Origin of the sequence: Peptoniphilus senegalensis JC140 (assembly GCF_000321025.1) — a bacterium.
Taxonomy (GTDB): domain Bacteria; phylum Bacillota; class Clostridia; order Tissierellales; family Peptoniphilaceae; genus Peptoniphilus_A; species Peptoniphilus_A senegalensis.
The window spans coordinates 1-53,553 of record NZ_HE610717.1 but is presented as its reverse complement, the minus strand read 5'-3'; the positions used below and the strand labels follow the sequence as shown (position 1 = coordinate 53,553).

The following is a 53,553-nucleotide window of genomic DNA, read 5'->3' as shown; positions in this document are numbered from 1 at the left end:
AAAAATAAAAACCCGGGTTAAACCCCGAGTTTTAATTTAATAATTCTTTGGCTATAACATTAACTTGTTTGCCATCTGCTTTGCCCTTAATTAAAGGCATTACATTTTTCATTAATTTTCCAATATCCTTCATTGATGTTATTTCCTTTTCGTCAATTACTTTTTTTATAATTTCTTTTAATTCTTCATCTGATAATTGCTCAGGTAAGTATTTTAGAAGTATTTCGATTTCATCATTAGTTTGGTCAACTAAGTCTTGTCTATTACCCTTCTTAAATTCTTCAATTGACGCCTTTTTTTCTTTGAGCTGTTTAGAAATGATATTTTCAATATCAGAATCATCAAGCTCTACTCGTTCATCTACTTCTTTTTGTTTAATAGCTGCACGAACCATGGTGATAACATCTTTTCGAAGTTTATCTTTACTTTTCATAGCTTCCTTTAAATCAGCCATGAGTCTCTCTTTTAGAGACATAAGAACACCCTCTTTAATATCTGTGTTTTTTTCTGCGTGCCTCTTCGGATTTTTTCTTCCTTCTAACACTTGGTTTTTCGTAGTGTTCTCTCTTTCTTACTTCTTTGAGAACTCCACTTGTGGCACATTGTCTTTTGAATCTTTTAAGCGCATTGTCTAAAGATTCATTTTCACCAACCCTGATTTCGGACATTTTTTAACCTCCTCTCGTAGAAAAGAGTAGCCTTACGGCCAATGTAGGTTTATTATACTCTATAAATCCCAAAACTTCAATAATATTTTTACTTTTTAGGATTTTTATCTTTGTAAAAATTATTTTCTTTTTATATTTGCCATAATTCTTCCAAATAAAGCATCTGTTTCATAACTTATTTATATTTTCTAAAGTCAACAGTTTTTTTGCATCCTTTCTTCCCATCTCATATAAATTTTCTAATTGTTCATGATCTTGTGTCAAAGTTTTTAAATTTCCAATATAAGTCGGTGCAACTATTATCACTTTATTTTTCTTTTCCATGTCAATAGCTTCTCTCAAGCTTTCATTGTAGACTAGAGATCTCTTTGCAAAGGCCTTTGCAGCTTTTGGGTAACTTCTTCTCAATAATCGCACAAACTTTTTGTCTTTTATTGATTCTCTAAAATAATCTTTTGGTCTTGTTAAAACTATTATAACTTTGTCGCAACCTGCCTCAAAAGCTCTCTTAAAAGGAATTGGGTCGCTTATTCCCCCATCAAAATAAGGCACACCTTTTACTTTATAAGGCTCACACAAAACTGGAAGACAACAAGATGCCTTTATGGGGTCATAATTATCTATTACAAGATCATTCTTATTAAAATATTTTGCCTTCCCCGTTCTTGCATCTGTTGCCACAATTTCAAACTCCATTGGATTCTTTTTCATTGCCCTATAGTCAAGGGGATATTCGCCCTTAGAAGAACTTAAATCAGAATAAATATAATCGAGATTTATGTAAGAGCCAGTTTTCAAATAATTTTTAAAGCTCATATATTCCTTTCTAAAAGCATAATTGTTGTAGAAGACAAAATTTCTTCTAGGCTGCTTAGCCAAAAAAGAGGCACCATTTGCAGCGCCAGCAGAAACCCCGATGAAATAATCTCCACTAATATTTTCTTCCATTAAGTAATCAAAAACTCCTGCACCATAAATGCCGCGAGTTCCACCGCCAACATCTACAAAACCTAACTTCATAACTCATCTCCTTTTTTATAAAAAAGTATAGTTCTATCCATTTTAATTCCATCTTATAAGATATTACTACTCTTTTATAAAATAAATAATAGTCATATCAAACTTTGTTCGCTTTGTTCTTTTCAAAATAATTTAATTTCTCTTATTCATTTATCTTTTCCATTTTCTATATATGGAAATTTATTCCCAAGATATGTAAAGTAATAACATCCGACTTAGCCAATGGATTTTTATTAATGACAAATCATACAAAAAAATAAGAGATTCACGCAAAAAGGAATCTCTTTTCTTTTCTCATTTTAATTTTTAAATCAACATTCTTGAACTTCAACGACTTTCATTTGAGAATTTTTCCAGCTTGCATTTTCGCCAAGCCTTTCCACTATATTTATAAGTAATTCATCATCTTCCAACTCTTCTGTCAGTGGTTTAACTCTTGCTTCTAAGTCGTGGGCAATAAAGTCTACTTCTTGGCCAAGGTCTTTATTTACAATAACTCTGCTATTTAAGTTTTTGAGTTCTTCTCTGTCTTCAACCTTTATATACTTTCCATTTTTTCTAGTGTAGAAAAAAATATCTTGTCCATATTTTTCTCTGTAATAAATCATGTAAGCCTCACAAGAAAATTGAAAACTTCCAAGTGGACTAATGTCAAAAATTACTTTTCTCATTACCTCACCTTGGAAGTATTATATCACAATTATAAAATTTTATATACAAATTAAAGACTTTTGTAAATTTTTAATCAAATATGACGTACTATTGAAGATATAACTTCTTCTCTTTTCATTTGATTCTTTGGATTAAAATTTTTCTTTTCATCTAAATTTAAAAATCCAGAGCTAAGAGCCTTGTCAACAGATTCCTTTGCGTAATTAGAAATATTTTTGCCGTCCTTAATTTTTAAATTCTTACTATCTTCTAGCTTAAATAAGTTTGATATTACCACTGCATAATCTTCTCTAGTAATATTTTCCTTTGGGGCAAATTTGTCCTTGTCCTTTCCATTCATTATTCCAAGGTCGTATGCCATGTTTACATACTTGTTGTCAGTGTCTTTGAAATGCTTTATAGAACCTTGAGCACTTCTTTTGTACCTTATTTCATAAACTTTCACAGCAATTTCTGCAAATTCTTCACGACTTACTTTCTTTCTTGTATCTTGTGCGACTTCCTTTGAAATAAGTTTTAAGCTTTCTGCCTTAACTAAATCATTGTATGCCCAGTTGCTGTAATTTCTAAAAATTGGTGCCTTACCAAGATGTAATTCGTCAGTAAAATTTGATGCCCCATCTTTTTTAGCAAATCTTAGCCTAAAAGAATAGCCACTTGAAGGTCCAACAAGAGAATCTAACTCCTCTTGAGTAAGAGAAATGTATTTTTTATCATTTTTTACAAAAACAGTCTTTGTTATTTTATTCTTTGAATCATTTCCTTCACTTTTTACTTCAACTTCAACTAAATCATTATTGTTTGCATTTTTAATTTCAAAATTGTAAACTTCCTTGTCCTTTACTGCACTTACATTAAGTGGCATTGCTATTTCTTTGGAAGCAAACACACTAAAAGGCAAGACTATTAAAATTATCAAAAATATTAATGTTTTTTTCATTTTTCACCTCGAAGTCTAATAATAACAAAAACTTCAGTGAAAATCATCAAATTTTAAGATTTGTAACAATTTTGTAATTTTTATAACAAGTTAAAAGTAAATTAAATTCCCAATTTCTTCATAAGTTCTTTTTTATCTTCAAGACTTTTTTCTTCTTCAATAACTCTTTCTTTCATTTGTCTTTCAACTTCAAGCTTAATATTATCTGCTAAACTCTTTTCAGCAAAAGGATAAACTGTTTTATTTTCTTTTTCTGCATGATTTCTCAAAAGTTCAACATAAATCATGGCATTAGTCAAGATGTGAAGTTTTGTCAAATCTTCTTTAGACTCTTTAAAGGCATTTATATTATTTTCAAGTTCCATAACATAGCCTCTTGCCATTTGATGTTCAACGAGCATACCGCCACGCACAACTTTTTCTGCGACAGGACCAAGAGTTTCAAGCATTGCCGCAAATAAAATATCTTCTTCTTTTTTGTGGTGAAGTCCATCAGCATATTTTCTTATAAAACTTATGGCATTTGTAAAAAATTCTACATCTACCTCTCCCTCTAAGATTTCCAGACATTTTTCTTCCATTTTGTCACAAAATCTCAAAATTTCTATATGCTCCTCTTCCAAATAATGAATTGTAAATTTTAATTTTTCCACTTAATCACTTCCTAATTACATAATTTTCTTCAATCTTTTCATATTTTAAACTTGAATACTTTAAACTTCCAGCAATAAAACTATCCCTAAGAATCCAATAAACTTCTGGGCTTACAAACTCTTTCCAAATACTTTTGTGAACATCAGATGCAATAGTAAAAACAAATTCATCCTCATCATTTTTTAAAATTGCAAGAGCATGATCGCAAGGCATTCCATCCAAAAATTTTGAAGTTATAAAAGAAAATACTTCCATTGGAGTATCTCCTGCCTTATAATTTTCTCCAACTTCAAAATATTTATCTTTTAATTTATCTAAACCAAAATCCTTTAATAAAATCGAAACTGCCTTGGCAAGTCTATTTTCGCTCCTAGTTACCCTCTCATTGAGCCAGCCGTGAATATTACTGCTATCAATTATGTCTTCTAAATTTCCTTTTTCAATAGGAAAATTTTCATCTAAATCTTTTTTTAGCTCAATTCTTTTGTCATCTTCCAACAAATCCAATAAGCTATTTAAAACTTCCTCTTGAAATAAAATTTTGTCATACATAATATAGTGAATGCGTCCTAAAAATAAACTCATCTTATCCCTCATTTCTAATAAGATGATAACATCCTTTGCAAAAAAATAATGTGACATATATCACAATAATAAAAAAAGAGAGAAGCCTTAATAACTTCTCTCCTTTACTTCAAATGTAATTATCCTCTTAACTCTTGTCTATTTTCGTTAAGCATTTTAATTATTTCTGAAAGATTAACTTGTGTGTTTTCAAGAAGTTCATCTGCATAATCTCTTGCACCTTCTCTTATTTGAGTAGATTCTTCTTTTGCAGATCTTAAAATTTCATTTGCTCTTTCATTTGCTTGTCTTACAAGTTCATTTTCATCAATAATTTTTTCTGCATGAGCTCTTGCAGCTGCAATAACCTTGTCAGCTTCGTCATGTGCCCCATTTATTATGTCGTCTTTGTCCTTTGCAATTCTTTGTGCTTCAGACACTTCTCCTGGAATTTGCATTTTTACTTCGTTAACAATTTCCAAAAATTCTTCTCTGTCTACCATTACCTTATTAGTAAGTGGTATTTGTGATGATGTTTCAACAAGATCTTCCAATTCTTCAACTAAATCAATTAAATTCATATCTTCCTCCTAAGTAATTTTTTCTTCATAGCTTCTCCTACAACAGGAGGCACGAATAAATCTGTATCTCCGTTAAAGGTTGAAACCTCTTTTGCAAGTGTTGAACTTACAAATAAATTTTCATTTGATGCCAATAAAAAGACTGTTTCAACGCCGTCTTTGTAGTGCATATTTGCCATGGCAAGTGTATATTCATTAAAATAATCAGAAGCTGATCTAAGTCCTCTTACTATTACTTTACAATTTTTTTTCTTAGCGTAATCAACTAAAAGTCCGTCAAAGGAATCTATCTCAACGCCTTCTTCTCCATCCAATACCTTGTGGAGAAGTTCCTTTCTCTCTTCAACTGTGAATAATCCCTTTTTTGAAGTGTTGTCTAAAACTGCTACAATTACTTCTCCAAAAATGTCTTTTGCTCTTTTAATAATGTCCAAATGTCCATTAGTCACTGGGTCAAAGCTACCCGCATATATTGCTTTCATCTACATCCCATCCACATATAGAAATCGAAGTATTTCCATATTTTTTATTTTTTATTTCTACAAAACCTTCGCCAATTAAAAGTGGCTTGTCTGAACTATATTCCACAATTAACTTGCCATCAGGCTTTAATAGTTTGTTTTCTTCAATTAGTTTAAAGGCTTTTTTATATAAATCTCGTCTATCAAAGGGCGGGTCCATATAAATGTAATCGAATTTTATATCAATATCTCTAAGAGCCTTGTTTAGATGATCTTCAATTAGAACTGCCTCATCTAAAAATTTTGCCTTTTCTAAATTGTATTTCACACAATCCATTGCTTCATCTGACTTGTCCACAAAGTAAGCTTTCTTAGCTCCTCTTGAAATAAATTCAATTCCATTAGCACCACTTCCACAGAATAAATCTAGTACAATATCATCAAAAAATTTTTGACCTAAAATATTGAAAACTGATTCCTTTACTCTGTCTTCTGTTGGTCTCGTATCAAAGCCTTTTGGTGCCTTTAACTTGAGTCCTCGTCTATTTCCTGAAATAATTCTCATAAAGCCTCCAAATTAGTTTTATTTTACCATAAGTCAAGAGATATTAAAAGATATTAGTTCAAATCAGAGTAAAAGTCAGCAATTTCTCTATTCAAATAAGAATATTTTTCGCTCTCTAAATTTGAATCATCTTCCAAAATTTTTCTCACATCATCTGCTGCATATTTTAAAATAGTTTCGTCTCTAAAGGGATCAGCTAACCTTAGGTTTGGCATGCCTGATTGCCTTGTTCCTAAAATATCCCCAAACCCTCTAAGTTCCAAATCCTTGTTTGCAATGTAAAATCCATCATTGGAGTCTGTCATTATTTTCATTCTCTCCCAAGAAATTTCACTCTTTGATAAGTTGTAGAGTATGCAATAGGATTGATGACTTCCTCTTCCCACCCTACCTCTTAATTGATGAAGCGTAGAAAGACCAAAACGCTCTGCATTATAAATCATAATCACACTTGCATTTGGAACATTAACTCCAACTTCAACAACAGTTGTGGAGACAAGAAGATTTATTTTATTGTCGGCAAATTCTGTCATAATTTTATTTTTTTCATCCGCCTTCATCTTTCCATGGAGAAGTCCAATTTTATAATCACTAAAATATTCACTTAGCTCTTCATAAACTTTTTCAACAGCCTGCAAATTTTCATAATCTTCATTTTCTTCAATTAAAGAACAAATCACATAGGCTTGTCTTCCCTTTATTAGTTCTGATTTTATAAAGGCAAGAGATTTTTCTAACATATTTTCATTTATTGCTATTGTCTTTATTGGCTTTCTTCCCTGTGGCATAGTCTTTATGACAGAAATATCTAAATCTGCATAAAGAACAAGACTCAAGCTCCTAGGAATAGGTGTTGCCGACATTACAAGAGTGGCTGCGTCTTTATTTTTATTTTGCAACATATTTCTTTGAACAACACCAAAACGATGTTGCTCATCAATTACATTTACTCCAAGCTTTCTAAAGATTACATTATCCTCTATGAGAGCATGAGTTCCTATTAGTACATCTATTGAACCTATTTCTAGATTATCTAGGATGTCTTTTTTCGCACTTTTTGTTGTGGAGCCAATGAGTAAGGCAACTTTTACTCCAAGAGCTTCTAAAAGCTCTACGAAAGATTCGAAATGTTGTTTTGCAAGTATTTCTGTTGGTGCCATTATAGAAGATTGATAACCATTTAGATAGGCAAGATACATTATAACTATCGCAATAATTGTCTTCCCACTACCAACGTCGCCTTGTATTAATCTATTTATCGCCCTTCCATCTTTCATGTCTTGAAAAATTTCATCTAATACCTGTGATTGACCATCTGTTAGTTTAAAAGGAAGGTTATTTATAAAGTCATAAATTTCATCTTTTATCTCAAATTTTATGGCATCTCGCCTTTCATTTTGAAATTTGTTCTTCAAAATAGATAGCTCAAATAAAAATAACTCTTCATAAATAAGTCTCTCACGAGCAAGAATATAATTTTTCCTGCTCTTTGGATAGTGAATGCTTCTTATAGCTTCATTTTTATTTAAAAAAGAATATTTACTTAAAATTTCTTCTGGCAAATTTTCACGAAAGAGATTCAAATCAATAACTTGATTTATTAAATTTTCAAATACAAAATTATTTAAGCCCTCAGTCAAATTGTAAATTGGAGAAATTTTCCCCAGCTTTTTTAATTTATGTATGTCCTCAATTTCTGGGCTAGATAGACTAACTCTTCCCCTAAAAAAATCTGCCTTGCCATAGACAAGATATTCTCCGCCAATTTTTATTAGAGAATTTAAGTAAAAGGCATTGAAAAAAGAAAGCTCAAGCTCTCCACTTTCATCTTCTGCCAAAAAACTCGTTAAAGTTAGACCCTTTCTTATTCTCCTATTTTGAAGTTTTGATATAATTTTCACTTTAAAGGTGTTTTTCTCGCCAATTTTTGCTTCAGAAACTCTCACAATTTTTGAGCTGTCTTCATATCTTCTTGGATAAAAAAATAAAAGGTCGCAAACAGTATAAATTCCAAGTTTATGAAGAAGTTTTTCTCTCTTTGGCCCTATGCCCTTTAAATTATTTATAGAATCGCTTAATTTAAGCATTTCATCACCTAATATAAAAGCCCAAAGCAAAACTTCGGGCTCAAAAAAATTCTAATTATTCTAGGGATATGATGTAATAATAAATAGGTTGTTCTCCATTAATCACATCTATATCAATGTCTGGATATTTTTCTTCGATAGCTTCACGTGCTTTTTCAGCATCCTCTTCTTTGACATCTTCGCCGTAGAAAAGTGTCACGAGAGAAATATCATCATCCATAAGTTTATCCACAGTTTCAGTAAGAACTTCAAATACAGTCTTTCCACTTGATACTATTTCCTTTGATGCAATTCCTATGATGTCATCTTTGTGAATTTCTTTTCCATTAATTGTAGTATCTCTTACAGCATAAGTTACTGATGCATCAATAACATTTGCTACAGCTTCCATCATATTTTCTTTGTTTTCATCTTTATTTAACTCTTCGTTAAAGGCAAGCATTGCAGCAATACCTTGTGGTACAGACTTTGATGGAATTACAATAACATCTCTATCAGAAATATCTCTCGCTTGTTCTGCAGATAAAATTATGTTGCTGTTATTTGGAATTATATAGATAACTTTTCCTCCAACTTTGTCTATGCCCTTTAAGAAATCTTCAGTAGATGGATTCATAGTTTGTCCACCAGCTACAACATAGTCAACTCCTAAAGATTTAAAGGTTTCTGTCATTCCATTTCCCATAGAAACAGTTATGAAAGAATAATCTTTTTCTTCAATTACCTCTTCCTCTTCTTCTTTCTTTTTGGCTTCAGCAACTTCACTGTCATCAAAAAGAACTTCTCTATGTTGATATCTCATATTGTCGATTTTAATATCTTGAAGAAGGCCAAGCTCACAAGCGTGTTGTAAAACAATTCCTGGGTCATTAGTGTGAACGTGAACTTTTATAATATGAGTTCCGCCACCACCAACTACTAAGAGACAGTCTCCAAGAGGAGCAATCTTTTCTCTAAAGGAATCAATATCTTCATAGTCAGTATTTATAATAAATTCAGTACAATATCCATATTTAAGAGATTTGTCAGCTTCAGTGAATTGAATTTCCTTTTGTGCCTTTTTCTTTAAAGTTTCATCTTCAGATTGGTCAGCTATATCTTCGCCCTTTAAAACTTTAAGTGCACCTTCAAGTAAAACAACAAGACCCTTACCACCAGCATCAACTACAGAAGCTTCCTTTAAAACTTCAAGAAGATTTGGCGTATTGTCAAGAGATTTATTTGCTTCAACAATTACATCTTCCAAAAACTTTATTGGGTCTTCAGCTTTTTTGTAATGTCTAATGGCAAATTCAGCAGTTTCTCTGCCAACTGTAAGGATAGTACCTTCAATTGGCTTCATAACAGCTTTATAAGTTGTCTCACTTGCCTTTTTAAAAGCATGAGCAATTTCAGCAGTTCCTGCTTCATCGACACCTTCTAAACCTTCAGAAAAACCTCTTAAAAGTTGCGAAAGAATAACACCACTGTTGCCTCTTGCACCCATAAGCGCCCCTCGAGCTGCAGCAGCAGAAACATCACTAACTTTAAAATCCCCTTCTAAACTATCAATTTGTTTCAAGGCAGATTTTGAGGTAAGGCTCATATTTGTGCCTGTATCTCCGTCTGGAACAGGAAACACATTAAGGGCGTTGACCTCTTCCTTTCTGGATATTAGATAATTCACAGCCCCTTTAAAAATTTCTTTTAATAAAGGACCATTAATTTTATTTATTTCCAAAATCTTACCTCCACTATTTAAGTCTAATACCTTCTACCAAAACTTCAATATTATCAACTTCAAGTCCTGTCAAATTTTCTATATTAAACTTAACTCTTTCTATAATATTTTCACCCACTGTAGAAATTTTTACTCCATATTCAAGAACAACATGAAGCTCAATAGAAATTTCATTTTCTTCAGTGTTTACTACAATTCCCTTTGATAAATTTTCAAATCTCAACAACTCAAAAATTCCATCTGCGGCATTTTTTGATGCCATTCCAACAATTCCGTAGCTTTCCATTGCTGAAATTCCAGCTATGTTTGCAAGTACGCTATCTTCTATCACAATATTTCCAAGTTCTCTATTTATAATTGCCGGCATGAGGGCACCTCCTTATCTAATTCATTATACCAGAATTTAGAAAAGATTACGAGATTTTAAAAATTCCTTTGTAAAAAAAGTGAAATTAGTGTAAAATAAATACATATTGAAAAAATTATTTGCACTTAGCAGAATTTTTTGGTAAAATATTTGTTGCTTAATGACTAAAGGAGGTGCGTTATGGCTAAAAGATGTGAAATTTGTGGAAAAGAAAAAAAATTCGGTAATAAGATTTCTTTCTCTCACTCTCGTTCTAACAGAAGCTGGTCTCCTAACATTAGAAGAGTTAAAGCTGTAGTTAATGGATCAACAAAAAGAATCAACGTGTGCACTAGATGTTTAAGATCTGGTAAAGTAGAAAGAGCTATATAATTAAGGGTCTTAATTAAGATCCTTTTTTTAGTTTCTTACATATTTCTCTTGTTTCTCTTGCCCCTTGCAAGAGATTTTTTTTTACAAAAATTCCCCTGTTTGACAGGGGAATTTTTTGCATTTTTAAGTTTTAAAATAAATCTTCCTATTTTAATTTTTCCAAAAGAATTTTTCTAACATCCTTTATTAAATATAAGGATCCACACCACAAAATCATGTCGCCTTCTTCCGCAAGAGAAAGAGTTTTTTCTACTGCTTCTTCTATATTCTTAATTGGGTAAATTTCTTTTTTCGAAAACTTTTTAAATTCACTTTCAAGTAACTCTAAATCTGTATGTCTCTCGTTATCAATTTCTGTCAAGACGATTTTATCTGCAATATTTTCGACTTTGTGAAGGATATTATCGTGGTCCTTATCCTTTAAGAGACTAAATCCTAAAATTAGTTTCTTGTATTTGAACTTTTTCACGCTCTCTTCAAGTCTTTCAATTGAATCAAGATTGTGAGAACCATCAACAACAACTAAGGGATTCTTAGAAAGACATTCTGTTCTTCCAATATTTTTTGCCTTTTTTAGTCCCAATTTTATTTTTTCTTCATCTAATCTGTATTCATCTTTTAGATGATTAAGCACCATTAATGCCAAAGATGCATTCATAGCTTGATGTTCTCCTATTAAAGAAATTTCCACATCTTTATGATTTCCAAAATTAAAAATGTTACCCAATTCGTCAGAACTTAAAATTTCAACTTCGTTTTCACTAAATTCATAAAAACTTGAATTTTTTTCACTGCTGATTTTTTTTAGCTCACTTCTAGCCTCTTCTTCTTGTGGATAAGAAAATACATGGGAATTTTCTTTTATTATTCCCCCCTTTTCGTGAGCAATTTTTCCTATTGTATCGCCCAAAATATTTGCATGATCAAGAGAAATGTGGCAGATTACTGGAATTGACGTCTCCATTACATTTGTGGCATCAACTCTTCCTCCCATCCCAACTTCCATTACGGCAAAATCAACTTTTTTTCTTTCAAAATAAATGTAAGAAATAGAAGTTAAAATTTCAAAACCACTTACAAAAATTTTTTTCTCGTCAAGTTCTTCAACTTTTTCTCTCACTTCTGTTGCAAGTTTAGCAAAATCTTCTTCTGAAATCTCTATGTTATTTATTTTAATTTCTTCACGAATATCTGTAATATAAGGAGAAGTAAATTTACCAACTATAAAATTATTTTCTTTCAATGCATTGGAAATAAAACTTGCAACTGATCCCTTTCCATTAGTTCCAGTAATGTGTATTATTTTTAATTTATCTTGTGGCTTGTTAAAAATATTTAAAAGTTCTTTTATATTGTCCAGTGTAAACTCTCCAAGAGGTATATTTCTATTTTCTAGCCATTTTACTGCTTCAATGTAATTCATGTCCATCACCTTCATGAAAATATTATCAAAATTTTTATCTCTATTCAACATTTTAGTGTACCAAAATCAAATTAATTGTGGTAAAATAGAAAAAATAATTAAATGGAGGTAAAAAAAGATGAATAATGAAATTCGTATGAAAGATTTATTTGTAATCGGGTTTGCACTTTTTGCAATGTTCTTTGGTGCAGGAAATCTAATTTTTCCACCTTATCTAGGTCTTATATCGGGTCCTCAATGGTGGGTAGGCTTCCTGGGATTTACTATTACAGATGCAGGTTTGGGTCTTTTAGCAATTATTGCTCTTTCAAAATATGACGGTAACTTAAATGTACTGGCTTCAAGAGTCAATAAAACTTTTGCAATTATTATTTCTACGGCTATTATATTATGCATTGGACCTTTCTTGGCAACTCCAAGAACTGCAGCTACTACTTACGAAATAGGCATCTTACCAATTTTTGGCGAATCAGTAAATAGATACTTATTCTCTGTTATATTTTTTATAATAGCTTGTCTTTTAAGTATTAGACCAAGCAAAGTTGTAGACATCGTTGGTAAGTTCTTAACTCCTTCACTAATTCTATGTATGTCTGCCTTAATAATTAAGGGTATTGTAAGTCCAATGGGCGAAATCGCAAATACTACTATGATTGACAATGTCCTTGAAAAGGGGATCACTGATGGATACCAAACAATGGATGCCATTGCAGGATGTATGTTTGCACTTGTTGTATTAAATGCTGTTAAGGCAAGAAATTATTCTTCACAAAAGCTTGAAATCAAGGCAACTATTTTATCAGGCATCATAGCTGCCCTTTGTCTAGCTATTATATATGGCGGATTATTATATCTTGGTGCTCAAACTTCAAGCCTTGGTGTGTATGATCTTAATACAGATAACACTCAACTTCTAGTAGACATTACAAATAGAATTCTTGGTGGAGTTGGAGTTTATATTTTAGCAATTATAACTGCCCTTGCTTGCCTTACAACTGCAATTGGTTTGATTTCAGCTGCAGGTAATTTCTTCAATGAATTGAGTAAGGGGAAAATTTCTTATGAAGTTATAGTTGTTATTTGCTCAATTGTCTCTTGTGCAATCTCAGTGCTTGGTGTAAGTCAAATTATTAAGATTTCTGCACCAATTCTTGAAATACTTTATCCTTGTGCAATGACAATTGTTCTTATTGGTTTATTTAATGAAAAAATTAAAGATGACATAGTATTTAAAATACCTTCTATAGTTTCTTTAATATTTGGATTTTTATTTGTTCTTAAAGGCAAAGAAATGCTAGGTTCCTTTGGGGAAAATTTAAGCTTACTTCCTTTAACTAAGTTTGGTCTTGGTTGGGTTGTACCAATGCTAATTGGTCTTGTAATTGCAATTGTGATTGCAAGTATTAGAAAACCAAAGAGAGCTTAATTTAAAATTTGATAATTTAAAAAAATAAAAACTCTTCTTACCTTTTGTGGTAAAAAGAGTTTTTTTCTTGCAATTTTTATTTAATCAAATATTTTCTGAATGACTTCTAAAATGTTTGACATTTTTATGACCTTTAAGTCTTTATAATTTTCTTCTTTGACTTTTGCATATTTTGACACGTAAGCCTTTTTAAAACCCATCCTCTCTGCTTCCTTTAATCTAACATCGAGACTTGGCACAGTTTTTAGTTCGCCAGTTAGACCTACATCGGCAATGAAAAGTGAATTTGCTTCTACAGGCTTATTTAGAGTGGATGAAACAATGGAAATCATTACGGAAAGGTTTGATGCTTGCTCCTTTAATTTAATTCCGCCTGTTGATTTTACAACAATATTTTTATCCAAAAATTTTATGCCAGCACGCTCTTCTAAGATTGAAACTAAAGTATTTAAGTGTTCCCTTCTTATACATTCAGAAATTCTTGAAGGATAAGGAAGAAAAGTCTTTGATGCAAGTGCCTCTGTCTCTAAAATTATTGGTCTCGTGCCTTCTCTAATAACTGATAAAGATGAACCTGGAACTTGTTCACTGACTGACCTTCTAGTCATAAAATATTCTGAAGGGTTATCAATAGAAATCATTCCCTTTTCAGTCATGGAAAAAAATCCAATCTCCCCAGTAGACCCATATCTATTTTTTGTGGCCATAAGTGACCTTAAGTCCTCTGATGAATCGCCTTCAATTAATAAAACTGTATCCACTAAATGTTCGAGACTTCTAACTCCGGCAAGTTCGTCTTGCTTAGTCATTTGTCCAACCAGAAATACCATGCGTGGCTTTTCAATATTTTTTGCCACTTCAGTCATCTTGTAGGCACATTCCATTGTCTGCGTTGGCGTGCCAGGTCTTTGTGGAAATTCATCAAGGGTAAAAGTTTGAATTGAATCAATAATAATCATCTGTGGGTCAATTTTTTCAACTTGGTCCAAGACAGAGTTTAAAGAAGTCACAGAATAAACCCAAATGTTATCTGAAAGCTTATCCAAAATTCTCTCTGCCCTCATTTTTATTTGAGTTTCAGACTCTTCTCCCGAAGCATACAAAACTCTCATGCCCTTATTAGCCAAATCATTTGCCACTTGCATTAATAAAGTTGACTTTCCAGAGCCTGGCTTAGCAGTTAAAATGCTGACAGAATCTCTCACAATTCCGCCACCCATTACTCTGTTAAACTCTTCTATGCCTGTCATGACTCTCTCGTCAGAAGATATTTCCACTGCTTTTAGTTTAAGTGCATCTTTTTTAACTTTTTTATTTTTAGAAGGAGCTTTATCATTAGACTCCTCCTCTTTTTCTTCTAAGGTATTCCAAGATCCACAGTTTGGGCATTTCCCAAAAAATCCTTGGGAAATATATCCGCAATTACTGCACTGATACACCATTTTCTTTTTCATCTTTAACCCTTTTTGTCCTCTTAACTTTTTCTATTTGAACCTTTTTGTATTTGACGTCAACAGAAACTTCATCGCCAGCTTTTATGTTGCTATCTAAAAATTCGTCGGCAATTTTATCTTCAATTAATTTTGTAATAGTCCTTTGAAGTGGCCTTGCCCCAAATACTTTGTCATAACCTTCTTCAACCAAGAAATTTATGAGTTTATTTGAATAATTTGCCTTTATTCCCATTTCAGAAAGTCTAGTGCTTAATTTATCAAGCATATTCTTGACAATATCTTTAATTTCAGTTTTTTCAAGAGTTTTAAATATTACAACATCGTCGACTCTATTTAAAAATTCTGGTCTAAACTTTTCCTTTAAAGATTCATTAATAATTTTTTTCATGTTTTCATATTCGCTCTTCTTAACAGAACTTTCTGAAGTTGAAAATCCAAGCACCGAATTTTTGGCAAGGAGATTCGCCCCTGCATTAGATGTCATAATTATAACTGTATCCTTAAAGTTTACAGTCCTTCCCTTGGAGTCTGTCAGTCTTCCTTCGTCTAAAATTTGTAGCAAGATATTAAAAATATCTGGATGTGCCTTTTCGATTTCATCTAAAAGGATTACTGAATAAGGATGAGTCCTAACAGCTTCTGTTAACTCTCCCCCTTCTTCATAGCCCACATATCCTGGTGGAGAACCCACAAGTCTTGAGACAGTGAATTTTTCCATGTACTCAGACATATCAAATCTAATCATATTTTCTTCCTTGCCAAATAAATTTTTCGCAAGACTCTTGGCAAGATAAGTTTTACCTACACCAGTAGGACCAACAAAAATAAAGGAACCTATTGGCTTCTTAGGGTCTTTAAGACCAATTCTTGACCTCTTTATTGCCCTTGCAAGAGTTTTTACAGCCTCATCTTGTCCTTTGACATCTTTCTTTAACTTTTCGTCTAAATCTCTTAACTTTTCTGTTTCTTCTGCAGTCATTTCTGTCACAGGAACCTTTGACCAGTCAGATACAATGTCAGCAATTAGTTCTGGGCTTACTTTCTTCTTTGCTTCTTTTTCTTCAAATTTTTCTATTTCTTCTTTATATTTTTCTTCAACTTGCTTTTGCTCATCGCGAAGACTTGCTGCAAGTTCATAATCTTGATTTTTTACTGCTTCAGACTTTTTATTTTCAATATCTTCAAGTTCTTTTTTGTATTTTTCTTCAAATTCGGGAACTTTGTAAGATTCAATTTTTAGCTTAGAACTTGCCTCGTCAATTAAGTCAATCGCCTTGTCTGGCAAAAATCTATCATTTAGATATCTGTCAGAATATTTTACTGCAGCCTCAATAGTTTCATCAGGAATTAAAACATGATGATGGTCTTCATAAATATTTTTTAATCCCCTTAAAATCTTTATCGAATCCTCCACACTTGGTTCTTCGACCATAATTGGCATAAGTCTTCTTTCAAAAGCTGTGTCCTTTTCGATTTTCTTCCTATATTCAGAAATAGTTGTTGCACCAATAACTTGAAGGACTGACTTAGTAAGAAGAGGTTTTAAAATATTTGAAGCGTCAAGAGAACCTTCAGCTGAACCTGCCCCAATTATGACATGCATTTCGTCAATGAATAAAATAATATTTTTATTTTTAGAAGCTTCGTTAGTCACATTTTTTAGTCTCTCTTCAAAGTCTCCTCTGTACTTTGAACCCGCTATAAGTTGTGAAATATCAAGAGTTAGAATTACCTTGTCCTTCATTAACTCTGGCACATTTCCCGCAACAATTTCTGCCGCAAGGCCTTCAGCTATGGCAGTCTTCCCAACACCTGGCTCTCCAATAAGGACAGGATTATTTTTTGTCCTACGAGATAGAACTTGTATTACTCTTTTTATTTCCTTTTCTCTTCCTATTACTGGGTCGATTTTTCCTTCTTCTGCCTTTTTATTTAGGTTAGTAGTGTATTTTTCAAGAGCTTCTGAAGAAAGTTCTCTGCCCTCATCTTCATAATCCTCGTAGTCTTCCATATTGTTTAAAATATCATTTTCAAGGCTCATAATATCCACGCCAAGTCTTTTTAAAACTAATATGGCAACACCTTGACCCTCACGCAAAATTCCAAGAAGAAGATGTTCTGTTGACACGGCAACTTCTCCCAATTCCCTTGAAATTTCAAAGGCAAGTTCAAAAATTCTCTTTGTCCTTGGAGTGTAAGCTATACTTGTCACAAGAGGTCCTTGACCACTACTCACTATATCAAGCGTTGCTTCCTTTGCCTTTTTATAATCTATTCCAAGTTTTGAAAGTATGTGAGCACCTGCGTCAGTCCCTTCTCTAATAATTCCAAGTAAAATGTGCTCTGATCCTATATATGAATGTCTTTGCTCCTTTGCTTCTTGCTGAGCAAAGAGAATTGCCTTTTGTGATTTATCACTAAATTTTCCAAACATACTCATTTGAAAACCTCCTTCATGAGAGCTCTAGCCTTGTTAGCCCTTAAAATATCTCGTGATTTTAGATCTAGTAAAGCTCCCCTCTCAATTTGCAAATGTCCATTTCTAAGTTTTTTAATCTCTTCATAAAAATCAAAGTCCCTATTAGTCTTTAAAATAGAAAGTTCGATTCCAAGATTAATTGTGCTCATGGACTGTATCATCTCTTCTTCCGACAATAATCTTGCGTTGGCAAGAACGCCAAAAGACCTGTTGACCATGTCCTCTAGGCTGATAATATTGTCTAAATAAAGTTTTTTTCTATTTTCCCTTTCAACATCGGCGATTTCTCGCGCAATAATTTTTAATTTTTCTATATAAGACTTTTCCTCTTCGCCAAAAGTTGACTCAAAGGACAAAGTGTAAATGCTTCCCAGAGCTTTATTTGAGCTATCTTTATAAGAAGCTAGCGTATAACCAAGCCTTGAAAGACCTCTTGCAATTTCACTAACTCCAAAATAATTTAAAGCAGGTAGATACAAAAGTGCAATTGGCTTTAGACCTGTGCCAGAATTTAAAACTCTGGAGCTCAAATATCCAAAATTTGAATCAAAGGAAAAATTAATTTTTTCTTCTAACTTTTCTTCCAAGTCATATATTTCTCTATACAAATCGTCTATATTTTTTGTCCTAGAAAAAGCTGAAAGCTCAATATGTTCTCCTCCATTTAGGAAAATATCTGGATCATCCTTTTTTTCATAAAAGCCAACATTTTCTTTTTCAACAAATTTTTTTCCAATTCTGCCATTTTCTACATATTCAAGCTTTTTTAGTGAAGAAGTATTTGCTAGGTCAACTTTAGTGTAGCCTAAATCCTTTAAAATTGGCTCTACAAAGTTTAAATTTTCTCTTAATTCTTCATCTGTCATTGCAGTTACGAATTTTTTGCCATCAATATTTCTATATAATTTTAATTTATATCCTAAAATAATTTTAGACACTGGCATCTTCCTTTAATTTCTTTATTTCATCCCTAAGTTCTGCTGCCTTTTCATACTCTTCCAAGTTTATGGCGAGATCAAGTTTTTCCTTTAAATCCTCAAGTTTCCTATTAAAAACAAGATAACTTTCTGCATTTTTTGGAATTTTCCCCCTGTATTTTAAATTTATATTTAGGGCATTCAAATATTTTTTTATTTCATTTCCAAAGGATTCATAACACTTTGGACAGCCTAAATTTCCTGTACTCTTTAGCTCACGAAAAGTTCTCCCACAGTATTCACAGCTTATTTCTTCTTCATCTTGATTTGAATTTGCTGTAAATTGAAAAATGTTTTTTAAAGCATTCTCAATCTGAGGAATAATATTTTGATAACCTTTAAAATCTTTTTTAAATTTTTCTTCAGCACAAACTTCACAAAGATGCACTTCTTCTATTCCATCATCCTTTATCCTCGTGTAGGATAGGACCGACTCTCTTTCTTTACAAATATCACATAACATATTCTTCCCACCTAACTAAAAATAACTAGGAGCATATTTTTTAATAAATCTGCCCTAAGCTCATTTTTATTTTCACACTGGCTAAGTGCCCTATCTGAAAGAGCAACTTTCATAAGTCCAAATTCTCTTTCTGTCAATTTTTCACGTCTCAAAAGTTCCTTTAGAAGTTCATCAGAATTATTTTTAGTAATTGAATCTCCAATGAAACGTAAAAAAGTATCTAGTGTATCTTCATCATCTTCAAATTTTACTTTTACTATTCTAATGTAGCCTCCGCCGCCACGCCTTGACTCAACATAATAACCCTTGAAAGGTGTAAATCTTGTTGTCAATACGTAATTTATTTGTGAAGGCGCACAATTAAAATGGTCTGAAATTTTTGATCTTTGTATCTCAAGAGCTCCACCAGATTCAAAAATAAGTTCATTAATAAAATCTTCTATGGAGTTAGAAAGCTTTGCCATACTATCATTCCTTTGACTATCTTTGTCCTTTAAATCACAAAAATCTGACTATCTTTTACTATTTATAGTTTAATATAAAATATGTATTTTGTAAAGTATTTAGTTAATTAACAAAATATTTTTAAAAATTCTTATAATAATAAAGGTTGAGCACTCTTACATGCCCAACCCTTTTAAATTTATTTTATTTTTCTGTTTTTCTTTCTTCTATAATTTTTTCAGAAATATTTTGTGGAACTTCTTCATATCTCACAAATTCCATGCTGAAAGTTCCTCTACCTTGAGTTAGAGATCGTAAATCAATTAGATAAGAGAATAACTCAGCTTGTGGAGCTTCTGTAATTAAAACTTGTGTACCATCATTTTGTTGGTCCATACCAAGAATTCTACCACGTCTCTTGTTCATGTCGCCCATTACATCTCCAAGATATTCTTCTGGGATTGTAACTTCAACTTTCATTATAGGTTCAAGAAGAACTGGGCTTGCTTCTTGCATTCCCTTTTTAAAGGCAAGATTTGCTGCAAGTTTAAAACTCATTTCGTTGGAGTCAACATCATGGTAAGAGCCATCATATAAAACGGCTTTAAAGTTAGTAACAGGATAGCCTGCAAGAACTCCCTTTTCTTTGGATTCAATAATTCCCTTTTCAACTGCAGGGAAATAATTCTTAGGAACGGCACCACCAAATACTTCTTCGTCAAATTCAAAGTCTTTATCAGATGGTTCAAATCTAATCCAAACATCTCCATATTGTCCAGCACCACCAGATTGTTTCTTGTGCTTACCTTGAACGCTGGCAGTCTTTCTAATTGTTTCTCTATATGGAACTATAAATGGCACAATATTAACTTCAACTCCGTAAGTGTTCTTTAATTTTTCAAGAATTACGTCAAGTTGAACCTTTCCTTGACCACCAATAGTCATTTGTTTAGTTTCAGGGTTTCTTTCAACTACAAATGTTGGGTCTTCGTCCATAATTTTCTTTAGAGATTGAGAAAGTTTTTCTTCATCTCCCTTTGTCTTTGGCTCAATTGCGTAATATAAAACTGGAGTAGAATATTTTAACTTCTTGTATTCAACTATGTGGTCTTTATCGCAAAGAGTGTCTCCTGTAACAGTCTTAGAAAGTTTTGTAGTTGCTCCAATATCTCCTGCATGGATCTCTTCTATATCAATTTGCTCTTTACCTCTCATAATGTAAAGTCCGCCAAGTTTTTCACTTTCTTCAGCATTTACATTGTATAGAGCTGTGTTTTTATTTATTGTTCCAGAGATAACTTTAAATATAGAAATTTTTCCAAGGAATGGGTCTGAAATTGTCTTAAATACAACTGCAGCAAAAGGATCTTTAGCAGAAACTTTTCTTTCTTCTCCTTCTTTATATCTAAAGCCTTGATTTGCACGTTCATCATCTGGTGCTGGCATATAATTTACTATTGTGTTTAATAAAATATCAATTCCAATTCCCTTTTCTCCACTTCCTACAAGTAGTGGAACAGCATCTCCTTCAAGAAGGGCTGTTGTAACTCCTCTCAAAAGATCTTCTCTAGTGAATTTTTCTCCAGAAAAATATTTTTCCATTAAAACTTCATCAGAACCAGCAACAACTTCTGCAATTTCTTCATACATTCTTTCAGTTGCCTTAACTTGATCGTGATTAAGTTCAGTTTCTTGTGGTGCAGAATTTACATATTTATATCCCTTTTGGAAAATAACATCAGTAACACCTACAAAGTGTTCTCCTTCTCCAATTGGCACAGAGAAAGGAATAACTTTTTTACCAAAAGAAGCTTCAAGATCATCCATTAGTTTTCTAAAGTTTACATTTTCTCCATCAATTTTATTTATAAAAATAATTCTTGGAAGTCCAATTTTTTCTGTGTATTTCCAAGTTCTTTCTGTTCCTACTTCAATGCCCTTAGTAGCATCAATAACCATGATTGCTGCTTCACTTGCTCTTAGTGCTCCATGAGCTTCTCCCACAAAGTCAAGATATCCCGGAGTATCTATAACATTTACTTTATAATTTCTCCATTCAATAGGAATAATTGATGTTCCAATAGAAGTTCCTCTTTCCTTTTCTTCTTTTGAGAAGTCGGAAATTGTATTCTTGCTAGAAACATTTCCAAGTTTTTGTGTAGCTCCACTTTGGAATAACATAGCCTCTGTTAGGTTAGTCTTTCCGGAGCCAGAATGTCCTACGAGAGCAAGATTTCTTACCTTATCTGTTGTATAAACTTTCATTGTTTTCCTCCTGTTATGTAAATTTTTTGAAATCGTTTTGCTAAATAAATTATAACATAGATTTTCCCATTTGAAAACTGTGTAAAAATATCTATTTAGGGTAATAAAGTTTTGAAAATATATTTTTGTAAATAAATGAGTGATTTTAATGGATTTTAAATTTTTTAAAAAAGATAATCTTCCCTACATAATTATAATTTGCCTTTCTTTAATCATCGGTTATCAATATTATGATTCCCATAATTTTTCTGATGATACAAAAAGTCTTTTAGACATAAAAACTTCAAGTGATAAAGCAAATGAATTTGACAAAAAAGACTTAAGTGACATCGAAATAGAAAGAGAAAACGAAAACTCAGAAGTCTTTGTACACATTTCTGGCGCAGTAAAAAACCCTGGCATAATAAAATTAGATTCATCAAAAAGAGTTGTAGATGCTCTTGAAAGGGCAGGTGGCCCAACAGATGAAGCTGACCTCGATAGAATTAACCTCGCAGCAAAACTTCATGATGAAGAAAAAATTTATATACCAAAAATTGGCGAAATGAATAATAGCGAATTTTCATCTCTTCTTTCAAGTGGAGAAAGTAATTCCACTGGCAAAATAAATATAAATACAGCAGATTCTAGTGAACTGCAAAAAATTCCTGGCGTTGGAGCAAAAACTGCTGAAAAAATAATAAATTATCGCTCACAAAATTCTTTTTCATCAATTGATGATATAAAAAATGTAGACGGCATTGGCGACAAAAAGTTTGAATCCATGAAAGACTACATTTCAACTTATTAACTGATAATTAAATATAACTACTGTATATTTAAAAATTAAAAAAATAAAAGCTCAAGATAATGAAGCTACTGCCTCTTATTCTTGAGCTTTTATTTTTTTAATTTTTATTTTCTTCTAGTATTTTTCTTGTATCTGCTTTTGTTTGAACTTGCAATCCCAATTATCAGTGCAAAAATTAGTGAAACTAATCCAGAGGATACACCTATTACAAAAATAATTAAGTTGTCCAAACTGTCTGGATCAAAGAGTTTATTTATTACCATAAAAAGTGAGATAATCCCTATAAAAACCAAGGCAAGTCCTGGCAAGTATTTTATAAATTTCAAATCTCTTGCAGCAAAGTTAACTATAAAGGTAAGAACAACACCAATTAAAATTGCACCAAGTGTTAGGAGCAAATAAGTGGAGTTCTCCATAACCATTTCCATTATTTTATTCATTTTACACCTCATTTATTAGATGACAGTTCTAGTTGCCAAATATTAGCATATCTACCTGTCGCCCACTCTGTCATTATTGTGGACGCTTCATTTCCAATTTCTCTTTCAAAAATTGGTCTAGGAATAATTTTTCCATCTTCTATATTATATATTCTAAGAAAATTATTTTCCAATGTTATTAAAAATTTATTGTCAGGAGATACAAAACCATCCTTAATGCTGGATTTAAAATGTTTTATTTGAGACATTGGTATATTTATCTCGTTATACTTATTTACCTCATAAGGAAGCACTAAATTCAAATCAAAGTCAGAAAATTTACCATTATCTAAATCCGTTCTTCCCTTTAGTTTCCAAAAACCATTGTCTCTATAAATTCCAATATTGTAAGCATCTTTTTTTAGTGCCTCAATATTTTTTCCCTCAGTTTGTAAATCTTTTTCCGATAAAAAATTTTCATAACTCAAAGGATTTTTTTCTTTAAGTTTATCCAATCTATAAATTCTAAGACTGCTCCTATTACTTGTCCTGTCAAAACTTTCAACATTTACATAATTATTTGTAATGAAATTTATAGTCTTTAGAGTGTTGTCTTCTTTGAGCTCCTCTAGTTCAGTCTTCATTACCTCTTCTTCATTTTTTCGAAGTTTTGAATTTTTATAATCTTTTACAATTAATTTATCTGTTGTCTCATCTGCCTTGGATTCTCTCTGGACACTAATTTCTGAAAAACTATCATTTCTTGGAAGAATTATATTGTTCATCTCATAGACGTTTTCTAGCTTTAAGTCAGAAAATTTAATATAGAGAGTTTTATAATTCCAAGTTGGAATGTTTGAATCGCTTTTTGTTTTAAAGCCAATTAAAAAGCCCTTATCTCCATTGTTATCAAATAAGTTTCCCCTTGAAAGGACTTCATCTTTTTTAGCTAAAATCAAATCATTTAAGTCCTCATTTTTTATTTTGTCATCGACAAGTTTAATTTCAAGTATTATTCCATTTTCAAATAAAAGCGCTGTGTTCTCGCTAGTCTTAATAACTTCATAATATAGACTCCTATTTGAATTTGAATCAAAAATATAAGTTGTGTAAACATCAGAATCTTCAATTCCAAGAGTCTTGTAATCTAAATTAAATTTTTTGTATAAATACTGAGATAATTTTACGTACTTTGTCTTGTACTCCACATCCTTTATATAATCATCAGCTAAAACCACTTGGTCATTTGAAAAATATAAATTATCTCCAATAATATCCTTAAATACAAAATTATCTTGATTAATTTTTTTATTGTAAATGAATTTTGTAATAGACCACTTGCCATAAATTGGCGATTGTCCCATATCAGGAGTTTCTATATTAGTTCCACTGGAAGCAAGAAAGGAGCACCCAGTCAACAAAATCAATGAAAAAATGAGAAATATTTTTTTAATCAATTTTATCACCTACTTCTTTTGGTATCTCTATTGGTAGAGTTACCTTTACTGTAGTTCCTATCTTTTCTTCAGAGAAAATTTCCAAGTTTCCATTGTGAAGTTTTGTTATTTCATCACTAATTGATAAACCAATTCCACTGTGACTCTTTGAATGCTTGCCCTTATAAAACTTCTCTTTGACATGAGCAATTTCTTCTTTTGTCATTCCCATTCCATTATCAGAAATCATTAGATGAACAAAATTATCTTCTTTAGCCATTTGAAATTTAACCCAGCCCTTATCAGACGTGAACTTTATTGCATTGTCTAACAAGTTTATGAGAAGCTGTTTTATTCTATTCTCATCAGCATAAATCAGGACTGAATCTTCTGGGAATTCTGTTATAAATTCTATATTGTTTGACTTTGCACGAGGTCGCATTTGCTTCGATACATCCATGCAAGTTTGTGATATATCAAATAAATCCTTATCAAGAGTAATTCTTCCAGAAATATATCTTGAAAAATCTAAAAGTTCCTCAACCATCTTTGCAAGTCTATCAGCTTCATTCTCTATTATGTTAAGTCCATCTTCCATTAAATCTTTTTCGTCTTCCTTGGCATCCTTTAATACAACTGCCCATCCCTTTATTGATGTAAGTGGCGTCCTAAGTTCATGAGAAATTGATGATATAAAGTCATTTTTTATCCTGTCCTTATTTATAATTTCATCACTCATGGCATTTAGAGTCTTGGCTAGTTCTCCTATTTCATCATCTTCATAGACTTTTGCCTTCTCTTCATAGTTTCCCTTTAACATTGTCTTGGCAACTTCTGTAAGCTCAAGTATTGGCTTTACAATAGATTTTGAAATAAGCAGAGACACCATAGTTGTAACTAGAGCTACAAAAAGAGTGAAAATAAGTAAAGTAATCCCTGTTTTTAAAATTGCACTGTTTGCATCTTCCAAAGAAGAAATAAATCTAAGATAGCCAATATTTTCGCCATCATTATTTTTTATTGGACCAGTGACAGCCATAATTGGTTCGCCTGTCTGTGGATCTTCACCACGCCAAGTTTTTATTTCCCCATTTTCTGCTGCAATGACATCTGCAGTTTCAATTGGACTCGAATAAAGTTTTCCAATAGAGTCCAAAAGAAGTTCTCCCTCATTATTTAAAATTTGTACCTCTGCCTTTGTATTTGAGAGAAAAATTCCGCTGTCTTCATAAATAAATTCATCAATATATTTGTCAGAGTAATCTCTCTTATAAATTTCAAGTGAAAGCTCCATCTTTGAAATTAATTCTTTTGATATATTGTTGTAATAATAAGAACCAAAAGCAAAGAGCAAGAATATATCTATAATTGAAATTGTAATTAAAATAACTATTAGAAAACTTTTAACTAATCTTTTTCCAATTTTATTTTTCAACTACAGACCACCTCTTATTTCCATCTGTATCCTGTTCCCCAAACTGTCTCAATATATTTTGGTTTTGCAGGATTAGTCTCAATCTTTGACCTAAGCCTTCTTATATTTACGTCTACAATCTTAGAATCTCCCAAAAAGTCATCGCCCCATACAAGCCTTAGGATTTCATCTCTAGTCATTGCCTTACCTGGACTTGTCATAAATATTTTTATAATTTGATATTCAGTAGGCGTTAGTTCTAATTCAACATCGTCCTTGTAAAATTTTCTCGAATAAGAATCTATTTTAAAAGGTGGATCAACAATTAAATTACTTTCCTTAACTTCTTCTGGCTCAAGCCTTCTCTCAATAGATTTAATTCTAAGAGTTAATTCAGTTGGATTAAAAGGCTTTGTAAGATAATCATCAGTTCCATATTGTAGACCCATTATCTTGTCATAGTCTTCTGCCTTGGCTGTAAGCATAATAATACCAAGACTTGGAAACTCTCCCCTAAGAGTCTTACAAACTTCAAAGCCATCAATTCCTGGAAGCATTATATCAAGTACAACTATATCAGGTCTTTCACGCCTTGCGATTTCGATTCCATCTTCGCCGCTTCCTGCTTCAAAAATTATGTATCCTTCTCTTTCCAAATTTATTTTAACAAATTTTCTTATTGATTCTTCATCTTCAACAAGCAATACCTTAGTTTTCAAAATATCACCTCATAATGATAATTATAAATAAAATCCACTCCAAATTCAATTGAAGTGGATTTATTCATAAATTTTTAATAATTAATAATAGTTAGGAGCTTCTCTTGTAATAGTAATATTGTGTGGATGAGATTCTGCAAGTGAAGCTTGAGTAATTTTAACATACTTAGCTGTTGCTCTAAGAGTTTCTAAGTCCTTGGCTCCAAGATAACCCATAGCAGATTTTACACCACCTACAAGTTGGAATACAATATCTCCAACAAATCCCTTGTAAGGAACTCTACCTTCAACTCCTTCAGGAACATACTTAGTAGTTCCACTTTGGAAATATCTATCAGAAGAACCAGCACTCATTGCACCAAGAGAACCCATTCCTCTGTAAGCTTTAAATCTTCTACCTTCAACGAAGATTTCTTCTCCAGGTGATTCGTCAGTACCTGCAAAAAGTGAACCCATCATTACAACATTGCCACCAGCTGCAAGAGCTTTTGCAACATCGCCTGAGAACTTAATACCACCATCAGCAATAATTGGCACACCATATTTTTTTGCAGCTCTATAAGCTTCCATAATTGCAGTGATTTGTGGAACACCAATACCAGTTACAACTCTAGTAGTACAAATTGAACCAGGGCCAATACCAATTTTTACGCAGTCGGCGCCCGCTTTTATTAAATCCTCTGTGCCTTCATAAGTTGCAACATTACCGGCAATAAGTTGAATGTCAGGAAAGGCATCCTTAATATTTCTTATAGTATTTAAAACATTTTTAGATTGACCATGTGCTGTATCAATTACGAAAACATCAGCTTTAACTTTTACAAGTGCTTCGATTCTATCAAGAACATCTTTAGTTGCTCCAACTGCCGCACCAGTAATAAGTCTTCCTGTTTTATCTCTTGCTGAATTAGGATATTGTTCATGCTTTTCAATATCCTTAATAGTAATAAGTCCTTTAAGAACATTGTCCTCGTCCACAAGTGGAAGTTTTTCAATTTTATATTTTTTCAAAACTTTTAAAGCTTCATCAAGAGAAATGTCAGGAGAACCTGTTATTAATTTTTCAGAAGTCATTACTTCACTAATTCTCTTAGATAAATCAGTTTCAAATCTTATGTCTCTATTAGTTATAATTCCTTCTAATATTCCCTTTTCAGTTACAACTGGAACACCGCTTATTCTATATCTTTCCATAAGCTCAGAAGCATCTTTAATAGAATGGTCCTTAGTAAGTGAAAATGGATCAGTAATTACTCCATGTTCAGATCTCTTAACTCTATCAACTTCAAGGGCTTGTTCTTCAATTGACATATTCTTATGAATAATACCAATTCCACCTTCTCTTGCCATGGCAATTGACATTCTGTGTTCAGTAACAGTGTCCATACCTGCAGACATAAGTGGTATGTTTAATTTTATTTTTTCTGTCAAATTAGTAGATAAATCAACTTCGTTAGGCAAAATTTCTGATTTTGCTGGCACAAGTAAAATATCATCAAATGTTAATCCTTCTCCAAAAAATTCCATATTCCCTCCTGATTATTTAATATTACTTTACTTCCTTAGGCTTTTGCTTCAATCTAAAATTAATATTTTCGTCAACTAATGTAACCTTATCTGGCAAATTCAACTTAACTTGGTCATTACCTTTTTTAATAATATTGAAATTAATTGGACGAGTTTCAATTGAATTAATAGAATCAATTACATCCGAATTTCCTCTAATTGTAACAGAAGATGGCTCAATTGAAAAGTCACTTGTCACAATATTTTCTGTAGTGCTTTCATTATAAATTGCTTTAATAGGAACAGTCTTGCTCTTTAAAATTGGAATATCAACTTTTACAGTAGCTGGTGTAATCTCAACTTCTCTTATAACTTTACCTGAATCGTCATAAGCTAACAAATCAGCATCAACAGTGGAAGTCTCCGTTATCTCTGACACATCAACACGCGCCTCAACTTTACTTATTTTGTTTACATAAGTACTAGCTCCCTTTACTTCAACTTCAATTGTGTTCTCAAACTCTCCAACAGATAAACCTTTTTGAGGTTTGTTCTTTATAATTACTCCCGCATCATAACTTTCCTCTATAATTTTGTCGATTTTAAAGGGAATTCTTCTAGGAGAAGTATTTACAACAGAAATACCAAGATCGATGTAAGATACATTTACAGGAACAGAATGTTCTCCCTCAGTCAATTTGCTTACATCAACTTTGGCTACTATCCCATCTTTTGTCACATTTCTCATGTAAGAATTGTATCCTTGAAGTTTTACATCTACAGTTGATTCCTTAGGTGAAATTATTGTCAAGTTTTTTTCCTTTAAACGAGACAAACCGTCATAAGTAACTTCAATTCCCTTATAGTTTGAGGAAGTGATGTAATTAGCTTCGCCCTTTACATAAGACCAAAGGATAATTGCAAAAACAAGAGACATAATTTTTATCATTAGACTTTGATCTTTTTTAAAGTTAATCTTTTTCATTCTTGTCACCACGCTTTGCGAAAATAGTTCTCGCCCTATATTCTGGGCTGTAAATCTCAAGAAGTTTTGCTTCAAGAGTCTCAATATCTAAATATCTTGAGATAAGACCATTTTCTGCAGTTGAAATAGTTCCATTTTCTTCAGAAACCATAATGCTTAGACAGTCTGACTTTTCAGAAATTCCAATTCCAGCCCTATGTCTAGTTCCAAGTTCCTTAGAAATTTTTTGATTGTCAGAAAGTGGCAAGAAGCAGGCTGCCGCCTTTACCTTTGAACCCTTTATAATAACTGCCCCATCGTGAAGAGGTGTATTAGGTATAAAAATATTTATAAGTAAACCGCTACTTACAAGTCCATTTATTTCTGTACCAGTTTCTATAACTTCAGTGAGGCCAACTTCTTTTTCAATAATAATAAGGGCCCCAATCTTTTGTCTTGCAAGAGATGCTACAGCCGAAATAATTTCTTCAACAGTTTCTGGAACAGCTTCCTTATTTTGACTAAAATTGTTCTTAATACTTGAAGTTAAACCTAAATATTGAAGACCTCTTCTAATTTCCGGTTGAAATAAAACAATTATGGCGACTATACCGTCATTAATAAATCTCGTGAAAATCCAATTTACAGTGTAAAGTTGGAAAAACTGTGAAATTTTTATAAATAATAAAATTAAAAGAATTCCCTTGAAAACTTGCTCTGCTCTAGTATTTCTAATTAATTTCAAAATATAGTAAATAAGCATTGTGACTATTAAAATATCCACAAGGTCTCTTAAATTTATTACATTGAGTAAATTATTTAAATTTCCCAAATTAAGCACCTCTTTTCCTTGAAATTAAAATTATTGCAAAAAATAAGCCAAGAGAGATGAAAATGTCTCCTACGCTAATTACCTTTGAATTTCCAATAAACCTATGTAGTGGGATTATATCTGACAAAAAATAAAATTTAGGACTGTCAAAAACTCCGTGACTTGAACTTCCACCCATGTATATTAACTTAATTATTCTCTCGTTGTTAGTTTTCATTAGTGCATCTGCACTTACAGGCATTTTACCATTAAAAATCACTGGAATGGCATTTAAAAAAGTTCCTATACCACATAAAAGCAGTCCATAATTTTTATAATTTGCTAGAAAAGAAATTCCTATAGCTAAAATTGAAATAATGTGAAAAATTGTAAAATATTTTACAAAAAAATCTGTAAGACTTCCAAAATAATGGGCAGTTACAAAATTTATAAAAATCATTAAAAAAATCCCAAAAAAAGCAAGAGAAATCATTTTAAATTTAAAATTTATTAAATTGTTTAAATCTTTATCTCTAATGAATAATAAAACAAGAGCTGATAAAATTACTGCTTCTAAAATCATTTCCTCACCATAATTTATAATAACACAAATATTTTACATTGACATAAATTCAAAAAATTTTTCTTTTATAATTAATTATTATAGCACAAATAAAATTATAGATTTATCCTTTAAAAGGCGAAATATATTTTTTTGCAACAAAAAAAGAGAGACCTGAGTCTCTCTAATTTTATTAATTATTCTTCAGTTGATTCTTCAGATTCTTCTTTTTCTGGAGCTTCTGAAATTTCTTTTCCGTCTTCAATTATATCAGAATCTAATTCTGCATCAGCGAAGTTAAGTCCTAGCATTTCTCCAATAGTCATGTTGAAGTCATCTTGTTTTGGTTCTTCAATCTTCTTTTCTCTCTTTGGAGCTGGTTTTCTTTCTCTTCTAGGTTTTCTTTCTCTTGGTTTAGCTTCTTCAGTTTCTTCTTTTTCTTCAGGTTCAATTAGAGCCTTAATAGAAAGAGAAATCTTTTGGTTTTCTTCATCAATATCAGTTACTTTAACTGTAACTTCTTCGCCAATAGAAAGTTTATCTTGTGGTTTTTCAACATGTTCTCTTGAAATTTGAGATACATGAAGAAGTCCATCAACGCCTTGTTCAAGTCTTACGAAAGCACCAAAGTCAAGAAGGTTAACAACTTTACCCTTAACTACATCGCCAACTTTAACTTCATTTGTAAATACATCCCATGGTTTTTCCATAGTTTGTTTTAGTCCAAGTGCAATTCTGTTTTTTTCTTTATCAACAGTTAGAACTTGTACTTTAACTACATCTCCAGGTGATACAACATCTGAAGGGTGTTTTACTCTGTTCCATGAAAGTTCAGAGATATGGATAAGTCCATCAACTCCTCCAACATCTACAAATGCACCAAAGTTAGTTAATCTTTGTACAGTACCTTCGATAATATCTCCTTCGTGAAGATTTTCATATACTTCGTCACGAACTTTGTCTAGTTCTTCTTGAAGTACATTCTTTCTAGAAACAACAATTCTCTTCTTTCTTTTATCAAAGTCAATAATTTCAGTTTCGAATTCTTCTCCAAGGAATTTACTTAAATCTTTTTGGAATCTAACAGAAACATGAGACGCTGGAATAAATACATTTAATCCTCTGAAATCTGCAGTAAGTCCACCTTTTACTTGATTTTTTACTGTTACTGTAATATTTTCTTTGTTGTTATAAAGTTCTTCAACTTCATCCCAAATCTTCATATCAGCAACTCTTTTAGTTGAAAGAACAACATTGCCATCTCCATCATCCATCTTTAGAACATATACATCAATTTCTTGACCTTGTTCATAAAGATCTTGAGGATTAACATCTGGTCCTCCTGCAAGTTCATCTTTAGAAATGATACCATCTGATCTGTATCCAAGATTAACCATTACTTCTGAATCAGTTATATATAAAACTTCTCCAGTTACTACTTCGCCCTTTCTAATTCTTTTGAAAGAATTATCAATGGCTTCCATCATCTCACCTTTGTCAAAATTTTCCATCCTACAAACAGCCTCCTTGATTACCGATTCCGGTGTGGATGCTCCGGCGGTAATACCAATTTTATTAAATTTTTTAAATATATTTAAATCAATATCTTTAATAGATTGAATTAAAAATACATTTTTACAATTTAATTTTGCAATCTCTGCAAGTTTTTTTGTATTAGAAGATTTTTTTCCGCCGAATACAAGAACGGCGTCTACTTTTTTTGATAAACTCCTAATACTTTCTTGTCTCTTGAAAGTTGCATTACATATAGTATTATAAACTAAAACTTCATCTTTTGAAATATTTTTTATAATATTTATTGCTTTTTCAAAAAAATCTACATTATTCGTAGTTTGTGATACCACGACAATTTTCCCATCTGGAACTTTTATATCTTCCAAAGTAGAAATAATAGTTGCAGAATCATTGCATCTGGAATTAATCCCTATAACTTCAGGGTGTTTATTATTCCCGATAATTACTATATTATAACCTTTTTTGTAGAAATTATCTACTATATTATAAACTTTTTCTACTTTTGGACACACACAATTTATTATTTCATTATTATTTTTTTCTAATTCATTTAAAATTTTTTTATGGACTCCGTGACTTCTTATAATTACTTTGGAATTGTGAATATCAGTATTATCTACTGTAATAACACCTTTTTTTTCTAATTCCTTTACCACAAATTCGTTGTGAACTAAGTCGCCATAGGAGTAAACGCCTTTCCCAGCATTATCAAATGCCATATTGACGGCTCTTTTTACTCCACCACAAAATCCATTTACATCTGCTACAATAATTTCCATTTAACTTCATCACCATATACAATTCTCATAACATCTTGAGAAATATTTTCCAACTCTTCATTAGAATATTTAATCTCTTTATTAATTCTAACTGGTTTTCGAAAATGAACCTTAACTTTTCTAAAGGGTTTGTAGTCGCCTTCTATAAAAACTGGAAGTATAGAAGAATTAGTTTTTTGTGCAATAAGTGCAATTCCAGATTTTATTTTTGTATAATCAATCTCTTTGACCCTAGTTCCCTCTGGAAAAATTCCAAGGACTTCTCCATCCTTTAATATTTTTAAGGCATTTTTTATTGCTTTTAAGTCATTGCCCTGTCTATCTACTGGGAATGCCCCTAGCTTTCTTAAAAATCCTCCAAGTAATTTATTATTAAATAGCTCCTTTTTGGCCATCCAAAAAATTTGTCTATCAAAAACCGCAGAAATTGTAACTGGATCTAAATTACACTTGTGATTTCCACAGATTATAAGCCTTTTTTCATCAGTAGGAATATTTTCTATTCCTAAAACTTCAACTCTATATATAATTTTTACAAAAAAGCCCACAAAATTTTTTACAAAATTATAAAACATAAATCACCTAATGTATGAAATAATTTTTTCGATTGTTTCTTCTGCATTTAAGTCTGTGCTATCAATTAGAATTGCGTCATCAGTCTTTATAAGTGGAGAGTTTTCTCTGTGAGAATCGTTATAGTCTCTTACCTTTAAATCTTCAAGTATTTCTTCAAAATTTACTCTTTCATCATCAATCTGCTTATATCTTCTCATAGCACGAGTATTGACATCTGCAGTTAGGAAAAATTTGTATTCAGCATCCTTTAAGACTACCGATCCAATATCTCTTCCCTCCATTACGACATCTCTGTCTTTTGCAATTTCTCTTTGCATCTTTACTAAATAATCTCTAATAATTTTTTTCTTAGAAAGTTCTGAAGTTTTATTAGAAATTTCATTTTCTCTAATCTTTTTAGACACATCTTCTCCATCTAAAAAGATTTTATCGCCATCAAAATTTATCTTTGTATCCTTTAAAATATTTTCAAAATCACTTTCATCTGCTTCTAAAAGTTTTAGAGTTATGGCACGATACATTGCGCCTGTGTCCACATATAAAATATTAAGTCTCTTTGCAAGATCCTTTGCAAGGGAACTTTTGCCAGAACCTGCTGGTCCATCTATTGCAATTTTCATTTTTACCTCCAAAAAAATCACTACAATCCATAGTAGTGATTAAATTCATTATATTTTATTTTCAAAAATAAGTAAAGGAATAGCCTTTACAAATTAATTCCACAAGAATATCCCGTTGAATTTGCAATTTGAATATTAAATCCACCAGTCAGCCCGTCTAGGTCTAGGACTTCGCCAATAAAATAGAGTCCATGAACTTTTTTTGACTCCATAGTCCTTGGCTCAATTTCACTTACGTCAACTCCGCCACTTGTTATTATGGCTCTATTAATGTCATCTAAGCTGTCAAATTTTAATTCAAAATTTTTTATAGTCTCAACTAAATTTTCTCGCTCTTCTCTTGTAATTTGATTTACTTTTTTATCCTTATCTATATTAGCTACTTCTAAAATATATAAAATCAAATCTCTTGGCAAAAGTGACTTCAAGACATTTTCTATATTTTTATTTTGATTTTCTCCAAAATCTCTTAAAATTCTGTTATGAAGCTTTTCAGAATCAAGAGCAGGTTTTAAATCCAAATACATTTCAAAATCTTTTAACCTATTTATCTTACTTGAAGTAGTAAGAACAATGGGTCCACTAATTCCTTTGTGAGTAAAAAGCATTTCTCCAAATTCACTAGAAATTATTTTTTTATCTTTTAAAACTTTTAATTCAACATTTTTTAAAGTTAGACCTGCCAAAGAAAATTTATTTTTTAAATTTATTCCAATAAGTCCCGGCACTTGACTTATAACTTTGTGCTCAAAGTCTTTTGCAAACTTATATCCATCGCCAGTGGATCCCGTTAGCTTATAAGATATGCCTCCTGTTGCAATTACAACCTTATCAAATTTTTCTCTGCCATTTAAAATAAAGTGGTCATCAACTTTTTCTATGGATTTAATTTCTGAATTTAATTTAATATTTACTCCGAGACTTTTTAATTTTTTTCATAGACTTTTATTACATCAGAAGATTTATCGCTAGCAGGAAAAACTCTGTTTCCACGCTCAATTTTAAGTTGGAGACCAAGCTCTTCAAAGTAATAATAAGTTGCCAAAGGCGAAAAGGAATAAATTGATGAGTACATAAAGCTAGAATTATTTACAATATTTCTCAAAAATTCTCTCTCGTCACAATAATTTGTGAGATTGCATCTTCCCTTACCAGTTATAAATAATTTTTTGCCTAATTTCTCATTTTTTTCAAAGATTGTAAGCTCATGATTTTCTGCTGCCTTAATGGCACACATCATTCCCGCAGGTCCTCCTCCGATTATTGCAATTTTCATCTTTCTACCTTCTTTTCGATTAAATAAACAATAGGTGGACTATTTTTTTGATTGTAAAATTCTCTCTTTTCAACTTTAAATCTCTTTTGGTCAAGACTTTTTAAAAATTCATCAACGCCTTCTCTTTCTTCAAAAGAATTCTCATGCCCTAAGTAGGACACAACTATGATTATTCCACCATCAGAAATTTTTTCTGCAGCTTTTTTTAATGAAGATAGGGTTGAGTCCTTTAGAGTTGTGATTTTTTTATCTGAGCCAGGAAGATAGCCAAGATTATAAATTACTAAGTCAAATTTTTCTATTTTATCAATATTTTCGTGACTATCCAAAATTAATTTATAATTTTTAAAGTCCTTTAAAAGTTCCTCTGCAGTATTAAGAGCATCTTTTTGCACATCAAAACCATAGACAAATCCCCCATCTCCCACAGCCTTTAAAAGTTTTTGGGTGTCATTGCCCTTTCCAACAGTAGCATCAATAGCAATTTTACCTAAAAAATTATGAGATAGGGCTTCATCCACTATCTCAAAATATTTTTCCTTTACAATCATTTTAATCCCTTTAAATATTTTATTTCTTTTTCAGTTAAGTATCTATAATTTCCAACTTCAAGATTTAGTAGCTCAATTTTTCCCATGGAAATTCTCTTTAATTTTTTTACGCTGTGACCAATGTAGTCGAACATTCTCTTAATTTGATGATTTTGTCCCTCAAAAATTTCTATTTCCAAAATAGAATCTTGCTTGAAATTTTTTAAAATTTTTACATTTGCAGGAGATGTTTTTAAATCTCTAATGTCTAGTCCTTCTCTTAGAAGAGAAAGCTCGTGAGTATTAGGCGTACCTTCCACAGTCACAATATATTTTTTGCCAATCTTATATCTTGGATGCATTAAAATATTTGCAAGCTCGCCATCATTTGTTAGTAACACCAACCCTGTTGTATCAATGTCAAGTCTTCCAACTGGATAAACTCTGTAGTCATCTGGCACAAGGTCTGTAACAGTTGGTCTGTCCTTCTCATCATTTGCACTTGTAACTACACCTATTGGTTTATTTAAAATCATATAAACTTTTTTATTTTCAAGAGTAAGTCTCTTCCCATTTAAGTAAACTCTGTCAACATTGGGATCAATTTTTGTGCCAAGCTCTGTTACAATTTTGTCATTAACCTTTACAAGTCCTTCCCTGATATATTCTTCACACTTTCTTCTCGATGCAGCTCCACAGTGAGCCATGTACTTTTGTAATCTCAATTAGCTTCCTCCTCTAATTCCTTTAAGTCGGGCAGTTCTTCCAAATTTTTCATGCCAAACTTTTGTAAAAATTTATCAGTGGTGCTGTATAAATTTGGATGACCAATCCTGTCAAGCTTGCCAGAAATTTCTATTAAATTAAAATCAAGTAGACCCTTGATTGTGCTGTCACAGTTAACACCTCTAAGTTCTTCTACTTCAACCTTTGTCACTGGCTGTTTATAAGCGATAATTGATAAAGTTTCAAGAGCAGGTTTTGAAAGATTCTTTTCATTTTTTTCTTTAATTAAATTTTTTAAATAAGGTTCATTATCTTGTTTAGTACCCAGTTGAAATTTCCCGTCAACTTCTCTTAGCCTTAAACCAGAAGTTTCATTTTTGTAATTTTCCTTCATTTCCATAAGTATTTCCCTTGCGTAATCCTTTCTCAGTTCAAGGGTACTTGCAAGGTCCTCAAGGCTTATAGGGTCTCCCCAAATAAAAAGTATTGATTCAATTATTGATTTGAGTCTGTTCTTGTCCATGGTAATCTCTTTCTTCAATTAAAATATCTGCAAAATTGTCACTTTGCTCTGCAATAATATATTCGTTCTTTATGAGTTCAAGCATTCCCAAAAAGTAAGTTATAACATCAACTTTATAAACTATGTCCTCTAAAAGCTGGCTAAACTTTATTTTTTTATTTATCTTTAGAGCTTGCTTTATTTTTCTCGCCGCGTCTTCAACCTTAAAATATTCTCTCTCAATGCCAACAACTTCCTTGTCCTTATATTTTTTCAGAATATTATAAAAGGCAAATGAAAGTTTTTCTACATTTGATTCCTTCAAAAAGTCCATTTCACTCATAGAAAAAATTTCTGTCTTTAGCTTATAAAAAGATTTTGACTCATATTCTTCTTGAGCTTTCAAAATTTCTGAAGCTTCTTTGTACTTTTTGTACTCCAAAAGACTTTCAACTAAATCAAGCCTTGGGTCTTCCTCCACTTCGTATTCATCATCACTAAACTCTTTCTTTGGCAAAAGCATTTTTGATTTTATTTCTAAGAGAGTGGATGCCATTAAAATAAAATCAGAAGTTAAAGTGAGATTTAATTTCTTCATATTTTCAATGTATTTTAAAAATTCTTCTGTTATTGTAAAAATTGGAATATCATAAATATCAATTTCTTTTTCTTTTATTAAATCTAAAAGAAGATCCATTGGACCTTCATAAGTTTTTAAAACAATATTGTATTCCATAAATTTATTCCCACATAAATAATACCGCTTAAAATACTTTCGATAATTGGTGCGATGAACTTATCCACTAAGCCAGAAAAAATCATTATTACAAGGACAAAGTAAAAATATTTCTCATACTTATAAAATTTATATTCCAAATTTTCTGGCAAAAGTGTTGCCAAAACCTTTGAGCCATCAAGTGGTGGAAGTGGTACAAGATTAAATACGCCGAGCATAATATTGTACCAAAAAATTGATGTGAAAAGTGGCACTAATGCCGATGACCTGTAGTTTAAATAAACTAAAATAATTCCAGCAACAAAACCCAATACAAAATTAGTAAAAACTCCTGCAAGAGAAACTAATAGAGAATCAACTTTTCTATTTCCCTTAAATCTATAAGGATTAATAGGCACAGCCTTTGCCCATCCAAATCTAAAAATAATCATAGAAATTAAACCCACAGGGTCAATGTGATTAAGTGGGTTTAAACTAAGTCTTCCGTCGTCTTTTGCAGTTGTGTCTCCACAAAGATAGGCAACATAGCCGTGAGCTATCTCATGTGGAATTATGGCAATCATAAGTGCAATAATATTTATTGCAATAGATGCTATATCTAATTTATTCATTTCAATCAATCTCTTCTATAATCAGTTTATATTCTTCCCTATTATCAGAAAAGGCATAGGCATTTTTAATTCTATTAATTGCGCCCTCTACTTCATTTTCCTTTTCAGTATAAATTGTGGCAATTTTTTCGCCCTTTTCTACGAAGTCGCCAACTTTTTTGTGAAGGTAAATACCTGCACTTAAATCAAGTACATCGCCTTTCTTGTGTCTGCCAGCACCTAAATCTCTTGATGCAATTCCGATTTCAATTGCCTCAATTGATTTTACAAATCCTCTTTCTTCAGATGTAATTTCCTTTATTATTGTAGATTTTTTAAATTTATCAGTATCATCGATATAAGATGAATCTCCAGCTTGAAGCTCAACCATTTCTTTAAACTTTTCTATTGCAGCGCCGTCAGAAATTCTTTCTTCAAGAACTTTTATTGCCTCATCTTCAGATTTGGCAACTCCTTCCATAATCATTAGCTTAGAGCCAATTCTTAGTGCAATATCTTTTAGATGCCCAGATTTTTCCCCTTTTAAAATATTTATAGCTTCAATAACTTCTAAGCTGTTTCCTATAGCATCGCCAAGAGGTTCATTCATGCTTGTTATTATCGCTTTAGTGTTTCTGCCAAATTTTTTGCCAAGACTTACCATTAATTTTGAAAGTTCAATGGCTGATGGCACATCCTTCATAAAGGCGCCATTACCTACTTTTACATCTAAAACTAGGGCGTCAGTTCCAAGAGCAATTTTCTTTGAAAGAATTGAAGACGCAATTAAGCTTACATTGTCAACAGTTGCTGTTGCATCTCTTAGGGCATAGAGAAGTTTATCGGCAGGCACAATATTTTCTGTTTGACCAATCACTGCAATATTTGATTTTTTTAGAATTTCAACAAATTCTTTACCGCCAATATTTATATTAAACCCTGGAATAGATTCAAGCTTATCAAGCGTTCCTCCTGTGTGTCCAAGTCCCCTGCCACTCATCTTCGCAAATACAAGACCAACTGATGCAAGAAGTGGTCCAAGAACAAGAGTAACTGTATCTCCAACGCCACCAGTAGAGTGCTTATCAACCTTAGAACCAGGCACTTCAGATAAATCAACACGATCTCCTGAATCTATCATAGCCTTTGTGAGATAATAAGTTTCGTCTAAATTTAATTTATTAAAATAAACTGCCATCAAAAAAGCTGAAACTTGATAATCAGGAATTTCTCCCTTTACATAATTCTCTATAAAATATTTTATTTCTTCTTCACTTAAAACTTTATTTTCCTTTTTCTTTTGAATAATATCTAAAAAATTCATCAAATCTCCTCAATGATTTCATTTAAAAGTTCTTTAAATTTTCCAGCAACGACTTTTCCCACTTCAACAACCTCTGCATGGTCAAGTGGAGTTTCAAGTATTCCCGTACTCATATTAGTTATAGTTGAAATACCTAGAATTTTAAGTCCTCTGTGTCTTGCAACAATTGCTTCAGGAACTGTACTCATCCCTACTGCATCAGCTCCAAGTATCCTTGCCATTCTAACTTCTGCTGCTGTTTCATAGCTTGGTCCAGTGAAATACATATACACACCTTTTTTTATATTAATGCCAACTTTTTTCGCAGAATTTTCAGCAATTTCAACAAGTTCTGGAGTATAAAGGTCAGTCATATCAGGAAATCTTGGTCCAAGATCCTCATCATTGGGACCAATTAGTGGATTTTTGCCCATCAAATTAATATGGTCTGTTATAATCATTAAATCTGATGGATTAAAGCTTTCATTAACTCCACCAGCAGCATTAGTTAATATTAAAGTTTTAACACCTAAATCTGCAAGAACCTTTATAGGATAGACAACATCAGCCATTTCATAGCCTTCGTAAAAGTGAATTCTCCCCTTCATTAGGCAGACTTTTTTTGAATTTATCTTTCCAAAGATTAGTTTTCCATCGTGACCCTTTACTGTGGAAACTGGAAAATCTGGAATGTCCTTATAAGCTATTTCAACTTTATTCTCGATTGAATCTGCAAAATCGCCAAGTCCTGATCCTAGAACAATTCCAATTTCAGGCTCAAAATTTATTTTTTCTCTTATATATTTAATCGTCTTATCCATTTTTCCTCCTAAAAGTATTGTAATATAAAATACCTGCTACTGATTTTGAGTCAGTTATTTCCCCAAGGCTTATTAACTTTAAAGCTTCTTCAAATTTTATTTTTTCCACTGTAAGGTGTTCAAATTCGTCTAGGTTTTGTGCGCCTGCAATTAATCCTTCTGCATAAAAAATAAATATTTTTTCATTTGTAAAACCTGGAGATGAATAAGTTTCTAATAAATAATCAGATTTAACAGCATCATAACCTGTCTCTTCCTTTAACTCACGAAGAGCAGCTTTTTGTGGCTCTTCCCCAAAATCAACCATTCCCGCTGGTATTTCATAAATTTCTTTGTCAATTGCCTTTCTATATTGTCTTATCAAAATTATTTCGTCATCTTCTGTTATAGCAACAACACCAACAGCAGGCTGTCTTTCCACAATTTCTCTTTTTGTGTACTTTTGACCTTCCATCTCAACTGTATCAACTCTAAGCTGTAAGACCTTACCGTCAAAAATCTTCATGGATTTCATAGTTCTTTCTTCGTTATTTGAATTTGCCATTTAATCACCAATCATTTCCTTTGCAGTTTCTATTGCAACTTCACTTACATTCATTCCGCCAATTAGTCTTGCAACTTCTTCGACTCTCTCATCATAGTTTAATTTGTCAATTGTAGAAATTGTGCTATTGTTTACCACATCTTTTTTTATTGCAAAATGGGTGTCAGCTAAGGCAACAATTTGTGGCAAGTGAGAAATTACTATAACTTGTCTGTCTCCTGCAAGTTCTTTAATCTTGTTGCCAACAATTTGTGCTGTCTTTCCACTAATACCCGTATCAATTTCATCAAAAACAAGAGTAGGTATGTTGTCTTTTTCAGCAATAATGCTCTTAAATCCAAGCATAATTCTACTCATTTCGCCGCCAGATGCAACCTTTGCCATAGGCATCAAATCTTGACCCAAGTTTGGAGCAATTAAAAACTCAATTTTATCAAATCCATCATGGGATAGCTCTTTTTCTTTTATATCAATTTTAAATTTTGCATCTTTAATATTTAATTTGTTAATTTCTTCTTCGACTTCCTTTTCCAAAACTCTAGCTGTTTTCTTTCTGTTCTCACTAATTTCCTTTGCTAATTTTAAAGCCTCATCTTCTAAATTTTTTATTTTGTCTAAAAGTTTCTTTAAATTGTCTTCGAAGTTTTGTAAAAACAAAAGTCTATCTCTAGTCTCTTCATAAAAAGTATTTATCTTTTTGACATTGTTCCCGTATTTTAATTTTAAATTATTTACAAGGTCAATCCTATCTTTTAAAAATTGAAGTTTTTCTTCGTCAACTTCACTAGAATTAATAATTCTATCAAGTTTTTTTGCAATATCAGATAGCCTATATCTTATGTCCTCAAGTTCTTCTTCTGTTTCCTTTAAATTTTTGTTGTACTTAGTAACATCAACAATATTTCCAATTATTTTATCTAAAATATCTTCTGCAGAAGTACTTTCATATCCATCATTGATAAGAGACTTTGCTTGAGATAATTTTATTATAGTGTCTGTCATGTTATTTAGAGCATTAAAATCGTCATAAAGCTCTTCATCATCGTAATCAGATAAGCCTGCATCTTCAATTTCTTTTATTTGATATGCCAATAAATCCATTTCTCTGTCTTTATTTTTTTCAAGGAGAGATTTTTCTTTGTATTCATCTTTTAAAGAATTTATCTCTTGAACAAGTTCCTTTAATTTCAAAAGTAAATCCTTTTGAGCCTTTCCAGAGAAATCATCAATTAATTTAAGTTGATTTTTGTTGTCCATAAGTGAAATTGACTCATGCTGTGCAAAAATATCAATTAAATGAGTGGAAATTTTTGACAAAATTTGTGATGTTACTGTTCTGTTGTTAATCCTAGTTATTGTTGGCCCTTTATCTCGTATTTCCTTAGAAATTACAATTAAGTCCCCTGAATCAATTCCATATTGAGCTAAAAGCTCTTTAGTTTCGTCATCATAGGAAGAGAAAACTGCTTCAATAAAAGCTCTATCTTTTCCCTTTTTTATAATATCTTTATTCACTCTTTGACCAAGGACAAGACCAAGGGAATCTATTATAATTGACTTACCAGAACCAGTTTCTCCAGTTAAAACATTTAAACCAGTTTCAAACTCAATTTTCATATTTTCAATTATTGCAAAATTTTCGATATTTAACTCTAAAAGCATATTTCACCTAATCATTTAAACTTTCATAAGCCTTTTTTACAATTTCACTTGCATCAAATTTTTCAGTTCTCTCTTCACAATTTGACAAGTAAATTAAAAATTCAATGTTGCCGCTTGTCCCCTTTATAGGAGAATTTGTTATGGCAATAATATTTAACTCCAATTCTTTTGCAAGCTCTATTATTTTTTCGATAACTTCAATATGTACTTTTTTATCCCTTACAATTCCACCTTTTCCAATTTTGCCCTTACCAGCTTCAAATTGAGGCTTAATTAGAGCAACAATTTTGCCTTTTTCGCCACAAATTTCCTTGGCAACAGGAAGAACAAGTTCAAGAGAAATAAAGGATACGTCAATGGAGACAAAATCAACTTCTTCAGAAATTAAGTCGGTATCAAAATATCTTATATTAGTTCTCTCTAGTGACACAACACGCTCGTCCATCCTAAGCTTGTAGTCAAGCTGATTGTAACCAACATCAATGGCATAAACTTTTTTTGCTCCATGTTTTAACATGCAGTGAGTAAAACCACCTGTGGATGCACCTATATCCACGCAGACAGCATCACTTAAATCTATATCGTAGTCATCAATCATCTTTTCTAGCTTGTGACCACCCCTTGACACAAAAGTATCCTCCAAACCCTTGATATAAATTTTTACATCATCTTTTAATTGCATTCCTGGCTTTTCCACTCTTTCAGTACCAATAAAAACCTTGCCTTCCATTATTAATCTCTTGGCTTTTTCTCTTGAATCAATTAAACCCTTTTCAACTAATAAGACATCCGCACGTTTCTTCGCCATTACCTGCTCCTATTTATTAACTTTGCAACAAAACTTTTTAAGGAATTATCTTTTAGTTCAAGTCCTTCAAGGGCTTCATCGGAGGAGTTTGTCAGCTCAATAATTTCATTTTTGAGTTCCTCTTTTTCCTTAAAGAAGAGTATATTTATCTCGCCGCTGTCTGGATCCTTTTCTTCATCAAGTAGGTCATCTTCAAATTGGTAGGCAAGACCAATACATTCCCCAAACTTAGCAAGCTTTGTAAGATTGTCTGCTTCAACTCCTGCAATTATACCACCAACTACAACAGATGCCTTTATAAGAGCGCCTGTCTTTAACTTGTACATATTTTCGCAGATGTCTTCATTGTAGTCAGCTACATCAAAATCAATATCAATAGTTTGTCCACCAATCATTCCATTTACACCAGTTGCACTATAAATATGCTTCATAGCTCTAATTGCACGCTTTAGCTCATCTTTATCTTCAATTGTTTCAATGTGCCTTAGGAGAATTTCCATAGACATATTTAAAAGTCCATCCCCTGCCAAAGTTGCAATTCCCTCTGTATAAACCTTGTGATTAGTTGGCTTTTCTCTTCTAAAATCGTCGTTATCCATGGCTGGAAGATCGTCGTGAATTAGAGAATAAGTATGTATCATCTCAATCGCAGCAGCAAAGGGAAGAATTTTATCAAAGGAATCCTCTTCACTTGAAAACTCTCTATAAGCCAAAAGAGTTAGCATTGGTCTAATTCTCTTTCCACCAGAAAAAAGTGAGTATTTCATAGAATCAATTACTTTATGTTGTGGACTATCATCGTATTCAAGTAGTAAACTCAAATAATTATTAAATTTTTCTAGTAAATTATCTGTATCTGTCATTGTTTTTGTCCTCAATAAATTCAGAGTTTTCTTCTGCAATAGTTTTAATCTTGCCTTCGTATGCCTTTAGGGTATTGTTAAGATACTTGTAAAGCTCAATCCCTTCCTCATACTTTTTTATGGAATCTTCGAGACTAATGTCTTTAGACTCAAGTTCCTTTATAATTTTTTCAAGCTCTCTAAAAGAACTTTCGTAATCTTTTTGCATTTAATCCCTCATTTCCACATTTTGAACCTTTGATTTTACATTTCCATCCTTAAATTTAAGAGAAATTATCTCTCCAAGCCTTACATTTTTGACGGATTTTAACTCTAATCCATCTTCATTAAGTATTTCAACTTTATTAATCTTGTCGAAAGCTGAATTTAATCTTGCCTTTAAAAAATTTAGCCTATCCCTTTCATTTTTTATTCTCTCAGACAAATCATAATCTAAAATAAACTTCTCATAGGATTTGAACTTTTTAAATTCTTCATTAACCTTTGATTTGAAATAATAGTTTAAAAGTTTTTTATTAAAGTTCAGGTTTTCTCTACTTTTAATGACTTGGGAATTTAATTTTACAGAAATATTTTTAAGCCTATAGGAATAATTTTCGATTTCCTTAGACTTGTTTAACTTAAAATTCTGCAAGTAAAATTTTTTGTTTTGAAGCTCATAAGAATGGACTTGCAAGATTTTTTTCATAGAATTATTTAACAAGTTCTCCCTATAGAGAAGATCTCTTGTCATAGAATTAATCTTGTAGACTTGATTTTTTAGAGAAATATTCTTATATAGTGAAAGAAGTTTCAAATGATTATAATTTAGTCTTCTTTCCATTAAACTACTTAGTTCAGCTTTCTTTTTCGAAAGTAGTTCTACAATCTCATCTTCACTAATAGTGACAAGTTCAGCCGCATTAGTTGGCGTCGCTGCCCTTAAATCTGCCACAAAATCGCAAATAGTGTAGTCAACTTCGTGACCAACTGCAGAAATAATAGGAATTTTTGACGCAAAAATCTCTCTTGCAAGACTCTCGTCATTAAAGACAAATAAATCTTCAAAACTTCCTCCACCACGAGCAATAATTATTGTGTCAACTTTTTCTATTTCATTAAAATATTTTATTCCACTAATTAAACTTTCGCTGGCAGAGTCTCCTTGAACTAGACTTGGAAAGACATAAATGTCGCAAGTTTTATTTCTCTTCCTAAAAAGATTTATTACATCCTTAATGGCAGCTCCACTTGTTGAAGTGATAAGTCCAATAGAAGAAGGATATTTTTTAATTTTCTTCTTGTAAGAAGCTTCAAAAAGTCCCTCTTTAGATAGTTTCTCCTTTAAATCCAAGTATTTTTGGTAGAGATTTCCTCTTCCATCAAGCTCTATTTCACTAACATAAAGAAGTATTCTGCCACTTCTCTCATAATAAGTAACAGTTCCCTTTGCTAATACTTTAGCTCCGTCAAATAATTTTATATTCACATCATCCTGACTTGCCATTGCATCGATTCTAGCAAAACTATCCTTTAGAGAAAAATAAATATTTCCATTGTTGTGAATATTTAGATTTGTGACCTCGCCAGTGATATTAATATCTCTTAAAATGTAGTCCATTGAGATTAGCTTTTTGATGTAATTATTCAGTTCGCTTACATTAAAAGCTGCCTTTGCCAAATTAAAAACTCCTATAAATAGTTCCCAAAATTCCGTTTATAAATTTAGGAGCATCATCTGAACTATAGAGCCTTGCAATCTCCACAGCTTCATTGATAGAAACTTCTGGTGGAATGTCATCTTTAAATAAAAATTCATAGACAGCAATTCTTAAAATTTGCCTGTCCACCTTGGCAAGCCTAGCCATAGTCCAACCTTTTAAATTCTTTTCTATAGTTTCGTCAACAGTTTCAAGATTTTCCAAAATATCTGGCACAGTCCTATTGATATAATCAGACTCATCGCCTAAGAAGTGATTATTTTCCAAAAATAAATTTAAACTGTCAAGAGAAAAATCATTGTTTATATCCATAGAAAAGAGTGCCTGCATGGCACCTATTCTTGCTTTCTTTCTACTCATTTTACAATCGTCTTTTCAGAATTTTTGACAGCAATACCTGATATGTGAACATTCACTTCAACGACATCAAAATCTGTCATATTTTCAATAGCTTCCTTAACTTGTGCTTGCACCTTTTCAGAAAGCTCAACGATTTTAACTCCGTACTCAATAGTAATATATACATCTACAATAGTTTCTCTTTCGCCAATGTTGACTTTAACTCCCCTATTGAAATTTTTTGTATTTAAAATGTCAGTAACTTGAGACTTGAAGTTTGATCCAACTTTAACAACGCCATCAACACTTTCAGCTGCAACTGATGCAACTGTAGCGATAACATCTTCAGAAATTTTAACCTTTCCTTCTGCCTCATTACCATTAACAAGATATTTATTATCCACTATTACACCTCCAAATTAACTAAAATAATTATACCAAATACTTCTTATATTATCAATTTATTGCACTTTGCCGTACTTTTAAATATGAATTTTCTCTTGAGATTTTTGTGTAATCAAAGTTTTTTAGAAAATAAAAAGCCCGAGGGCTAATACTTAACGTCTACTAAGTATAGTCCACAGGCTGGTGCTGTTGGTCCGGCTGCCTTTCTCTTTTTCTTCTCCAAGGCGTCCTTCATGTATTCAATTTCTCTCTGTCCTCGTCCTATTTCAAGGGCCGTTCCCGTAACTATTCGTATCATGTTTTTTAAAAATGCCTTTGCCACAAAATCAAGATACAAAAAATCTCCATCTTCAATTACGTCTATCTTCTCAATTGTCCTTATTGAATCTTTTACTACAGCTCCCTTTCCCATAAAGGAATTGAAATCGTGCTCGCCTATTAAATATGAAAGAGCCTTTCTCATTCTATCTGGGTCAACTTCATAGGGATACTCGTAGGCTCTATTTAATAGAAGTGCATTTCTGTATCTTGACCTATGAACAACGTAGCGATATTTTTTTAACTTTGCATCGTATCTAGCGTGAAAATCATCTGGCACAAATTTCGCACCCACTACGGATACATCTTCTGGCAAATTAAAATTTATAACTTTAGGAAGATTTCCAATGTCAATTGTTGTGTCTGAATAAAAATTTGCGTACTGACCAAGGGCGTGAACTCCTCTGTCAGTTCTTCCTGCATAAAAAACTTTTACTTCTTCCTTTAAGGTTTTGGCAAGACCTTTATTTAGCTCGCCTTCCACAGTTCTCTTATCAGGTTGAATTTGAAATCCGTGAAAGTTTGTGCCATCGTAAGTTATTTTTATCAGTATATTCATAGTTTTGAAACCAAAATTATTGCTGCAAAAAATATTATATTAAGTGCAAAAATAATCACATCTTTCTTTACAATTTTTGAAGCGTTCATTTTTGTCCTGCCATCTCCACCTCTGTAACATCTTGCTTCCATGGCTGTTGCAAGTTCTTCTGCCCTTCTAAAGGAATTTATAAATAGTGGGACAAGTAGTGGCACCAAATTTTTTGCACGCTTTACTATATTTCCAGATTCAAAATCTGCTCCTCTTGCCATTTGTGCCTTCATAATTTTGTCTGTTTCCTCAATTAGAGTTGGTATAAACCTAAGAGCAATTGTCATCATCATGGCGATTTCGTGACTTGGCACACCAATTTTTCTAAAGGGTCTAAGAAGAGACTCTATCCCATCTGTCAGTTCAATTGGCGAAGTTGTATAAGTGAGTAAAGACGTGCCAAGAACTAATAAGATAAGTCTTATTCCCATAAATACTGCAAGGTCAATTCCTGCTTGAGAAATTTTTAAAATTCCCAAAGTGTATTTAGCTTCGCCTGGCGTGAAAAATAAATTTATTATAAAGGTAACGAGTATTATCCATTTAAGTGGTTTAAGTCCACGAAGAACTAATCCCATAGGTAGTTTTGCAACATAGATAATAAGTAGCAAATAAATTACCACTGGCAAATACATAAATACTGAAGAAATGAAAAAAAGTGATGCAATGAAAAGTATCATGGTTATCATCTTTAGCTTTGGGTCGTATTTATGAACTAGGGTTTCTCCAGGAAAGTATTGTCCAATTGTTATATCTTTAAACATGAGAAACACCTCTCAAATATTTTATCAAGGACTCCTTGGCTTCTTCAACTGTAATAGAATCTTCATTGATGTCTAAGCCTTTTTTCTTTAAAGCTCTCATAAGTGATGTGATTTGTGGTATGCCAAGTCCAACTGAAAGTAGTTTGTCCTCATTTCTAAAAATTTCTCTTGGGTTTGAATCTAAAAAAACTTTTCCCTTGTCCATTACAATTATTCTCTCAGCAATTTTTGCCACATCTTCCATGGAGTGAGAAACTAATATTACAGTAATTTTCCTTTTTTCATGAATACTTTTTATTTCACTTAATATTTCGTCACGGCCTCTTGGGTCAAGTCCTGCCGTTGGCTCGTCTAAGATTAGAACTTTTGGTTCCATGGCAAGAACGCCTGCTATGGCTACTCTTCTCTTTAATCCTCCAGAAAGTTCAAAGGGCGACTTATCCTTATAAGTCTCGTAATCAAGTCCAACTGAATCCATAGATGATTTAACTCTTTTAAGAACTTCTTCTTCAGATAAATCTAAATTTCTTGGTCCAAAGGCTATATCTCTTTCTATTGTCTCTTCAAAAAGTTGATACTCTGGATATTGAAATACAAGTCCAATTTTTTTTCTCAGTTCAGTTAAGTTTGAAGTGGATTTATCAACTTTTGTTCCGTCCAAAATTATTTCTCCACTGCTTGGCTTTAAAAGTCCATTCAAGTGTTGAATAAAAGTTGATTTGCCAGAGCCTGTGTGACCAATGAGACCGATAAATTCATTTTCTTCAATTTTTAAATTTATATCATCTATTGCCATCTTCTCAAAGGGAAGACCTTCACTGTAAATATGTGTTAAGTTGTTTATCTCTATAAGTGACATATTTCTTTCACCATTTCTTCAATATTTAAAACTTCTGTAGAAATATCAATTCCATCTTTTTTTAGCTCATGTGCCAGCTCAGTAACTTGTGGAACATCTAGTCCCAACTTTTTTATCTCTTCAACATGAGAAAATACCTCTCTCGGTTTTCCACTAAGCACAATATTTCCATCTTCCATAACTACAACTCTGTCGCTAATTGCAGCTTCCTCCATGTAGTGAGTAATTAGGATAATGGTTTTATTTTCTTCTCTATTTAATTTAACCAGTGTATCAATTACTTCTCGTCTTCCACTTGGGTCAAGCATGGCAGTAGGCTCGTCTAAAATTATATATTTTGGACTCATTGCAAGTATCCCAGCTATGGCAACTCTTTGCTTTTGTCCACCAGATAAAAGATGGGGAGCATTCTTTTTGTAATCAGTCATTCCCACATCTTCTAGTGCCTTATCAACTCTTCTTCTTATTTCACTTGGCTCAAGACCAAGATTTTCTGGACCAAAGGCAACTTCATCTTCTACTATTGTGGCAACTAATTGATTGTCAGGATTTTGAAAAACCATTCCCGCCGTTCTCCTAATATCCCAAATCTCTTCTTCATTTTTTGTGTTCATACCGTCAACAAGAACATCCCCTTGGCCAGGAATTAAAAGTCCATTTATTAACTTGGCGAGAGTTGACTTCCCGGATCCATTGTGTCCCAAAAGAGCTACAAACTCGCCTTCATTTATTTCTAAATCTATATCTTTTAAAATTTGTATCGCATTTTCGTCTTCATAATCATATTTAAAAGACAAATTTTTTATGCTAATCATTACATCACCTTTATGTTAACTTATTATAAGTGATAACTTAACAAAAATCTACCTTATTTTACTGACACATGAGGATTATCCTCTATGTAATATCTTAAAGGAAGATTTGCATCCTCTCCTGCATAATCTATTCCAATTCTTTTCGCAGTAATTATATTTTTAACTTCTTCTCCATCTTCTATAAATAAATAATCTTTTGAAAGAATTTTCCCATTTAAACTTCTATCAATACTAAGAGCCATAGCTAGTTTTCCTGGTCCATTAGTTAGATTTTTCTTTTGATAAGTAGATAAATTTTTAAAATTTTTTCCGAATCTATTTATAGCCATTCCATCTATATTTTCAATAGGTTCCACTGCACGAATGAGAACTGCTTCTGGTTCATTTTCACTCTTTGTAACAATATTTAATAGATTGTACATCCCATAGATTAAATAGACATAAATATGTCCGCCTTCTCTATATAAAATCTCATTTCTCTTTGTAATATTTCCACCATAAGAGTGGCAAGCCCTATCATTAGGACCGAGATAAGCTTCAGTTTCAACTATTTTTGCACAGAAAAAATTACCAGAAACATTTCTGATAATTTTCTTTCCCAATAAATTTTTAGCAACTTCTATAGTATCTCTCTTAAAAAAATCATGCTCTAGTATTTTTCCAGTCATTATACTTTTCCAATTCCTTGTCTAATTTTTTTACAATAAAAGTAAGGACAGATAGGTCATCTAAAAAGCCAAAAAATAATAAAAAATCTGGAACAATGTCAGCTGGATTTAGTAAATACAAAAATCCTGCCACAATTAAGAGAATGTCAATTTTTTTAACATCTCTATAATTTCCCTTTGAATAATCAATCACTAATCCAAAGGCAAGCCTTAGCTCACGAGAAATCTTCTTAAACATATCCATTTTATTTGTCTTTGACATGGACTCTTCAATAACGCTATTTAACCTATTTTTATTCTTAAAGACTTGATTAGCATAAGGCATCATTCTTAGAATTTTATAATAATTCAAAAAACTCCCCCTTCTTGGATTCTATATTTCCTTTACCCAAAAAGTAAATCAAACATTCATCCAAGATGAGTCCTTAGGATTATCTCTGAAAGTTTTTAATTTTAAAATTTCACTTTCTTTAATATAATTCATTTCATGAGCAACTTCTATAAGTTCGTCAAAATTTGTAAGAGATGCGTGTTCAAATCCTGAAGCCTTGAAGTTTTCTTCTGCTGCCTTCATATTATATGTGAAGATAGAGACAATACCAAGAACTTCATAGCCTTCATCAACTAATGCTTTTGCAGCCTCAATTGATGAACCACCTGTAGAAAATAAGTCTTCTATTACAACAACCTTAGCACCAGAAATTTTTGCCCCTTCAATTTTATTTTGTTTCCCATGATCTTTATTAGATGATCTCACAAACCCCATAGGAAGATTCATTTTATCAGCAATAATAGCTGCGTGTGGAATTCCTGCAGTTGCAGTTCCCATAATATATTCTACATCAGAAAATTTTTCTTTAATGAGATTGACTAGACCCTTTTCTACTTCTGACCTATCTTCTGGATAAGATAGTGTAAGTCTGTTGTCACAATAAATAGGAGACTTTATTCCAGATGCCCAAGTGTAAGGATTTTCTGGTGAAAGTGTAACAGCCTTTAATTTTAATAAAATTTTCGCAATTTTTCTCATTATTTTCCTCCTAAAAAGTCTCTTTTTATTTCTCTATATTCCTTTAATGGGTCTTCAGCCTTAGTTATTGGTCTTCCAACAACTATATAATCAGAGCCAAGTTCTCTTGCCTCACTTGGAGTTACGACTCTCTTTTGGTCGTCAGTGCCCTTAACTTTTCTAATACCGGGAGTAACTGTAATAAAGTCATTTCCTAAATTTTCTTTAATCTTTGGCACTTCAAGTGCAGAGCAAACTATGCCAGATAATTTTGCATCTTTAGCAAGATTTGCATAATCAAGCACAACATCATCAAGAGATTTTCTCTCGTCAATTTTTAGTTCATCGTGCATAACATCTTCGTCAGTAGAAGTAAGCATGGTTACACCAAGAGTAATCATCTCTGGCTTTTCATTATTAACAATTTCGCTTGCCTCCATTAGCATTTTTTTGCCGCCAGCTATGTGGTAGTTTATCATATCTACATCAAGCGAAATAAGAGAATTTGTCGCACCCTTGCAAGTATTTGGAATGTCATGAATTTTTAAGTCCAAAAATATTTTGTGTCCAAGTTTTTTTATCTCATTAATAATCCTTGGTCCTTCCTTATAAAAAAGTTCCATCCCAACTTTTACATAAACATTTTCATCTTTAAAATTTTTTAAAAAATCAAGAGCCACATCGCCACTTGGAAAATCAAGAGCAATAATTACATCCTTTGCCATTTTAACCTCAGCTTTCTGCAGTCGCCTTATCTTGCAAATAGGCGTTAATAAACGTATCTAAATCTCCATCCATGACCTTTTCAACATCGCCAACATCAACGTTAGTCCTGTGGTCTTTGACCATAGTATAAGGTTGGAAAACATAAGACCTAATTTGGGAGCCCCATGCAATTTGAGAATAGTTACCTTGAAGATCTTCGATTTTTTCCTTCTTTTCTTCTTCAGCAAGAGCAATAAGTTTTGCCTTTAACATATTCATTGCCTTTTCTCTGTTTTGAATTTGACTTCTTTCATTTTGACATTGAACAACAATACCAGTAGGAATGTGAGTAATTCTAACAGCAGAGTCAGTAGTGTTTACGTGTTGACCTCCTGCTCCAGAAGATCTATAAGTATCCACTTTCAACTCTTCTTCCTTTATTTCAACGTCAGTTTCGTCATCAAGTTCTGGAAAGACATCTACAGATGAGAAAGAAGTGTGTCTTCTCTTGTTGGAGTCGAAAGGAGAAATTCTTACAAGCCTGTGGACCCCTTTCTCCCCTTTCATATAACCATAAGCATTATCTCCAGAAATTTTAAGAGTAACCGATTTTATTCCAGCCTCATCTTCCTTTAAAAGGTCAAGAGTTTCCACCTTAAACCCTTTGTTTTCAGCATATCTTGTGTACATTCTAAGGAGCATACTAGCCCAATCTTGTGCTTCTGTACCACCAGCACCAGCGTGAATGGAAAGAATAGCATTATGTGAATCATACTCGCCATTTAAAAGTGTATTTAACTTAAACTCAGCCGTTTTATTTTCAATCTCATCAACAAGAGTTTGAAAATCAGAATAAGAAGAATAATCTTCCTCGATTTCCATGAGAGTAATGAGGTCCTCTGCATCAGTGATTAATTCACTTAATTCATCGTACTGATCTATCTTTCTTTGATAGGAATTTGTTTCATTTATAACTTTTTGGGCAGCTTCATTGTCATCCCAAAAACCTGGTTCCATTTGTTTTTTATTTAATTCAACAACTTTATCTTTAAGAGAATCAATCTCAAGAGACTCCCCCAAAACCTTAGTAGTATTTTTGGAATTTTCCAGACGCTCTTTATCTAAATAGACATTTTGCTCCATAAAAATCCTCCTTTAATTTGCTTATTTTAGTATAACACAGTTGTCCCCAACTCACTAATATTTTGTGTACACAAAAGTAATTTATTTAAAATATTTTTTAATAAATGTTTTATTAAAAGTAATTTCTAAAAATCCGCATAAAAA

58 protein-coding genes and 1 pseudogene are annotated in these 53,553 nt (G+C 32.1%); 3 read left to right on the top strand and 56 right to left on the bottom strand.

Features of this window, described 5'->3' with window-relative positions:
* Positions 1–31: 31 nt before the first annotated feature.
* The 13 genes from PTSHG_RS00450 to PTSHG_RS00390 all read right to left on the bottom strand — a co-directional run bounded on the left by PTSHG_RS00450 (position 32) and on the right by PTSHG_RS00390 (position 10,299).
* On the bottom strand, positions 32–475 hold the full coding sequence (locus tag PTSHG_RS00450; RefSeq protein WP_019106959.1) for a GatB/YqeY domain-containing protein: 444 nt from the start codon (positions 473–475) through the stop codon (positions 32–34).
* Between the two features lie 13 nt (positions 476–488).
* The gene (rpsU, locus tag PTSHG_RS00445) at positions 489–668 is read right to left on the bottom strand and encodes a 30S ribosomal protein S21 (protein WP_005957648.1); all 180 of its coding nucleotides are present in this window, start codon (positions 666–668) and stop codon (positions 489–491) included.
* Between the two features lie 168 nt (positions 669–836).
* Positions 837–1,688: a patatin-like phospholipase family protein gene (locus PTSHG_RS00440; protein WP_019106958.1), complete on the bottom strand. Its 852-nt coding sequence runs from the start codon at positions 1,686–1,688 to the stop codon at positions 837–839.
* A 311-nt stretch (positions 1,689–1,999) separates the two neighbouring features.
* Complete coding sequence (locus tag PTSHG_RS00435; protein ID WP_019106957.1) at positions 2,000–2,359, bottom strand: hypothetical protein; 360 nt, start codon at positions 2,357–2,359, stop codon at positions 2,000–2,002.
* A 74-nt stretch (positions 2,360–2,433) separates the two neighbouring features.
* Positions 2,434–3,300: an S-layer homology domain-containing protein gene (locus tag PTSHG_RS00430; protein ID WP_019106956.1), complete on the bottom strand. Its 867-nt coding sequence runs from the start codon at positions 3,298–3,300 to the stop codon at positions 2,434–2,436.
* A gap of 101 nt (positions 3,301–3,401) precedes the next feature.
* Entirely contained in the window at positions 3,402–3,953 is a 552-nt protein-coding gene (locus PTSHG_RS00425; RefSeq protein WP_019106955.1) for a hemerythrin domain-containing protein, read from the bottom strand.
* Positions 3,954–3,957: 4 nt separating this feature from the next.
* On the bottom strand, positions 3,958–4,539 hold the full coding sequence (locus PTSHG_RS00420; RefSeq protein WP_019106954.1) for a hypothetical protein: 582 nt from the start codon (positions 4,537–4,539) through the stop codon (positions 3,958–3,960).
* Between the two features lie 119 nt (positions 4,540–4,658).
* Positions 4,659–5,099, bottom strand: a complete 441-nt coding sequence (locus PTSHG_RS00415; protein WP_019106953.1) for an ATP synthase subunit B family protein — start codon at positions 5,097–5,099, stop codon at positions 4,659–4,661.
* Complete coding sequence (gene coaD / locus PTSHG_RS00410) at positions 5,096–5,581, bottom strand: pantetheine-phosphate adenylyltransferase (protein WP_019106952.1); 486 nt, start codon at positions 5,579–5,581, stop codon at positions 5,096–5,098. The genes PTSHG_RS00415 and coaD overlap by 4 nt, the downstream gene beginning before the upstream one ends.
* Complete coding sequence (rsmD, locus tag PTSHG_RS00405; RefSeq protein WP_019106951.1) at positions 5,559–6,125, bottom strand: 16S rRNA (guanine(966)-N(2))-methyltransferase RsmD; 567 nt, start codon at positions 6,123–6,125, stop codon at positions 5,559–5,561. Before rsmD ends, coaD begins: the two co-directional genes overlap by 23 nt.
* A 53-nt stretch (positions 6,126–6,178) precedes the next feature.
* On the bottom strand, positions 6,179–8,212 hold the full coding sequence (recG, locus tag PTSHG_RS00400) for an ATP-dependent DNA helicase RecG (RefSeq protein WP_019106950.1): 2,034 nt from the start codon (positions 8,210–8,212) through the stop codon (positions 6,179–6,181).
* Positions 8,213–8,267: 55 nt separating this feature from the next.
* Positions 8,268–9,932, bottom strand: a complete 1,665-nt coding sequence (locus tag PTSHG_RS00395) for a fatty acid kinase ATP-binding subunit FakA (RefSeq protein WP_019106949.1) — start codon at positions 9,930–9,932, stop codon at positions 8,268–8,270.
* A gap of 13 nt (positions 9,933–9,945) precedes the next feature.
* Positions 9,946–10,299, bottom strand: a complete 354-nt coding sequence (locus PTSHG_RS00390) for an Asp23/Gls24 family envelope stress response protein (RefSeq protein ID WP_019106948.1) — start codon at positions 10,297–10,299, stop codon at positions 9,946–9,948.
* Between the two features lie 180 nt (positions 10,300–10,479).
* Here PTSHG_RS00390 and rpmB point away from each other — a divergent pair, with 180 nt between their 5' ends.
* On the top strand, positions 10,480–10,671 hold the full coding sequence (gene rpmB / locus PTSHG_RS00385; protein ID WP_019106947.1) for a 50S ribosomal protein L28: 192 nt from the start codon (positions 10,480–10,482) through the stop codon (positions 10,669–10,671).
* A gap of 145 nt (positions 10,672–10,816) precedes the next feature.
* Here rpmB and PTSHG_RS00380 read toward each other — a convergent pair whose 3' ends face one another.
* Entirely contained in the window at positions 10,817–12,094 is a 1,278-nt protein-coding gene (locus PTSHG_RS00380; protein WP_019106946.1) for a bifunctional folylpolyglutamate synthase/dihydrofolate synthase, read from the bottom strand.
* A gap of 118 nt (positions 12,095–12,212) precedes the next feature.
* Here PTSHG_RS00380 and brnQ point away from each other — a divergent pair, with 118 nt between their 5' ends.
* Complete coding sequence (gene brnQ / locus PTSHG_RS00375) at positions 12,213–13,520, top strand: branched-chain amino acid transport system II carrier protein (protein ID WP_019106945.1); 1,308 nt, start codon at positions 12,213–12,215, stop codon at positions 13,518–13,520.
* A gap of 80 nt (positions 13,521–13,600) precedes the next feature.
* Here the strand turns inward: brnQ and radA are convergent, their stop codons facing one another.
* From radA to fusA, 6 genes are all read right to left on the bottom strand, one after another.
* Positions 13,601–14,974 carry a DNA repair protein RadA gene (gene radA, locus PTSHG_RS00370; RefSeq protein WP_019106944.1) on the bottom strand — a complete coding sequence of 458 codons (1,374 nt, stop codon included), beginning with the start codon at positions 14,972–14,974 and terminating at the stop codon, positions 13,601–13,603.
* Positions 14,943–17,414, bottom strand: coding sequence for an ATP-dependent Clp protease ATP-binding subunit (locus PTSHG_RS00365; protein WP_019106943.1), 2,472 nt, complete (start codon positions 17,412–17,414; stop codon positions 14,943–14,945). The genes radA and PTSHG_RS00365 overlap by 32 nt, the downstream gene beginning before the upstream one ends.
* Positions 17,411–18,397, bottom strand: coding sequence for an ATP--guanido phosphotransferase (locus tag PTSHG_RS00360; protein ID WP_042230766.1), 987 nt, complete (start codon positions 18,395–18,397; stop codon positions 17,411–17,413). Before PTSHG_RS00360 ends, PTSHG_RS00365 begins: the two co-directional genes overlap by 4 nt.
* Positions 18,384–18,893, bottom strand: a complete 510-nt coding sequence (locus PTSHG_RS00355) for a UvrB/UvrC motif-containing protein (RefSeq protein WP_019106941.1) — start codon at positions 18,891–18,893, stop codon at positions 18,384–18,386. Before PTSHG_RS00355 ends, PTSHG_RS00360 begins: the two co-directional genes overlap by 14 nt.
* Positions 18,894–18,904: 11 nt before the next feature.
* Positions 18,905–19,357 carry a CtsR family transcriptional regulator gene (locus PTSHG_RS00350; protein WP_019106940.1) on the bottom strand — a complete coding sequence of 151 codons (453 nt, stop codon included), beginning with the start codon at positions 19,355–19,357 and terminating at the stop codon, positions 18,905–18,907.
* A 184-nt stretch (positions 19,358–19,541) separates the two neighbouring features.
* Positions 19,542–21,602, bottom strand: coding sequence for an elongation factor G (fusA, locus tag PTSHG_RS00345; RefSeq protein WP_019106939.1), 2,061 nt, complete (start codon positions 21,600–21,602; stop codon positions 19,542–19,544).
* Positions 21,603–21,750: 148 nt separating this feature from the next.
* Between fusA and PTSHG_RS00340 the strand changes: the two genes are divergently transcribed.
* On the top strand, positions 21,751–22,392 hold the full coding sequence (locus tag PTSHG_RS00340) for a ComEA family DNA-binding protein (RefSeq protein WP_019106938.1): 642 nt from the start codon (positions 21,751–21,753) through the stop codon (positions 22,390–22,392).
* A gap of 104 nt (positions 22,393–22,496) precedes the next feature.
* Here PTSHG_RS00340 and PTSHG_RS00335 read toward each other — a convergent pair whose 3' ends face one another.
* The 36 genes and pseudogenes from PTSHG_RS00335 to prfB all read right to left on the bottom strand — a co-directional run bounded on the left by PTSHG_RS00335 (position 22,497) and on the right by prfB (position 53,409).
* Positions 22,497–22,832 carry a hypothetical protein gene (locus PTSHG_RS00335; RefSeq protein ID WP_019106937.1) on the bottom strand — a complete coding sequence of 112 codons (336 nt, stop codon included), beginning with the start codon at positions 22,830–22,832 and terminating at the stop codon, positions 22,497–22,499.
* An 8-nt stretch (positions 22,833–22,840) separates the two neighbouring features.
* The gene (locus tag PTSHG_RS00330) at positions 22,841–24,277 is read right to left on the bottom strand and encodes a hypothetical protein (protein ID WP_238318678.1); all 1,437 of its coding nucleotides are present in this window, start codon (positions 24,275–24,277) and stop codon (positions 22,841–22,843) included.
* The gene (locus PTSHG_RS00325; RefSeq protein WP_019106935.1) at positions 24,261–25,682 is read right to left on the bottom strand and encodes a sensor histidine kinase; all 1,422 of its coding nucleotides are present in this window, start codon (positions 25,680–25,682) and stop codon (positions 24,261–24,263) included. The genes PTSHG_RS00330 and PTSHG_RS00325 overlap by 17 nt, the downstream gene beginning before the upstream one ends.
* Before the next feature lie 14 nt (positions 25,683–25,696).
* A complete protein-coding gene (locus tag PTSHG_RS00320) occupies positions 25,697–26,380 on the bottom strand; it encodes a response regulator transcription factor (protein WP_019106934.1) in 684 nt (227 codons plus the stop codon).
* Between the two features lie 81 nt (positions 26,381–26,461).
* Positions 26,462–27,907, bottom strand: a complete 1,446-nt coding sequence (gene guaB, locus PTSHG_RS00315) for an IMP dehydrogenase (RefSeq protein ID WP_019106933.1) — start codon at positions 27,905–27,907, stop codon at positions 26,462–26,464.
* Positions 27,908–27,929: 22 nt separating this feature from the next.
* Positions 27,930–28,871: a CdaR family protein gene (locus tag PTSHG_RS00310; protein ID WP_019106932.1), complete on the bottom strand. Its 942-nt coding sequence runs from the start codon at positions 28,869–28,871 to the stop codon at positions 27,930–27,932.
* A complete protein-coding gene (cdaA, locus tag PTSHG_RS00305; protein WP_019106931.1) occupies positions 28,858–29,682 on the bottom strand; it encodes a diadenylate cyclase CdaA in 825 nt (274 codons plus the stop codon). The genes PTSHG_RS00310 and cdaA overlap by 14 nt, the downstream gene beginning before the upstream one ends.
* Position 29,683: 1 nt before the next feature.
* Positions 29,684–30,244: a DUF5317 domain-containing protein gene (locus PTSHG_RS00300; protein ID WP_019106930.1), complete on the bottom strand. Its 561-nt coding sequence runs from the start codon at positions 30,242–30,244 to the stop codon at positions 29,684–29,686.
* A gap of 176 nt (positions 30,245–30,420) precedes the next feature.
* Complete coding sequence (locus tag PTSHG_RS09005; protein WP_019106929.1) at positions 30,421–32,538, bottom strand: bifunctional 4-hydroxy-3-methylbut-2-enyl diphosphate reductase/30S ribosomal protein S1; 2,118 nt, start codon at positions 32,536–32,538, stop codon at positions 30,421–30,423.
* A complete protein-coding gene (locus tag PTSHG_RS00290; protein ID WP_019106928.1) occupies positions 32,523–33,113 on the bottom strand; it encodes a lysophospholipid acyltransferase family protein in 591 nt (196 codons plus the stop codon). Before PTSHG_RS00290 ends, PTSHG_RS09005 begins: the two co-directional genes overlap by 16 nt.
* 3 nt (positions 33,114–33,116) lie before the next feature.
* Complete coding sequence (gene cmk, locus PTSHG_RS00285; protein WP_019106927.1) at positions 33,117–33,734, bottom strand: (d)CMP kinase; 618 nt, start codon at positions 33,732–33,734, stop codon at positions 33,117–33,119.
* 86 nt (positions 33,735–33,820) lie between these two features.
* A pseudogene (locus tag PTSHG_RS09000) lies at positions 33,821–35,010 on the bottom strand (BaiN/RdsA family NAD(P)/FAD-dependent oxidoreductase).
* On the bottom strand, positions 35,007–35,561 hold the full coding sequence (mnmM, locus tag PTSHG_RS00275) for a tRNA 5-(aminomethyl)-2-thiouridylate-methyltransferase MnmM (RefSeq protein ID WP_019106924.1): 555 nt from the start codon (positions 35,559–35,561) through the stop codon (positions 35,007–35,009). Before mnmM ends, PTSHG_RS09000 begins: the two are co-directional and overlap by 4 nt.
* Positions 35,558–36,265: a pseudouridine synthase gene (locus PTSHG_RS00270; RefSeq protein WP_019106923.1), complete on the bottom strand. Its 708-nt coding sequence runs from the start codon at positions 36,263–36,265 to the stop codon at positions 35,558–35,560. The genes mnmM and PTSHG_RS00270 overlap by 4 nt, the downstream gene beginning before the upstream one ends.
* Positions 36,262–36,789 carry an SMC-Scp complex subunit ScpB gene (gene scpB, locus PTSHG_RS00265; protein WP_019106922.1) on the bottom strand — a complete coding sequence of 176 codons (528 nt, stop codon included), beginning with the start codon at positions 36,787–36,789 and terminating at the stop codon, positions 36,262–36,264. The genes PTSHG_RS00270 and scpB overlap by 4 nt, the downstream gene beginning before the upstream one ends.
* Positions 36,758–37,504, bottom strand: coding sequence for a segregation and condensation protein A (locus PTSHG_RS00260; RefSeq protein WP_019106921.1), 747 nt, complete (start codon positions 37,502–37,504; stop codon positions 36,758–36,760). Before PTSHG_RS00260 ends, scpB begins: the two co-directional genes overlap by 32 nt.
* Positions 37,483–38,115: a site-2 protease family protein gene (locus PTSHG_RS00255; protein ID WP_019106920.1), complete on the bottom strand. Its 633-nt coding sequence runs from the start codon at positions 38,113–38,115 to the stop codon at positions 37,483–37,485. Before PTSHG_RS00255 ends, PTSHG_RS00260 begins: the two co-directional genes overlap by 22 nt.
* 1 nt (position 38,116) lies before the next feature.
* Positions 38,117–39,418, bottom strand: a complete 1,302-nt coding sequence (locus PTSHG_RS00250) for a thymidine phosphorylase (protein WP_019106919.1) — start codon at positions 39,416–39,418, stop codon at positions 38,117–38,119.
* Positions 39,418–40,218, bottom strand: coding sequence for a purine-nucleoside phosphorylase (locus PTSHG_RS00245; RefSeq protein ID WP_019106918.1), 801 nt, complete (start codon positions 40,216–40,218; stop codon positions 39,418–39,420). Before PTSHG_RS00245 ends, PTSHG_RS00250 begins: the two co-directional genes overlap by 1 nt.
* Positions 40,211–40,762, bottom strand: a complete 552-nt coding sequence (locus PTSHG_RS00240) for an NUDIX hydrolase (RefSeq protein ID WP_019106917.1) — start codon at positions 40,760–40,762, stop codon at positions 40,211–40,213. Before PTSHG_RS00240 ends, PTSHG_RS00245 begins: the two co-directional genes overlap by 8 nt.
* A complete protein-coding gene (gene recN, locus PTSHG_RS00235; protein ID WP_019106916.1) occupies positions 40,763–42,424 on the bottom strand; it encodes a DNA repair protein RecN in 1,662 nt (553 codons plus the stop codon).
* A gap of 7 nt (positions 42,425–42,431) precedes the next feature.
* Positions 42,432–43,232, bottom strand: coding sequence for a TlyA family RNA methyltransferase (locus PTSHG_RS00230; protein ID WP_019106915.1), 801 nt, complete (start codon positions 43,230–43,232; stop codon positions 42,432–42,434).
* Positions 43,232–44,095: a polyprenyl synthetase family protein gene (locus PTSHG_RS00225; protein ID WP_019106914.1), complete on the bottom strand. Its 864-nt coding sequence runs from the start codon at positions 44,093–44,095 to the stop codon at positions 43,232–43,234. Before PTSHG_RS00225 ends, PTSHG_RS00230 begins: the two co-directional genes overlap by 1 nt.
* A complete protein-coding gene (xseB, locus tag PTSHG_RS00220; RefSeq protein WP_019106913.1) occupies positions 44,079–44,303 on the bottom strand; it encodes an exodeoxyribonuclease VII small subunit in 225 nt (74 codons plus the stop codon). The genes PTSHG_RS00225 and xseB overlap by 17 nt, the downstream gene beginning before the upstream one ends.
* Positions 44,304–45,755 (bottom strand): exodeoxyribonuclease VII large subunit, encoded by a 1,452-nt coding sequence (gene xseA / locus PTSHG_RS00215; RefSeq protein WP_019106912.1) that lies wholly within the window; start codon positions 45,753–45,755, stop codon positions 44,304–44,306. It abuts the gene before it with no gap.
* Position 45,756: 1 nt separating this feature from the next.
* Positions 45,757–46,155 (bottom strand): transcription antitermination factor NusB, encoded by a 399-nt coding sequence (gene nusB / locus PTSHG_RS00210; RefSeq protein ID WP_019106911.1) that lies wholly within the window; start codon positions 46,153–46,155, stop codon positions 45,757–45,759.
* The gene (locus tag PTSHG_RS00205; RefSeq protein WP_019106910.1) at positions 46,152–46,538 is read right to left on the bottom strand and encodes an Asp23/Gls24 family envelope stress response protein; all 387 of its coding nucleotides are present in this window, start codon (positions 46,536–46,538) and stop codon (positions 46,152–46,154) included. The genes nusB and PTSHG_RS00205 overlap by 4 nt, the downstream gene beginning before the upstream one ends.
* A gap of 146 nt (positions 46,539–46,684) precedes the next feature.
* Complete coding sequence (gene truA / locus PTSHG_RS00200) at positions 46,685–47,416, bottom strand: tRNA pseudouridine(38-40) synthase TruA (RefSeq protein WP_019106909.1); 732 nt, start codon at positions 47,414–47,416, stop codon at positions 46,685–46,687.
* A complete protein-coding gene (locus PTSHG_RS00195; RefSeq protein ID WP_019106908.1) occupies positions 47,413–48,210 on the bottom strand; it encodes an energy-coupling factor transporter transmembrane component T family protein in 798 nt (265 codons plus the stop codon). Before PTSHG_RS00195 ends, truA begins: the two co-directional genes overlap by 4 nt.
* Positions 48,203–49,069 (bottom strand): energy-coupling factor transporter ATPase, encoded by an 867-nt coding sequence (locus tag PTSHG_RS00190; RefSeq protein WP_019106907.1) that lies wholly within the window; start codon positions 49,067–49,069, stop codon positions 48,203–48,205. Before PTSHG_RS00190 ends, PTSHG_RS00195 begins: the two co-directional genes overlap by 8 nt.
* Positions 49,057–49,884: an energy-coupling factor transporter ATPase gene (locus PTSHG_RS00185; RefSeq protein ID WP_019106906.1), complete on the bottom strand. Its 828-nt coding sequence runs from the start codon at positions 49,882–49,884 to the stop codon at positions 49,057–49,059. The genes PTSHG_RS00190 and PTSHG_RS00185 overlap by 13 nt, the downstream gene beginning before the upstream one ends.
* A 53-nt stretch (positions 49,885–49,937) precedes the next feature.
* A complete protein-coding gene (locus tag PTSHG_RS00180; RefSeq protein ID WP_019106905.1) occupies positions 49,938–50,552 on the bottom strand; it encodes a DNA-3-methyladenine glycosylase in 615 nt (204 codons plus the stop codon).
* Complete coding sequence (locus tag PTSHG_RS00175; protein WP_019106904.1) at positions 50,527–50,904, bottom strand: YkvA family protein; 378 nt, start codon at positions 50,902–50,904, stop codon at positions 50,527–50,529. The genes PTSHG_RS00180 and PTSHG_RS00175 overlap by 26 nt, the downstream gene beginning before the upstream one ends.
* A gap of 48 nt (positions 50,905–50,952) precedes the next feature.
* Positions 50,953–51,582: an orotate phosphoribosyltransferase gene (gene pyrE / locus PTSHG_RS00170; protein ID WP_019106903.1), complete on the bottom strand. Its 630-nt coding sequence runs from the start codon at positions 51,580–51,582 to the stop codon at positions 50,953–50,955.
* Complete coding sequence (pyrF, locus tag PTSHG_RS00165; RefSeq protein ID WP_019106902.1) at positions 51,582–52,286, bottom strand: orotidine-5'-phosphate decarboxylase; 705 nt, start codon at positions 52,284–52,286, stop codon at positions 51,582–51,584. The genes pyrE and pyrF overlap by 1 nt, the downstream gene beginning before the upstream one ends.
* Positions 52,287–52,293: 7 nt before the next feature.
* Positions 52,294–53,409 (bottom strand): peptide chain release factor 2, encoded by a 1,116-nt coding sequence (gene prfB / locus PTSHG_RS00160; protein ID WP_019106901.1) that lies wholly within the window; start codon positions 53,407–53,409, stop codon positions 52,294–52,296.
* Positions 53,410–53,553: the final 144 nt, after the last annotated feature.

Excerpts from the sequence above, each read along its gene's own strand:
- PTSHG_RS00450 (WP_019106959.1), bottom strand. The coding sequence starts at position 475 with ATGTCTCTAAAAGAGAGACTCATGGCTGATTTAAAGGAAGCTATGAAA.
- rpsU (WP_005957648.1), bottom strand. The coding sequence starts at position 668 with ATGTCCGAAATCAGGGTTGGTGAAAATGAATCTTTAGACAATGCGCTT.
- PTSHG_RS00440 (WP_019106958.1), bottom strand. The coding sequence starts at position 1,688 with ATGAAGTTAGGTTTTGTAGATGTTGGCGGTGGAACTCGCGGCATTTAT.
- PTSHG_RS00435 (WP_019106957.1), bottom strand. The coding sequence starts at position 2,359 with ATGAGAAAAGTAATTTTTGACATTAGTCCACTTGGAAGTTTTCAATTT.
- PTSHG_RS00430 (WP_019106956.1), bottom strand. The coding sequence starts at position 3,300 with ATGAAAAAAACATTAATATTTTTGATAATTTTAATAGTCTTGCCTTTT.
- PTSHG_RS00420 (WP_019106954.1), bottom strand. The coding sequence starts at position 4,539 with ATGAGTTTATTTTTAGGACGCATTCACTATATTATGTATGACAAAATT.
- PTSHG_RS00415 (WP_019106953.1), bottom strand. The coding sequence starts at position 5,099 with ATGAATTTAATTGATTTAGTTGAAGAATTGGAAGATCTTGTTGAAACA.
- coaD (WP_019106952.1), bottom strand. The coding sequence starts at position 5,581 with ATGAAAGCAATATATGCGGGTAGCTTTGACCCAGTGACTAATGGACAT.
- rsmD (WP_019106951.1), bottom strand. The coding sequence starts at position 6,125 with ATGAGAATTATTTCAGGAAATAGACGAGGACTCAAGTTAAAGGCACCA.
- recG (WP_019106950.1), bottom strand. The coding sequence starts at position 8,212 with ATGCTTAAATTAAGCGATTCTATAAATAATTTAAAGGGCATAGGGCCA.
- PTSHG_RS00390 (WP_019106948.1), bottom strand. The coding sequence starts at position 10,299 with ATGCCGGCAATTATAAATAGAGAACTTGGAAATATTGTGATAGAAGAT.
- rpmB (WP_019106947.1), top strand. The coding sequence starts at position 10,480 with ATGGCTAAAAGATGTGAAATTTGTGGAAAAGAAAAAAAATTCGGTAAT.
- PTSHG_RS00380 (WP_019106946.1), bottom strand. The coding sequence starts at position 12,094 with ATGAATTACATTGAAGCAGTAAAATGGCTAGAAAATAGAAATATACCT.
- brnQ (WP_019106945.1), top strand. The coding sequence starts at position 12,213 with ATGAATAATGAAATTCGTATGAAAGATTTATTTGTAATCGGGTTTGCA.
- radA (WP_019106944.1), bottom strand. The coding sequence starts at position 14,974 with ATGAAAAAGAAAATGGTGTATCAGTGCAGTAATTGCGGATATATTTCC.
- PTSHG_RS00365 (WP_019106943.1), bottom strand. The coding sequence starts at position 17,414 with ATGAGTATGTTTGGAAAATTTAGTGATAAATCACAAAAGGCAATTCTC.
- PTSHG_RS00360 (WP_042230766.1), bottom strand. The coding sequence starts at position 18,397 with ATGCCAGTGTCTAAAATTATTTTAGGATATAAATTAAAATTATATAGA.
- PTSHG_RS00355 (WP_019106941.1), bottom strand. The coding sequence starts at position 18,893 with ATGTTATGTGATATTTGTAAAGAAAGAGAGTCGGTCCTATCCTACACG.
- PTSHG_RS00350 (WP_019106940.1), bottom strand. The coding sequence starts at position 19,357 with ATGGCAAAGCTTTCTAACTCCATAGAAGATTTTATTAATGAACTTATT.
- fusA (WP_019106939.1), bottom strand. The coding sequence starts at position 21,602 with ATGAAAGTTTATACAACAGATAAGGTAAGAAATCTTGCTCTCGTAGGA.
- PTSHG_RS00340 (WP_019106938.1), top strand. The coding sequence starts at position 21,751 with ATGGATTTTAAATTTTTTAAAAAAGATAATCTTCCCTACATAATTATA.
- PTSHG_RS00335 (WP_019106937.1), bottom strand. The coding sequence starts at position 22,832 with ATGAATAAAATAATGGAAATGGTTATGGAGAACTCCACTTATTTGCTC.
- guaB (WP_019106933.1), bottom strand. The coding sequence starts at position 27,907 with ATGGAATTTTTTGGAGAAGGATTAACATTTGATGATATTTTACTTGTG.
- PTSHG_RS00310 (WP_019106932.1), bottom strand. The coding sequence starts at position 28,871 with ATGAAAAAGATTAACTTTAAAAAAGATCAAAGTCTAATGATAAAAATT.
- PTSHG_RS00300 (WP_019106930.1), bottom strand. The coding sequence starts at position 30,244 with ATGATTTTAGAAGCAGTAATTTTATCAGCTCTTGTTTTATTATTCATT.
- PTSHG_RS09005 (WP_019106929.1), bottom strand. The coding sequence starts at position 32,538 with ATGGAAATTATTGTAGCAGATGTAAATGGATTTTGTGGTGGAGTAAAA.
- PTSHG_RS00290 (WP_019106928.1), bottom strand. The coding sequence starts at position 33,113 with ATGTTTTATAATTTTGTAAAAAATTTTGTGGGCTTTTTTGTAAAAATT.
- cmk (WP_019106927.1), bottom strand. The coding sequence starts at position 33,734 with ATGAAAATTGCAATAGATGGACCAGCAGGTTCTGGCAAAAGTTCCCTT.
- mnmM (WP_019106924.1), bottom strand. The coding sequence starts at position 35,561 with ATGATTGTAAAGGAAAAATATTTTGAGATAGTGGATGAAGCCCTATCT.
- scpB (WP_019106922.1), bottom strand. The coding sequence starts at position 36,789 with ATGGACAAGAACAGACTCAAATCAATAATTGAATCAATACTTTTTATT.
- PTSHG_RS00260 (WP_019106921.1), bottom strand. The coding sequence starts at position 37,504 with ATGGAATACAATATTGTTTTAAAAACTTATGAAGGTCCAATGGATCTT.
- PTSHG_RS00255 (WP_019106920.1), bottom strand. The coding sequence starts at position 38,115 with ATGAATAAATTAGATATAGCATCTATTGCAATAAATATTATTGCACTT.
- PTSHG_RS00250 (WP_019106919.1), bottom strand. The coding sequence starts at position 39,418 with ATGAATTTTTTAGATATTATTCAAAAGAAAAAGGAAAATAAAGTTTTA.
- PTSHG_RS00245 (WP_019106918.1), bottom strand. The coding sequence starts at position 40,218 with ATGGATAAGACGATTAAATATATAAGAGAAAAAATAAATTTTGAGCCT.
- PTSHG_RS00240 (WP_019106917.1), bottom strand. The coding sequence starts at position 40,762 with ATGGCAAATTCAAATAACGAAGAAAGAACTATGAAATCCATGAAGATT.
- recN (WP_019106916.1), bottom strand. The coding sequence starts at position 42,424 with ATGCTTTTAGAGTTAAATATCGAAAATTTTGCAATAATTGAAAATATG.
- PTSHG_RS00230 (WP_019106915.1), bottom strand. The coding sequence starts at position 43,232 with ATGGCGAAGAAACGTGCGGATGTCTTATTAGTTGAAAAGGGTTTAATT.
- PTSHG_RS00225 (WP_019106914.1), bottom strand. The coding sequence starts at position 44,095 with ATGACAGATACAGATAATTTACTAGAAAAATTTAATAATTATTTGAGT.
- xseB (WP_019106913.1), bottom strand. The coding sequence starts at position 44,303 with ATGCAAAAAGATTACGAAAGTTCTTTTAGAGAGCTTGAAAAAATTATA.
- nusB (WP_019106911.1), bottom strand. The coding sequence starts at position 46,155 with ATGAGTAGAAAGAAAGCAAGAATAGGTGCCATGCAGGCACTCTTTTCT.
- truA (WP_019106909.1), bottom strand. The coding sequence starts at position 47,416 with ATGAATATACTGATAAAAATAACTTACGATGGCACAAACTTTCACGGA.
- PTSHG_RS00195 (WP_019106908.1), bottom strand. The coding sequence starts at position 48,210 with ATGTTTAAAGATATAACAATTGGACAATACTTTCCTGGAGAAACCCTA.
- PTSHG_RS00190 (WP_019106907.1), bottom strand. The coding sequence starts at position 49,069 with ATGTCACTTATAGAGATAAACAACTTAACACATATTTACAGTGAAGGT.
- PTSHG_RS00185 (WP_019106906.1), bottom strand. The coding sequence starts at position 49,884 with ATGATTAGCATAAAAAATTTGTCTTTTAAATATGATTATGAAGACGAA.
- PTSHG_RS00180 (WP_019106905.1), bottom strand. The coding sequence starts at position 50,552 with ATGACTGGAAAAATACTAGAGCATGATTTTTTTAAGAGAGATACTATA.
- pyrE (WP_019106903.1), bottom strand. The coding sequence starts at position 51,582 with ATGAGAAAAATTGCGAAAATTTTATTAAAATTAAAGGCTGTTACACTT.
- pyrF (WP_019106902.1), bottom strand. The coding sequence starts at position 52,286 with ATGGCAAAGGATGTAATTATTGCTCTTGATTTTCCAAGTGGCGATGTG.
- prfB (WP_019106901.1), bottom strand. The coding sequence starts at position 53,409 with ATGGAGCAAAATGTCTATTTAGATAAAGAGCGTCTGGAAAATTCCAAA.